This is a genomic window from Exiguobacterium alkaliphilum 12/1, assembly GCF_000714435.1.
In the GTDB taxonomy this organism is placed as follows: Bacteria; Bacillota; Bacilli; order Exiguobacteriales; family Exiguobacteriaceae; genus Exiguobacterium; species Exiguobacterium alkaliphilum.
Genome location: NZ_JJMW01000044.1, coordinates 1 through 57,671, shown reverse-complemented (window position 1 = coordinate 57,671; position 57,671 = coordinate 1). Strand labels below are relative to the sequence as shown.

Sequence of the window (57,671 nt, the reverse complement as noted above, 5' to 3'; positions counted from 1 at the left end):
CTGGTAGAAATGCCGACACCGGCCCGAGCTCGACTTCAAGATAGCGTCGGACCTGTTCCGGGAACGCTCGGAAGTCCTCAAGTGAGGATGCGACCCAGTCATCAAACCTCGCGCTGTCGGACGTGACGAACTCGCGGACGTAGTAGGCGCGTAACGCCACCAACGATTTGGTCGCCTCCGCGGTCGTCGCATCGAGCACTCGCTCGTCGAGCAAGATGTCGACGATGTCCTCGTAACTCCCCGGATCACGCATGATGAACCCGTCAATCATCGAGTTCCCGACGTCAATGACGCCTTCCATCAAGTGGACGGCGAGCCGTTCCTTTGCCAGTTCGACCGTGAACGCGTCCCCGACGAGTCCATCGATTCGGTCGAGCATCGCTTCCATATGGGCCAATGTCGCATTGATTTTTTCTCTATTCACAAAATACATTCGAATCCCCCCTGTCCCTTATCATAATCTTTTTTGAAGAACGAGAAAAGAAACTCCCCTATTTACATCATTTCTTTTATTGTGATACACTAATCCACGGATAAACACTTTAATTAGTATGTCACATTAAATAGATATCACGTGGAGGGTACAACACTATGGAACGAGAATTAGCGTTAGAAATCGTACGGGCAACAGAAGCAGCCGCACTCGCCTCATCAAAATGGATCGGTCGCGGTCAGAAGAACGAAGCGGACGACGCCGCGACGTCGGCGATGCGAGAAGTGCTCGGCACAGTCAACATGGATGCGACGGTCGTCATCGGCGAAGGTGAACTCGACGAGGCGCCAATGCTCTACATCGGCGAGCGTCTCGGGACGACGTTCGGTCCTGAAGTCGACATCGCTGTCGATCCGCTCGAAGGGACGTCGATTGTCGCCAAAGGCCTCGGAGACGCGATGGTCGTCATCGCCGTCGCTGATAAAGGCGCCCTCCTCCACGCGCCAGATATGTATATGGACAAACTCGTCGTCGGACCGAACTTGAAAGGGAAAGTCTCGCTCGACGAACCGCTCGAATCGATCATCGAGAAGGCCGCCTTGTATAACGGAAAACGAATTGAGGAAGTGACGGTCATCATGCAGGACCGGGACCGTCATGAGCATTTGCGACAAGCGGCCATTCAGATGGGCGCCCGCGTCAAATTGTTCGAAGATGGTGACGTATCGGCTGGAATCGCTGCAGCCGTCAAATCGAACCCGATCGATATTTTCATCTCGACGGGCGGCGCACCGGAAGGCGTCATCACGGCAGCGGCCGTCAAAGCGCTCGGTGGCGATATGCAAGCTCGCCTGCACCCGATGAACGAAGAAGAGACGGCACGCGTCATCTCGATGGGGATTGAAGACCCGCTCCAATTGCTCACACTCGATGACCTTGTCAAGAGCGATGATTGCATCTTCGCCGCAACCGGTGTCACGACCGGTGAACTGCTCGACGGCGTCAAGTTCTTGACGGACGACATCGTCGAGACGACGTCGCTCGTCATGCGCTCGAAGACGAAGACGATTCGTAAAGTCGTCGCCGAGCATACGCTCTCACTCAAACCCTATTTGCAGAAGCAACCAGTGAACGTCTGATCAATCTGCTTTGAAACCTGTATGGCCTCTCCCTTTTTAAAGGGACGCCGTACAGGTTTTTTTCTGGTCGAACGCGTTTCGCTGGCAATCACCTCACAAAAAAGATGGCCCCAAAGCAAGACCGGGGCCACCTGATATGATCAGATTGATAAATCGTTTACGATATTCGTTATGAGCCTGTATCTCGGTCACCAATCCGAGTCGTTGAATCTTGCGCTGTCTGGATTTCTCCTTTACTAAGCAAGAACGCCGAGACGAGCGCCGTGATCGGAATGGCGAGCACGAGACCGATACTCCCAGCAAGCGTCCTCAGGATTTCCACACTATACAGTTCCATATGGATTAATTGACCGAAAGGATATTCATACGCATTCATCAGTAAGAGAATCGGCAAGGAGGCCCCGACATAAGCGAGAATCAACGTGTTCGCCATCGTACCCATGATGTCCCCGCCTACGTTCATTCCGGACTTGAACAGGTCTTTATACGTCGCGTGTTGATTGTTTCGTTTGATTTCCTCAAGCGATGAGGCAATCGAAATCGCGACATCCATGACGGCACCGAGCGCCCCGATGATGATCCCAGCGAGCAAGAGGCCGGATAAATCAATCGCGTTTTCTGAATCAAGCATGCCGAGCATGATTTCTTCCTCCCCATGAAAACCGGACAGTTTCATCAGACTCATGAATAGAAAAGAAATCAAAGCTGCCGCACCTAATCCGCCGACCGTTCCGGTAATCGCAGCAAGCGTTTTCCGGGAAATACCACTTACGATCACGAACGTTAGCGTCGTGACGATGGCGCCGGTAACAAGAACTAGCATTACCGGATTATACCCTTCTAACAAATATGGAATCATAAACTTGAAGAGAATAAAGACGGTCAGCCCTAACGTAATGACCGACTTAAGACCTTTCATTTTCCCAAAGAGGAGTAACAGCGCGATGAATAACCCACCTAGAAGGTAGGTCGGCACATCCCTCGTGTAACCGATTGGGTAAGCGCGCGTGATTTCACCATTTTCGATTTGAAGTCCGACGGTAATGCGGTCCCCTTCCTTAAACCAAAAATTGCTGTTCGCAAAATACGTGTCGACATAATTGAAGCCTTCAATCTCGATTTCCTGGCCTTTGTACTCACCAGATAAGATCTCGACATTTAATAGCTGAAACTCTCGTTCCTCTTGTGTTATTTCCTCTATTTCTGTCCTCTCTTCAACGACTTCAAGGACGCGGGCAGTTGTATTGACGGTATCTGGCATCTCATACATCATTTCCTCTTCGCCTGGGTTCATCGGTGGTGGCGTGTAGCTTGCGAAGACAGAAGACGGAATCAGTAGAAGCGCAAAAATCATGAGGGTGACGAATCTAAACATGTTATTTCTTTCTCCTTTTTGTGCAATCAATATGACAACAATGAAAATATATTATAGCAAAGGAGTATGTTGATTCATCTCATATCTTCATTTTTATATTGAACTGTAATATAAAAGGATCGGTTGTCTATTGATGCCACGTTAACGGATACGAATGGTATACGAGGATTCACCATTACAAAAAACGACCGTCCCTCGATTCGAGGGTCAGTCGCTTTCATCAAACGATTTAGAATCCAGTCGGGCCATCCGTCGAATGGTTCGTCATGAATTGTGATTCCGGGTGTTGCTCTTGTTGAATCGACTCGTAGAACGTTGCGTACGCCGTCGAGAAGTACGGATAGATGAACAAGAATCCGATTCCGAGCGTCAAAATACCGACGAAGAACCAACCGATGAACGACAAGACGAGTTTGAACGCTTCCATCTTGTGTCCATCCATCAAACGGCGCGACTCTGTGATTGCTTCGAGCGCAGACAGTTCCGGCTGATCACGCAACAAGTAATACGTGAGCGAGTAAGAGAACGATTTGATGATCCCTGGAACCACTAGTAACAAGGACCAAAGGAAAATGAAGATTCCCATCAAGATCGGTGCGAGAACGTGTTTCACGTAACTGTTACGAAACGGTGCGAACAATGTTGAGATGACGGGATTATTCCCGCGTGATACGTCTTGCGCAATCCACGACCAGCCGATTGAAAGCGGCGCAATCAATAGCGATAAGACGAGCGAGACAAACGTGAGAATCGTCTCATTCGTCGTCGGCACCGTATCCGGGTCGACCGGGGGCGAAACGAATTGTGGAATGGCGTTCAGCGCCGTAAACACAATTAAAATTCCGGCAAGAAGCCACCATTTCCCTGCCAACATGTCACGTGCGTGTTTTTTCCATTGAGCTGTCATATCATCCATCCTTTATTATAGTCTTTCCTTAGTGTACGTGAAACAAATGAAAAAGTTTCATGAAAATACGAAAAAAGGGAAAAAGGTTTTCCCTTCTCCCTTTCAGTACATCACATTGCCTAAGAAAAATTGCGACATCGATAAAATCAATAAGAGCACTCCGATTGCAACCGCAGCAAGTGAGGTTGCTTTAAACAAACGCGTTCTTAAAAATGCATGTCGATATTCGAAGCGACGGATGAACAAGACGTGCGTTACTTCAAATAATAAAACCGCGGCGGTAAAATAAAAGGTCATGATGCTTCCAAGTCCGAAAAACAACATCGTCAACAGCCCTAACCCTAAATTGTGAATCCGGTTATGGACGTCGTCACGATCGCCGACGGTCGTCATTTGTGCGTGTTCCATCCACTCACCTCTTCCGTACCTTCAAAACGCTAAACAACATCTTATGAATAAGGTATCACAATCTTCAGGTGTCTAAACCTATCACAGCGTCTTTTCACGTAAACGAAACATTTTGGAAAAAAGTTGTAACAAAAAAGCGCTGATGTCATCAGCGCGTCATGTTTCAGAAGCATCTTCTTCTGCCTTCTTGAATTTCCGCTTCAATTTGAGCGGTTGTTTCGTCCCTCCAAAGACAGGACCGTCTTCCGACTCGTCAATCTCCGTCTCTTTTTTTAAGACGAAGAACGGACAACCGAAGTTACAGTACTCATACACGTAATCCATCATATGGTCGATTCGATTATCGTACGTGGCAAACTTCGATTTGGCCTCATAAAAACCTTTCAATCGAAGTTGACCATGTCCCCAATCCCCGACGATATAATCGTATTTATCGAGCACATCGCTATAACGCGCGATGAACGCCTCCTCGTCAAATCCGTCTCGCTTCTCTTCGATGACGGTATAGCCGTGGCGATTCACTCTAATCATGACTCACACCTCCACATTCTTATCATATCATGCGCGCTCCATTGCCGCCTCACCCTTTTCGCAGGACGTGGTGACGCTTAATCGTCTCATGCAACACGTCCCGTAACAGTTCCGGCATGAAGTAACGCTTTCGTTGCTCGGCCAAATACGGCAGGAGCGGTCCGAACGTGAACATGTCGACCGTTGCGATGCGATACGTGCGCGCCGCTTCAATCAGTTTACCGGAAATCGTCCACCGTCCGCCCGTCGACTCAATGTTATGGAGCGTTGGCAGCCCGAGCACGGTCCCGCGAAATCCGAGACCACGGACGTGCATGGAAGTGAACGCCTCTTCATGTACGTCCTCTAAAAAGCGGATGAGCGTCGTCCCGTCGAGCGTCAGCACACACGGGTTGATCGGGTGCGGACAAATCCGATGTAGCATATCGAGCGTCACATCGCCCGGCGGTAACCGGTCGAGCAATACACCGGACGGGATGACGCCAGCCTCGGCATCACACCATTCCGTCAGCCCGTCCGCCAACAGCTCGGCGATTGGAGATGGACCAAACCAATCCGACGCATAACCTGGCGTCACGGCGACGGTCACGTCCAATAATCGTTGCGCTTCTACGTATTCCTGTCGTAGCGTCTGCTCTGTCGGTCCATCGAACGGGCGGTCGGATAGATCGTGTAGGGTAGCCCGCTTCGCTATGACGCGCCCCGAGTCAACCGTCAATGTCACTTCCCCGACGTACTTGCCAAATTTCCCGGCCTGGGCGATTAAGACGCCGTTCTTCACGACACCGTCATCGAGCACGTGGTGCGTATGCGCCCCTAAAATGACGTCGAGTTGCGGGAACGCCGTGGCGAGCCGTTCATCGGCATAGAAACCGAGATGGCTCAACGCGACGATGATATCGCAGTCCGCGAGCAACTCGAGCGAGCGGGCGGTCGCCTCGTGCGGCGACTCGACTTGCCAGCCGAGTTCGGGATATAGCTCCTCATATGGCGCCGTCACCCCGAACAGGCCGATTCGCATACCGGCCCGTTCTAAGACGAGGGTTTCCGTCACCCAATCCGGACGTGTCCCGTCTTGATGGTATACGTTCGAAAGAAGTACCGGGAACGTCGCATCCTCATACAAGGCGTCGAGCCAATCGTGCGGGAACGTGATGCCTTCGTTATTGCCGATCGTCACCGCTGTCGGTTCGATTTCGTTGAGCAGTCGGACGTTGGCACGCCCTTTCGTCACTTCCGTCGCCGGGTTCGTCCGGTCGGCGTGGTCCCCGAGATCAAAGACGAGCGTTTCGGCCTGACGGCGTTCAGTTAGAAACGAGACGAGTTGTGGCCACGTCTGAAATTTTGAGTGTAAATCGTTGTAATGAAACATCGTAATCGTGTCCATGGCCGCCCCTCTCTTTTTAAAACAGACTGATTTGGCTCGGCGCGAGCTCATACTCGGTACCGAGTATCTCAATCAAACGTTTGGCGTTTGGCACAGCATCGCCGGCCGAGTTGTTGTTGAAATAGACGTACACATCGTCCGCAGCCTCATCGACTTTTTTAAGCGCATCCGCCAACTGTTGTAGCTCTTCTTCGCTATAGCGATACAAACAACGGACGTGACGCCATTCCTGGCTCGTCATTCCCGGTTTTCGGAGCCAACCCGCAGTGTTTCGTCCATGCAAACGGACGACAGCGACCGATGGATGGGTCACGACCGGGACGAACGGGATACTGCTCTCTTTCGTCTGCGGCTCGTCGCAAATCGTGTTGATGAACCGTTGCTCGGTCAAGAAGGCGAGCGTCCGGTCCCGGAACGCCTCAGAGAACCAGGTCGGGTTGCGAAACTCGATGGCGACCTCATAGTCGGCGAGCTCTGCGCGAATCGTCCGCAAGTAGTCGAGATGGGGTTTCGAGACGTCGAACCAAGGTGGGAGTTGGACGAGCACCGCCCGTAACTTCCCTGCCTGCTTCAGAGGCTCGACCGAGGTCCGGTATCGCTCGAAGACTTCCTTCAGTGGAAGTTTCGGTTCTCGGTCATGCCCGCTCATTTCCCTGGAAACTTTGACGACGAATTGGAACGTATCCGGTGTCTCATGGTTCCATTTCTCATAGTTTTTGACCGGTTGGATCGCATAGAACGAGGAGTCGACTTCCACGGTCGGAAAGTGCCCCGCATATGTCGATAGTTTATGTTTTCGCTCTTCCGGGTTCGTGTAGAGGAGATCGTGGTCTCCCCACCCGGTCACACCGACATAAATCATCTTGTCTCCCTCCTTCTCTTATTGTTCGAACGTGGCGACTTGCTTTCGTCTCGTCCAATTCAGCGTCCCGCCGAACGTGATGAGTAGCAAGACGAGTCCCATGATGAATGGATAACGCATATCGATGTCGAATGCGATTCCAGCGAGCGTCGGGCCGACGATGTTCCCGATACTCATATAGGCGTTGTTCATCCCCATCGCAAATCCTTGTTCTTTATCGGCCATCTTCGACACGAGCGTGTTGAGCACCGGACGGAGGATGGATGTCGACAAGAAGATGATGAGCGTAACAGCGAAAAAGATGGCATAAGATCCCGCGAATAGTGAGAACAAGAAGCCGAGCGCCGCGAGCAAGATGAAGATGAGCACGACTTTGATTTCCCCGAACAACGACACGAGCCGATCGACGGCGAACAGTTGCACGATGACGCTGACGATACCCGTCCCCGTGATCATGACCGCAATCTGTTGCGGTGTCGCGCTGAACGTCTCGCTCACGAACAAGCCGAGCACGGATTCATAGGCCATGAGCCCGAACGCCATGACCAAGTTGATGACGAGGACGAAGAAATAAGGTTTCCTCGTTGAAGAAATCAGCTGGCGCGGCAGCGATTCGGTGTCGGACGTGACTGGTACGATTTCTCGGTCCGGTTCTTTCAATAGAATGATGGACGAGATGACGGCGACGAATGAGACGATTGCCGACAAGAGCAGCGGCGCTTTCAATCCGAACTCGGCAAAGAAGCCGCCGATTCCTGGTCCGATGACAATCCCGAGCGACATTGCCGCGGAAATATAACTGTTCCCTTTCGCCCGTTGCTTGAGCGTTGTGATATCCGCGACGTAGGCAAAGATGGCCGGGATGAGAAGTGCTGCCCCGACACCCCCGATTGCCCGAGAAATAAGTAAGACGGTCAAGTTATCAGATAAGTAAAAGACACCCATCGAAATCGTGAAGCCGATCAATCCGGCGATAATCATCGGACGCCGGCCGTACACATCGGCCCACTTCCCGGCTACCGGCGACATGAGCAGCTGCGCACCGGCAAAGACGGAAATCATCAGCCCGGCGGCCGTCCCGCCTTCGCCGATCATCTTCAAATAGTCAGGGATGATCGGAATGATGATTCCGAAACCTGCGACGGCGATGAACATGTTGAGCATGAGAATCGCCAATTGTTTATTTTGTTTTTTAGTCAACGTTTGTCACTTCCTTTTCACCTATTCATTTTACTTGTTCAGGATTGGAATGAGCAAACGATAAGACAGCAAAAACCCATCCTTGACCAGAGGATGGGTTCGACTCAATTATGAGATGCGTGATTGGACGAGTCGCTCACGCGATTGTCGTTTCGGAAGAAACAACGTGATTACGTAGACGATTAACGTCGGAACTGCCCAGGCGAGCCCGATCTCAGCCATTGGCAAGTTCGTGATCCAAGCCGTCACAGCTGACGGCTGTAAACCATGCGCCGTCTCGAAAAGCGAGAGCACGAGCGCCGTGTATACGGTCGCTTTCATTGCAACATGAGGGTTGCGTTGGATGCGCTCTGTGATGGATACGAGGACGAGCGCGATCATGACCGGATACAAGAGTGTAAGAAGCGGTACTGCGATTTGAATCAATGTTCCGAGTCCGACGAGCGAGATCAAGTAACCGAAGAGCGTCGTCGCGATAACGACTTGATAGTACTTGAGTGACTCGAACGTGTTGCTGATGAAGCGCGAGAACTCAGAGATGAGTCCGACGGCCGTCGTCAAACAAGCGAGGAAGACGGCTGCACCGAGCGCGAGCATCCCGATTTGACCGAACGATGATCCAGCGAACGTTTGAAGCAACGTCGCACCATCTGTCGCACCTGTGACGCCCGCCATGTTCGCACCGATTGAACCGAGTGAGATATAGACGAGCATCAAGCACGTGACGGCAAGAATCCCTGACGTCTTAAGAAGCGATGACGCCTCTTTTTGGTCAGACATCCCGTTCGCTTTAAGCGTGACAAGAACGATTGCCCCGAAGACGAGAGCGCCGAAGACGTCCATCGTCAAGTAGCCTTGTTTGAAGCCTTCACCGAGCGCTCCAACCCACGTCTCGTATCCTGCTGCCGGTGCTGACGGCGTCCCGAGTGGAGCCACGAGGTTCGTGATTCCGATGGCCGCAAGCAAGAGCAGGAGGATCGGCGTGATGATACGACCGATGATTTCAATCAACTTCTGAGCGCGGAGCGTCAAGAAGAAGGTCAATCCGAAGAAGACAGTTGAGCTGAGGGCGAGCGTGAGCGTCGATGGTGCACTTAGGAACGGCGCAAGTCCCATCTCATACGTGACGGCTGCCGTCCGTGGAATCCCGAAGAACGGTCCGATTGCCACGTACATTAGTCCCGTCAAAAGGAGCGCCAGACGCTTCGGAATGTACCGAGCGATTTGATCCGAGCCTCCACCGACTCGCGCAACCGCGAACAGTGCCAGAAGCGGGAGGCCGACGCCAGTAATGACGAAGCCAATCATGGCTGGGACGAGGTTCTCGCCCGCCATCGCACCTAGCATCGGTGGGAACAGTAAGTTCCCGGCCCCGAAGAATAACGCGAAAATCGTAAACGCTAACGGGAATAATGTCGATTTTTTCATACAACTACCTCCACATACATTGTAATACCTTCCGTGTAAACATTCGTGCTAAATGACTAAATTTTCTGACAAATAAGCGCTTGGTCTATTTCATTATACACACTTTACTTTTTTTGACCACCCTATCCGTAAAAAAGATGTTTATTTTTTGGGAAAGTGGATTTTTCATCACAAAAAGCTCCCTCGTTTGATAGAGTGAGCCCAATTGTCAAGCCGATTTATTGGAATTTGTTGCACAATTGGTCAATAACGGATATCAAATTTACGATGACCTGCTTCCATCACTTCGGTCTCATCGATCCGTTCGACCCCGACGAAACGATTTCCATCTCGGAGTGCCTGTTTGAACGATTCATACTGGTTTTCCTCCGCCTCCGCATGAATCTCGACTGTCCCGTCACTCAAGTTGCGGACCCAACCCTTCACTTTATAGGCAAGCGCCGTCGATTGGGTAAAGTAACGGAACCCGACACCTTGGACGCGCCCGGATACGATGAGACGTTTCGCAATCGTCATATAAGTTCTCCTCCTTTTATTCAAGCATTCAGGTTTAATCGCAAGTGAGATAGGAAACAATATATAAGTAAAATAATGGAACAGGAGTGATTCGGTGAATGTACTAATTAACAGCGTGACCACATTTTCAGATTGGCTTTGGGGTGTCCCCATCATCTCATTGCTCGTCCTATCTGGCATCTTCTTAACGATTAAACTAGGCTTTTTCCAATTTCGATACCCGTTGTACATAGTGAAGCAAACGTTCGGCAGTGTCTTTAAAAAACCGAAAGGAGAAGGCGACATCAGCCCAAGGCAGGCGCTTACGTCCGCATTGTCCTCTACAGTCGGTGCCGCGAACATCATCGGTGTGCCTGCAGCGATCATGTTCGGGGGACCGGGTGCCATCTTCTGGATGTGGGTCATCGCCATCGTCGGCATGGCCATCAAATTCTCCGAGAGCGTGCTCGCCGTCCGGTATCGTGAGAAGAACGAAGCCGGTGAGTTCGTCGGCGGACCCGTCTATTACATGGCGAAAGGGTTGAAGATGAAGTGGCTCGCCTCTTGGTTCGCGTTCGCGCTCATGATTGAACTCATCCCGAGCATCATGGTGCAAGGCAACGCCGTCAGTTCAGCCGTGCGCGAGACGTTTGATGGGAATACGCTCATCACCGGCCTCGTCGTCGCCGCCCTTGTCGGTGTCATCGTCTTCGGTGGTTTGAAACGAATTGCAAAAGTGACAGAAGTCGTTGTACCTGTCATGGCACTCGTCTACGTCGGTGCCGGACTTATCATCGTCTTGATGAACATCAGTCAAATCCCTGAAGTGGTCGGACTCATCTTCTCGTATGCGTTCCAACCGATGGCCGCACTCGGTGGCTTCGCCGGGGCCGCTGTCGCCGAGACGATTCGTTGGGGCTTCGCCCGTGGTCTCTACTCGAACGAAGCCGGGCTCGGTACGGCGCCGATCGCTCACGCCGCCGCGCAAACCGACCATCCGGTACGTCAAGGGTTCTGGGCCGTCATCGGAATCGTCATCGACACGCTCATCATCTGTAGCACGACGGCGTTCGTCGTCTTGTCGTCCGGTGTCTGGACACGTGACGGGGCCATGAGTGACCCGGCCGCCTTGACGACGATCGCGTTCCGTGAATATTTCGGCTATACAGGTGGACTGCTCGTCACCATCTCACTCATCTTCTTCGTCTTATCGACGATTATCGTCATCATCTTTTACGGTTCGCGTCAAGCCGAGTACTTGTTCGGTTTGAAGGCCGGGTTCTTCATGAAAATCGTCTACATCGCATCCATCGTCATCGGGGCGATCGGCGGAGCCCAAATGATTTGGAACTTCCTCGATTTGATGCTCGCGATGATCCTCATCCCGAACATGATTGCCGTCTTGCTCTTGAGCGGTGAAGTGAAGCGACTGACGACCGAGTTCTTTACGTCAGAGAAGTATTACAAAAAAGATGTCGCCGAAGAGAAGGCGTCCTAATGCGAAGACCCGGCCGCATGCGCGACCGGGTCCCTTTTTTATTCGACGTTCGCGATGGCGCGATGAATCCGGTCCGCTGATTCGTTGAACTGTTGCTGTTCCGCATCAGTCAAATCGATTTCGATGATTTGGCGAATCCCGGTCCGGTCGATTAAAGCCGGTACTCCGATGTGAAGGCCGGATACCCCATATTCCCCGTCAAGGTGCGCCCCGATTGTGACGACCGAATTCTCGTTGCGGACGATGGCCCGGACGATCCGGAGCAGCCCAAGCCCAATCGCGTAATAGGCTGCACTCTTATATTCGATGATTTGGTTGGCCGCGTCACGGACGCGTTGATAAATATCATCCAAATCCGCTTGGCTGTACTGATTGTTCTCCTCTAGGAGTTGCCCAATCGACTTCCCGTAAATCCGCGCGTTATTCCAAGCGACGAAGCCCCCGGCTCCGTGCTCGCCCATATAATAGACGTGACAGTTACGCGGTGACAAGTCGAAGTACTCCCCGACCTTATAGCGCAGTCGCGCCGTGTCGAGCACCGTACCTGAGCCGATGACGCGACGTTTCGGTAGCCCGGACGCCTTCCAGGCGACGTGGGCCATGACGTTCACGGGGTTCGTCGCGACGACGAGGATGCCGTCAAATCCGCTCGCCATCACTTGGTTCGTGACGTCTCGGACGACCGTCGCATTTTGTTCGGCGAGGTCCATCTGCGTCTGACCGAGCTTCTGCGCGGCTCCGGCCGTGATGACGACGATGTCCGCATCCCGACAGTCCGAATAATCCCCCGCCCAAATCCGGACCGGGCTCGGGGCGAACGAGATGCCGTGGTTTAGGTCCATCGCTTCCCCTTCGGCTTTGGCGTGATTCGAGTCGATTAAGACGAGCTCCTCACATAGCGCCGCCGTAGACAGTTGATAGGCGAAACTGATACCGACCCAGCCGGCGCCGACGACGGCGATGCGGGTGATGTCTTTTGGATCAATCGTTTCCATATACATAACCTCCCTAAATACTTGCTCTCTTTTAGCATACCCGACTCACACGTGTTTCACGACAAAAATCCAAAAGATGAGGATGTCAGCTGCTTCCTCGCTTCGCTAACTCTTCAACTATCTCTCAAAAATTCCTGTATCCCTAACATATCCATACACTTGAATGATATCTCCGTTTTGGATGAATGGGATTCGCTCTTTCTTTAAGATGTCTATAAGTTCGTCGGTCACATCATATACGTCTGGGTCAATGAGGACACCTTTATAGAGCAACACCTTTGTACGCAAACGAATCCATTCATTCGACCGTAAAGAAGATTCCACCCAAACATCATCCCAATCTAAATTTTCGAATTGAGACAATTCGCCGCTTGGAAACAACGTATCTTCACCTAAGTATTTGATTTGATACGGCGGTAAATACGGTAACGTCGTGCTCACTGTATGACCGAGGCGCTTCCATCTCGTCTCATTCATTACCGATGTCAATTGCCGCTCCTCGATTATTTGTAATTCTTTTTGTCGATCCACCCCGGTTCATCCCTTCTCACATATAATCTCTAAGCGCTTGATTGCCCGCAACACGTCTTCTCGATTGTGTTTTTGCTTCATCCACTTGGGCAAACGACTCTCGATACTGCTGTTTTCCCCGTCACTCGTCCGAATATCCGCTTCCACGTACTCTCTCATATAAGCAAGATGGTCTCGGTTGTAAGCCCAAAGGACGTGACCACAGCAATTTGTCTGCAAATAAAGCGGTAACCGAAAGAAAGGATCGAACGCGCCCCCACCCATCCTGAATCCTATACCCGTGTATGTGCGCACAAGCCCGCAAGCTAGACAACTGAGACGTAACGTCTCATTCATCACAATGTCTGCACGTTGTTCACATTGCGGACACCGCACACGAATGTCGTGCATGAATGCCACTAACGTTTTGGTCTCTAACTGAAATCGCTTCATTGGACTCGCACCCCCTTGTTTGATTATACAAAAAACCAACGAAGTGCAGCTTCGTTGGTTTTCGTCATTCGTACCTCATATTTTACTGAGCATGATTAATTTCCGCTCTTATTATTCTTCTGTAGAACCTTCAACCCTGTCCCCATGTCCGATGCCAAAACATAGTTACGGTCGACATAAACGCCCCAAATGTTCGCGTCAGCAGGCACGTATTTTCCGATCTGCACCGGCTTGCTCGGGTTTGAGATGTCTACTGCACGGACGCCGCCTGCATAGTGAGACAAGTACAACGTGTTTCCAAGTACTTTCGGATCGTGTACCGTCTTCCCAAACGTCACTTGCTCAGTCGGATTCTCCGAAATATCTTCTGTCAAATCGGTTTTGAATTCGCTCAATAGTTTCGGGTTTGTTTTATCTTTGATGTCAAAAATTCGTGTGTAACCATAAGACTGTTCATAGCCCGGCTTGACTGGAACATACACTTCTCTCGTTTCGATGAGGACCGTGCCGCCTTTTGCAAGTGCAGCCGAGTGGGCTGAACCTTGTTGGTTCGATGCGAAAGCCGTCCGCCCTTCGTATTTCACGTTTTCTGGATTTGAAATGTCCAAAATGATGGTCCCGAGATCCCAGAACGAAAGGTAAGCGGTTTTCCCGTTCTCGTCTGCATACGCGCTATGGTTGAACACCGGTCGTGTCTTTCCGTCCGGCGCTTTCCAATTGTAGCCGTCAAAGCTACCGTCAACTTCCGCTAAAGTACGTGGGTCGAACTCATACAATTTCTTTGGTTCAGCTGGGTTTGTGACATCCACGAGTTGGAAGTCTTTCTCTTTCCCATGAGAATAATAATCGGCGTAAGGGCTTGAGGCCAAGACCAATACCCGATCCCCTTGCGTCGTCAAGTAGAGCTCATGTGTCCCTCTCGTTTTCTTCGTGACTTCATAGAAACCTAACTTCTTCGGCTCATATGGATTCGTCACATCGTATAAGAGGAAGCCCCCTTTAGAGTTCGGATCTTTCGAATTTAATTGCTGTACCGATACGACGGCCAAGTCCCCTTTAAACGACTTCGTGTTGACCGTTTTGACGATGACTTTTTCTTGCCACGTACCCGGGATGTCTTGGTCGGCGAATACGGCCACTTCTTTCGGGTTCGACGGATCTTTTAAGTCGAACACGCGAACGCCACCGTTCCCACCCCCGGCAGTATGCGTCCCCGTGTAAGCGAATCCTTTATGCGCATAGACGTCGGCCGTGCTGTTTTTCACCCCTTCTCGAATCTCTTTTAACGGCACAGATGCCGTCTCGTGCAGAAACTTGACGTTCTTGCTTCCTTCGGTCACTGTGACCGAACTGATTTCATCCGCGTTCCGCTCTCCTTTCTCGATGTTGATGTCGCCTAGCTCATCATGCGCATATGTAACCGGTAATGCCGACGAGACGGTCAATCCTGTGACGAGCGCTGCACTTAACAAAAACTTTCCTTTCAAATCAAACTCCCCCTTAGGTTTTTTTGATAGAAACTCTGTTAGAGGCAGAATGCAAAAAAATCCTTCTGAACTCATAGACGAGACAGAAGGATTCCGAAAAATTCCGATTTCCTCTCATCTCTCAGCGTTCGCTGTTAGATTTAGCACCGTTTCCGTACTGGCGATTCAGTACGGATGGTTGCCGGGCTTCATAGGGCTAATTCCCTCCACCTGCTCTTAATAAGAGTATTCATATCAAATTACTTTGTATTATCACAATTATCACACAACTTGTCAATATAAATTCTAAAAAAAACCAAATATTCCTGTTCCATGCATGCAATATAGTCTTTTCCCAAAGAATAGCGACAAATAAAAAAGGATTGTGTGAAGACTTGAAAGAAATCAAGCCTCCACATAACCCTTATCTGATCTACTTATCCAATCGATCCTTCCATCTCGAACTTGATGAGACGGTTCATTTCGACAGCATATTCCATCGGTAATTCTTTCGTGAACGGCTCGATGAAGCCCATGACGATCATTTCCGTCGCTTCTTCTTCCGAGATACCACGGCTCATAAGGTAGAAGAGTTGCTCTTCTGACACTTTTGAGACTTTCGCTTCGTGCTCGAGTGACACCTGGTCGTTCAAGATCTCGTTATACGGGATCGTGTCTGACGTCGACTGGTTGTCCATGATGAGCGTGTCACACTCGATGTTCGAGCGGGCACCTTTCGCCTTACGTCCGAAATGGACGATTCCGCGATACGAGACTTTTCCGCCTTGTTTCGAGATCGACTTCGAGACGATGGACGATGACGTATTCGGTGCGAGGTGAATCATCTTCGCGCCGGCGTCTTGGTGTTGGCCTTTACCACCGAGGGCGATCGAAAGCGTCATCCCACGTGAACCTTCACCTTTTAAGATGACGGCCGGGTATTTCATCGTCAATTTCGAACCGATGTTGCCATCGATCCATTCCATCGACGCGCCCGCTTCACAGATGGCACGCTTCGTGACCAAGTTGTAGACGTTGTTCGCCCAGTTTTGGATCGTCGTATAGCGGCAGTATGCGTCTTTGTTGACGAAGATCTCAACGACCGCCGAGTGGAGCGAGTTCGTCGTGTAGACAGGTGCCGTGCATCCTTCGACGTAATGAACCGATGCGCCTTCGTCGACGATGATGAGCGTCCGCTCGAACTGCCCCATGTTTTCCGAGTTGATGCGGAAATACGCTTGGAGCGGTTGCTCGAGTTTCACGCCTTTTGGTACGTAGATGAACGAGCCACCAGACCAGACGGCCGAGTTGAGCGCGGCGAACTTGTTGTCCGTCGGCGGAATCAACTTGCCGAAGTACTCACGGAAAAGTGCTTCGTCTTCTTTGAGCGCCGTGTCTGTATCTTTAAAGATGACACCTTTCGCTTCAAAGTCTTCTTGCATGCTGTGGTAGACGACCTCTGACTCGTACTGAGCCGAGACACCTGCCAAATATTTTTGCTCAGCTTCCGGGATCCCGAGCTTATCAAACGTCGTCTTGATTTCTTCCGGTACCTCGTCCCACGAACGTTCCGTCTTCTCAGACGGTTTGACGTAGTACGTGATCTCATCGAAATCAAGTGCAGACAAGTCGCCGCCCCATGTCGGCATCGGCATCTTGCGGAACTGCTCGAGTGATTTCAAACGGAACTCGAGCATCCAAGCCGGTTCTTCTTTCATGTTCGAGATCGTCTCTACGATTTCATTCGTCAAGCCGCGGCCTGAACGGAAAATCGAGATGTCTCGGTCATGGAAGCCATATTTATAATCGCCAATGTCAGGCATGTTTTTTGCCATATCGGTCTCCTCCTTCTACTTACGCTTCCTCGTCGACTCCCTTTTCAAGCGCTTTCCACGCGAGCGTGGCGCACTTGATGCGAGCCGGAAACTTTGAGACGCCAGACAACGCTTCAATGTCGCCTAGGTCGAACGTTTCTGTATCATAGTCTTTCCCTTGGACCATCTGTGAAAAGATGTCTGCCAATTGAAGTGCCTCGTCTACAGATTTCCCCTTCACGATTTGAGTCATCATCGACGCGGAGGCGAGACTGATCGAGCAGCCTTCCCCTTCGAACTTGGCGTCTTTCACGATTCCGTCTTCGACTTGAAGCTGGAGCCGGAGTGAATCCCCACATGTCGGGTTGTTCAAGTCCACCGTCACGCCATCTTCGATGACGCCACGGTTCCTTGGGTTTTTATAGTGATCCATGATGACCTGTCGGTACAACATGTCAAGATTGTTAAAACTCATAGTTGAAATACTCCTTCGTTTGACGAAGTCCTTCAATGAAACGGTCGACTTCTTCTTTCGTGTTGTACAAGTAGAAGCTCGCCCGGGCCGTCGAGGATTGCTTTAAAAGGCGCATGAGCGGCTGGGCACAGTGGTGACCGGCCCGGACCGCGATCCCTTGCATATCGAGGACGGTCGCGAGGTCGTGAGCGTGCACGTCACCTAGGTTGAACGTGACGAGCCCGACCCGTTCCTCCGGTCCGTAAATCTCGATGCCTTCAATCGTCTTCATCTGCTCAATCGCGTACGATGCGAGCGCCCGCTCGTGTGCCTCGATGTTCTCGAGACCGAGGTCTTCTAAGAAGTCGATGGCAGCGGCGAGCCCGACGGCACCGGCGATAATCGGTGTACCCGCCTCGAAACGGTACGGAATGTCTTTCCACGTCGACTCATATAAATCGACGTAATCGATCATCTCGCCGCCGAACTCGACCGGCTCCATCTGTTTAAGGAGCGCTTTCTTCCCATATAAGACGCCAATCCCGGTCGGACCGAGCATCTTATGGCCTGAGAAGGCGAGGAAGTCACAGTCGAGCGCCTGCACGTCAAGCTTCCGGTGTGGTGCGCTCTGTGCCGCATCGACGACCATGACCGCACCTTTCTCGTGGGCGAGCTTCGCGACGTCCGCGATTGGGTTAATCGTCCCGAGCACGTTCGAGACGTGGCTCATCGCGACGATCTTCGTCCGGTCCGATAAAACGGCACGAACCGCGTCGAGCGTCACCCGACCGTCCGGCGTCAATTCGACGTAACGGAGCGTCGCCCCTTTCCGTTTGGCGAGCTGTTGCCACGGAATGAGGTTCGCGTGATGCTCCATCGGCGTGAGGACGATCTCGTCCCCTTCGACGACGTTCGCGTCACCGTAGCTCGACGCGACGAGGTTAATCGCCGTCGTCGTCCCACGCGTGAAGATAATCTCTTCGACGACGTTCGCGTTGATGAACGAGCGGACGCGTTCGCGTGCCCCTTCATATGCGTCCGTCGCCTGTGTACCGAGCGTATGGACGCCACGGTGCACGTTCGAATGGTTGCGCTTGTAGTACTCCTCGATCGCCTCGATGACAGCCAGCGGTTTTTGCGAGCTTGCCGCACTGTCGAGATAGACGAGCGGGTGACCGTTGATTTCCTGATTTAAAATCGGGAATTGGTTACGAATCGAGGCATCAATCATGTTAGCGCACTTTCCCTTCGATGACTTCACGGAGACGGTCTTTGACCGACTCGATTGCGAGTTGCTCGACGACCGGGTTCAAGAATCCGTGAATGATGAGACGTTCCGCTTCTTGACGTGACAAACCACGGCTCATCAAGTAGTAAAGTTGAATGTCGTCGACACGACCGACTGACGCGGCGTGACCGGCCATGACATCATCTTCATCGATGAGAAGGATCGGGTTCGCATCGCCGCGTGCCTTTTCAGAGAGCATCAAGACGCGCTCCGTTTGGACACCGTTCGACTTCGAGGCCCCGTGGTGAATCATCGACGTTCCGCTGAAGATGGCTGTCGCCGAATCTTTTTGGACGCCGTGAATCAAGATGAATCCTTCTGACGACTTACCGAAATGGTCCGTCCGGATGTTGAAGTTTTGTTTCTGTGCGCCACGACCGATCGTGACAGCTTTCGTATCCGAGAACGTGTTGTCGCCGACGAGGTGTGTCTTCGTCTCCACGACCGAGTTCCCATCGTTCATGTGACCGAGGGCCCACTCGAGACGAGCGTTCTCGTACACGACACCGCGACGGTTCATGAACGTGAGCGCTGACTCAGCGAGTTGATCGACGCCACCGAAGACGACTTTCGCATTCGCCGCAGCGAACACTTCCGTCACGGCGTTGACCGTGTGCGGCTCGTTCGTGTTCGAAAGGAAGCTCTCGATGAACGTCACTTCACTGCCTTCATCTGCCACGACGATTGTGTGGTGATAGAGGGCACCGTTCGCTTGTTCCATCGTGAAGATGGCTTGAAGCGGGTCTTTCACTTGTACGTTTTTCGGGACGTATAAGAATGCGCCGCCGTTCGTCAAGGCCGCGTTCAAAGCTGACAAGCGCTCTTCGTCGACACGGACGCCTTCGGTCATGAAATATTTCTCGACGAGGTCCGGATGTTGGTCCATCGCCTCTTTGATTCCCATGAACAAGACGCCTTCTGGCACTTGGAGTTCGTTATAGACGACATGACCGTTGCGTTCAACGAGCACGTTCGTACGATGGTCTCCTAACAGTGCCTCGATTTCAGGCGTGAGGCCGTCGAGCTTCGCGAGCTCCACGTCGCCGCTTGTGAAATCCCATTTCTCAATTTTAATCTTTTCAACTTTCGGCAAAGCGAGAGTCGGCGCGAGTTCTGCTGCTTCTTTACGACGGTTGACCATCCAAGCAGGTCCTCCGAGCGCCTCTGCACGTGCCGACAATGCTTGCGCATCCAATTCAAATTGTACGGTCATCGTACAGCCTCCTTACGCTTCTGTGTCTACTGTCATTCCGAGATCTTGTTTCACCCAGTCGTAACCTTCTGCCTCGAGTCGCTGTGCGAGCTCTTTGCCGCCAGACATAACGATTTTCCCATCCATCATGATGTGGACGAAGTCTGGCTCGATGTAGTTGAGGAGACGCTGATAGTGCGTGATGATTAAGCAGCCGAACTCTTCTGAACGCATCTCGTTGACGCCCGTTGCGACGACTTTGAGTGCATCGATATCAAGACCTGAGTCAATCTCGTCAAGAATCGCGATGTTCGGTTTGATCATCATCATTTGAAGAATCTCGTTACGTTTCTTTTCTCCACCTGAGAAACCTTCGTTCAAATAGCGGTGTGCCATTTCTGAAGGGATTTCGAGAACGTCCATCTTCGCGTCGAGTTCACGGATGAACTTCATGAGCGAGATTTCTTGGCCTTCTTCACGACGCGAGTTGATCGCTGAACGCAAGAAGTCTGCATTTGTGACACCGCTGATTTCAGCAGGGTACTGCATGGCGAGGAACATACCCGCCTGTGCACGCTCGTCGACTTCCATCTCGAGCACGTCTTCGCCGTTCAAATCGACGCTTCCGCCTGTTACTTCATACAATGGGTGGCCCATAAGTGCAGATGCGAGTGTTGATTTACCCGTTCCGTTTGGACCCATGATGGCGTGAATCTCGCCACCTTTAATTTCAAGATTAAGACCTTTGACAATCTCTTTTCCTTCGATTGAGACGCGGAGGTCATCAATTTTCATGTGTGGTACGTTAGACATTCGGATACCCCTTCCGTTTTTCTCGCCATTTGTGGCGTAGATTAGATATATTCTAATCTTAATCTAGGCAATTTTTTATTTCAAGCGACTCACCTTATTCTTCATTCTCAATAAAAACATAAATATTGAGAATGGGAATATTGAGAAATCAAGATATTATCCAACTTTTTCCTCGATGAGCGCCAATGTTGCTTTCCGCTCCGTGAACGCCCCCATAAAGAAGAACGCCCCGCACGCCGTGACAACGGCCAAACTCCCAAATACAGGCAAGGCCGCATTGTTAAATCCGTCGAGCAACAGTCCGCCGATAATCGGCCCGACCGATTGCCCGAGCGCCGTCAGTCCCATCGCCCCGAAATACGTCCCCCGTAAATGTTCCGGCGCCAGTTCGTCGGTCAAGACGTCCGTCATCGTGAACATGAGCACTTCCCCGACCGTGAAGATGACCATGGCGACGAAGAGCACCCACACTTCCGAAGCGAAGCCGATGAGAAGGAGACCGATCGACAGCGTCGCCACCCCGAAGAAGAGCGATTTGATTGGCGAGACGCGAATGCCGAACCGCATAATCGGATACTGCACGATGAGCACCGTGATCGCATTCACCGTCAACAAGTACGCGAACAGCCGCGAGCCGTCGCTGAACCCGTCATGGAACGCGATGAACTGCGGTAGCGTCGAGTTGAATTGACTGTAACCGATGATAGCGAAAATCATCCCGATGATGACGTAACGAAACGTCTTGTCCGCCCGTAACACCCGGAACGTCTCTGTCAAACGCGGACGAACTTTCGACGCGTCACTCTCTTCAAACGGATACTTCCGGAACAGCGACGTGATGATGAGGCCATAGAGGACGTACACAGCGGTCACGACGAAGAACGCGCTCTTCGCCCCGGTGAGCGACAAGACGACCGCAAGCAGCGGACCGATCGCCGCGGCGATGTTGATTAAGAAATAGCGGACGTTATAGACGATGACACGTTGCTCGGGCTTCGTCGTATCGCTGATGAGCGCGCGAGACGCCGGCTCTAAAAAGGAACGGGACACGCCCATGAGCACGGAAAATATGTAAAACCAAACGAGTTCCGTCGCGAGCGCGAAACCGGTGAACGTGAGCGCATTCAAGCCGATGCCGATCAGCATGAGCTGCTTCCGTCCGTGACGGTCCGAGAGCGTCCCCCCGAAGAAGCTCATGAACAATCCCGAAATGGCCGAGACGGCGAACACCGTTCCGATGACGCTCGCCGAGAAACCGAGCGTCGCGAGATAAATCGCAAAAAATGGCATGACGAAAAAAGTCGACAGCCGGGCAAAGAACGTACCGAACAAGACGCCTAGCGTCAGCGGATGAATCTGTCTTATGTTCATCCGAATCCCCCCTTTTCTTACATATAATTAGTGTACTTCTCTTTGTGAAAGAACACCACGCCAAACAAAAAAGGCCCGGGATATCCCGAGCCTCGCGTGATTATTGGTTGACCGGTACGACGGCACCTTTGTATTCCTCTAAGATCCACTGTTGTGTCTCTTCTGATGTGAGGACTTCAAGGAGTGCTTTGACGCGCTCGTCATTCTCGTCGCCTTCACGTGTGACGATCAAGTTGACGTACGGTGAGTCTTCGCCTTCGAGTGCGATGGCGTCTTCGAGCGGGTTGAGACCGGCGTCGATTGCGTAGTTCGTGTTGATGAGGACCGCGTCGCCTTCCCCGTTGTTGTACGCTTGCGGGAGAAGAGCCGCTTCGACGTTCGTCTTGAACGTCAAATTTTTCGGGTTGTCGACGATATCAGCGACTGTCGCGTCGACCGTCTTGCCTTCAGCGAGCGTGAGCAAGCCTTCTGATTGAAGCATCGTGAGGATACGGCCATGGTCTGCGACCGATGAGCTCATGATGATTTCCGCGCCATCTGGAAGCTCATCGAGTGAGGCGTAGTCTTGTGAGTAGACACCGATCGGCTCGATGTGGACGCCACCGGCTGATGCGAATTTATAATCTTTGTTTTCAGCCATTTGTGACTCGAGGTATGGCTCGTGTTGGAAGTAGTTCGCGTCAAGCTCGCCGTCCGCAAGTGTACGGTTCGGGAGGACGTAGTCTTGGAACTTCGTGATTTCAAGCTTGTAGCCTTTTGCTTCGTATTCATCTTTGACGTGCTCCAAAATCTCTGCGTGTGGCACGTTCGATGCGCCGATGACGAGCGTCTTGTCATCGCCACCTGCGCCTGATTCTGAATCCCCGCCCCCGCAAGCCGCGAGAATTGTGAGTGCTGATGCTGCCGTTAAACCGAGTACTGTTTTCCATGATTTCATGTGTGAACCCTCCAAATGTTTTTTATGTGATTAAGCTGAACGCTTATCAATTCTTGTGACGAGTCGGTCTCCGATGAACTGAATCACGAAGACGATGACTAAGATGAGGACGGTCGCGACAAACGTCACGTCGTTCCGCGAACGCTGGAACCCGTCAAGGAACGCCAAGTTACCGAGGCCTCCCCCGCCGACGACACCTGCCATCGCCGTATAGCCGACGATTGCGACGAGTGTGACCGTGATCCCGGACACGATGGCCGGAAGTGCCTCTGGGAACAATACTTTATAAATGATTTGCCATTTCGTCGCACCCATCGATTCGGCCGCCTCGATGACACCGCGGTCAATCTCACGAAGCGCGAGCTCGACCATCCGTGCATAGAACGGGGCCGCCCCGATGATGAGTGCCGGGAGCGCCGCCGTCGAACCGAGGATCGTGCCGACGACGATTTTCGTGAACGGAATGAGCAAAATGATTAAAATAATGAACGGAATCGAACGGAACACGTTGACGAACGCGCTGACGACCGTATAAATAGAACGATTTTTCATCATGAGCGGTTCGTTTGTCACATACAGGATCATCCCGAGTGCGAGACCGAAGGCGAACGTCGCGCCACCGGCGACGAGCGTCATATAAATCGTCTGCCACGTCTCTTCGAGCATAATCTCCCAGTCTACGTTAGGAAACATCGTTCTCCACCTCCACTTCCACTGCCTGCGATCGGATTGAGGCGATGGCCCGCTCGACTTCAGCCGGCTCTCCGATCAGTTGAATAAATAGCGTCCCGAGCGCGCCGACTTGTGACTGCGTCACGTTCCCGCCGATGATGTTGAAGCCGATATCATGCGTCTTCAAGACGTCTGAGAGAATCGGCTGTTCGGCAGTCTCGTTCAAGAACTTGAGCTTGACGATTTGACCACTCGGATAGCGCGCCTTCAAATGCTCGAACGTGAGCGACATGTCGTCGACCGCGCCGATCTGTTTGACGAACTCTTTTGTGATCGGTTGTTCCGGATGTTGGAACACGTCGGCGACTTGCCCGATCTCGACGACTTTCCCTGCTTCCATGACCGCGACGCGATGACAAATCTTTTGGATGACATGCATCTCGTGCGTGATGAGCACAATCGTCAAGCCGAGCTTTTTATTGATGTCGACGAGTAACTCGAGAATCGAGTCGGTCGTCTTCGGGTCGAGCGCGCTCGTCGCTTCATCGCAGAGGAGCACTTCTGGATTCGTAGCGAGCGCACGGGCAATCCCGACTCGCTGCTTTTGACCACCCGATAGTTGTGATGGGTAACTGTCTTCACGTCCGGTAAGGCCGACGAGTTCGACGAGTTCTTGGACGCGGCGCTTGCGCTCGCTCGCCGGTACGCCGATGAGTTCGAGCGGGAAGCTGATGTTTTCAGCGACCGTGCGCGACCAGAGTAGATTGAAGTGTTGGAACACCATCGAGACGTTTTTGCGGACCCCGCGTAACTCTTTCGGGCTCAGCTTCGTCAGTTCGCTCCCCGCCACCTCGATCGTGCCGCTCGAAGGTGACTCGAGCCGGTTAAGGAGTCGAATGAGTGTCGACTTCCCTGCCCCTGAATATCCGATAATTCCAAAAATTTCGCCGCTTTCGATTGTAAGCGACACATCATCGACCGCCTGGACTCGACCGTTTTTCGTGTCGAACCATTTGGCCACATTGCGTAGTTGAATCAATCCCTTTCCCTCCTGACAACAAAAAAAGTACGCACGTTTGAGCAAACGTGCGTACTTTATCGGTACGGACAACGATTGCTCTCATCTTCCAAGGTATACACCTTGCTGGAATTAGCACCATTTCGGATTGCTCCGCGGTTGCTGGGCGTCATAGGGCCAGTCCCTCAGCCTCTCTTGATAAGAGTGTTGTATATTCGATTAGCCTTATCATAGCGACATATTATTTTCATGTCAAACTATTTTATGCGAAAAAATAAAAAAAGGTGCCGTCCGAAGACGACACAGAACGTAGCACCTTGAGTCACAGGAAGGACAACCCATAGATGAACCCCTTTTGCCCGATCAGAGCATTCATCCTTAATATGGGGGATGTTACTCGTCAATCACCCAATCCTGACATGTACCGAACGGCTACGCGGTCTGTATTCCTTCGCTTGATTTTTTTGGGGGACAATCGAAGGGAAGGTCCACTTCAAAATCGCGTAAGCGGGTGGTTCGGCGATGCCTGAACGTCTTGATTGCGAGTAAATCGCGTCCTATTTTTGTGTTCAAGTAAGATGTTGTAATGAATATACCATTCGTGAACTTTCTGTGTCAACTGATTATTTAAAATTTTCAGATTATTCTAATGTTCCTCCGTCACTTGACGAAGGAAAGCACGTGTTGCACGTTATGAAAGGCATACATCCGGTCGATCACTTGGCCATTTTCAAGCTTCAGGAGCGCCGGGACGCTCATCACTTGATACGCTTCCATCTCGTTTGGGATGAAGTTCGCATCGCGTTTTTCAATCTTTAAAGTAGGATCGACCGCTTCGACGACCGTGAGCATCCGCTCAGCTACGGCGCATGTACCACACATCGGGGCGTATATATATAACAATCCGTCTTTCACCATATTTCTCACCTCTCTCCTGATTATAAGAAGCTTCGCCCCGACATTCAAAAGTTGTGCTCGATTTGAAAAAATTCTGAATACTTCCATTTTTCTGGTTGACGTGCGTCTGAAAGAGGCATAGTATGGTCAATAACTTTAATGCTTTTGTACATAACAGTAAAAGAGAAGGATAGGTGAAGAAGACATGACGGAAGAACGACTTACCGGAAAACAGTTCTTGATGAACGTATTGAACGGACTCAGCCTTGCCATTTTGATTGCCCTCATTCCGAGCGCATTGCTCGGTGAATTGACGAAAGCCATCTTGCCGTATTTTCCGTCGCTCCAGTTCATCTTAGACGCGACGACGATCGCGATGCGTCTCCTCCCGGTCATTATCGGGGTCGCCGTCGCCATGCAGTTCGGGCGCACGGCGCTCGAGGCCGGGACGATCGGAATCGCGACACACGTCGGGAGCGGCGCCATCCGCATCGAGGAAGGTGCATTCCTCATGGCGGGCATCGGCGATGTCATCACGGCCGGTGTGACGGCGGCTCTTGCGACGTATCTCGTCATGCAGCTGTCACCGCGCTTAAAGACGTACACGGTACTCGTGTTGCCGATGACGGTCATCGTCGTCGCCGGTGGTATTGGCTCGTTTCTTCTTACATACATCTCACAGATCACGACGTACATTGGGACGATCATCATGACGATGACGGAACTACAACCGGTCGTTATGGGCATCTTGATCGCGATGGCGTTCTCGCTCATCATCGTCTCTCCCATCTCGACGGTCGGGATCGCTACGGCAATCAGTTTATCCGGCGTTGCGGCCGGGGCGGCCAATCTCGGTGTCGTCGCAGCCGGTTTCGGTCTCGCGATTGCCGGCTGGCAGATGAATGCGACCGGCACGTCGATCGCCCACTTCCTCGGTTCACCAAAGATTCAGATGGCGAACTTCATCCGTCGCCCCGTGATGATGCTACCGGTGCTCGCAAATGCGGCCATTCTCGGTGCGCTCGCTGGTATCCTCCGCATCGAAGGGACCCCGATTAGTGCCGGGTTCGGTGTTTCGGGACTGATCGGACCAGTCAATGCGCTTCATCTTATGCCAGGCGGTTTCGCGCTCTTCAACGTCTTGCTCGTCATCGTCTTGTTCGGTCTCATCCCGATCGCGCTCGGTGTCTTCTTCTTCAAACTGTTCAACCGGACCCCGCTCATCCGTCCGGAACATTATCGTCTCGACTTCGAATGAAAAAAACCCGGCTTCTCGTGAAGAGAAACCGGGTTTTGTTTAGCCTTGAATCATCGCTTCGTATTCTTCGGCTGTCATGAGCTTGTCAACGTCTGACGCGTCGTTCAACTCGACTTCAATCATCCAAGCGCCTTCGAACGGTGCTTCGTTCACGAGTTCTGGCGAATCCGCGAGCGACTCGTTGACCGCTGTGATTTTACCAGAGACCGGTGCGTAAAGCTCCGACACCGTCTTGACCGATTCGACCGAACCGAACGGCTCATCAATTAGAATCGTGCCCCCGACTTCAGGAAGTTCGACAAAGACGATGTCCCCGAGTTCGCTCTGTGCGAAGTCCGTGATCCCGATGCGGGCCACACTTCCGTTCACTTCAACCCATTCGTGTTCTTTTGAATAACGTAAATTGGCAGGTACTTTGCTCATCCTAACTTCCCCCTCAAATAAATTAGACTCACACGTGTATTATAGCACTTCGCCCCAAACGTCTGTAAACGACTTTTCCGAAAATCCGACTGTCGTTTTTTCCCCGTCTGTCACAATCGGACGCTTCAAAAGCATACCATTGCTTGCAAGGAGCTCGAGTTGTTCGTCTTCTGATAAGTTCGGTAACTGATCTTTAATGCCTTCGTTGCGATACACTTGTCCGCTCGTATTGAAAAACTTTTTGAGCGGGAGCCCTGACTGTTTCCACAGCTCGGTCAACTCGTCTTTCGACGGCGTCGCCTCGACGATATGGACGTATGTATAGGCCACGTCGTTCTCTTTCAACCATTTCTCTGCTTTCTTGCATGTGCTGCACGGTGGATAGCCGTATAGTGTCACCATTGTTCATCACCTCTTCTGTTAATGTAGCATATCTCGTTTCTTGACTTCACGTCTGAAGTAACCGGTCAATTTCCCGCTTCAGCGTCGCGTTGACCGGGTGACGTTCTTTGATATATGCGAGGATGTAGGCGGCCGCCTCGACGGAACGTCCATATCCGAGCACCGCTCGCTCGAGGAACGCGATCATTTCAGGATGTTGAACTTCCACGCGCCGGGTCGGATTGAACGGGTCACTCATCTCCCCTGTGTGCCTTCAAGACGTTATTGACGGCCGACACTTGAATGAGCTCGAATCCTGCAAGCCGTTCCCCTCGCCGCTCGCGAAGCAGGCCGACATACAGGTTCGTCAGCGCCTCTTCATAGCAATGTGAGACATCCGTCGCCGGTGTGACGATTTTCGGCGTCGCGAACGCCTCGAGCGCCTCATCCCGTTGCCAAACGATGCGTCCCGGGGTGTAGGCAATCGCAGGCATCTCAGGCAAGTCGAATACAGCGAACTCGGCGTAAATCCCGTCCGCATACATGACTTTGTGCCCGTCTTTCGTGTTTTGGAACTGATAGGCGAACGGTGCGACTTCTAACCAATCCAAATTGTCGATGAAACGACCCTTCTGTCCGTCCTCGACGATCAAAAAGAAATCAAGGTCCGAGTACTCATCGAGCCGGTCCGTCTCAAGGCCGATTGAGCCGAGCGCGAGCAGCATGAGCGTCCCGTCATATTCGGCGACCGCGCGCCCGATTTCTTCCATCCGTTCCAACAAGTCATTTCGTCTCATGAACATCCCTCCTGACCTCATTGTACGGTTTAGCTCGGCCAAAAAGAAAGAGTCGACCGCGTCCGGCCGACCCTGCTTTACGTTTAGACGATAAACTTGTTCGCTTTGATGAGGCTCGCTGCGACTTCGCGCTTCGTGCCGATGACGTTGATCGGCTGATAGCGGCTGAATTTCTTCATTGCCGAGAGAAGCATGCGTTGCTCGTCGCCAGACGAAGCTGCGTACAATACTTCTTTCGCCATGAGCTCGACTTGCTTGAACACTTGCTCGGCGAAGATTTCCGTGTAACGGACTTTCTGCTGGTTCTTCTCGGCGCCGGTACGGCCGATCGCTTTGTCCGTCCGGGCGATGGCCGCCTCGAGCGCGTAGATGGCGCTGATGATGTCGGCGATCTTCGCGAGAATCTCTTGCTCGTTCTGGAGGTTTTGCTGGTACTTCTGGACGGCCGTGCCCGCGATCATCAAGTTGATTTTCTTCATGTTCGAAAGCAACATCTTCTCACGCGCGAGCGGTGAGCCGTCGAGTTCTTGCGGCATGTAGCTCATGAGCTCTTTTTGGAGCTTCTGCGCTTCGGCGAGGAGCGGCAAGTCGCCTTTCATCGCTTTCTTGAGGAGCGTGCCCGGCACGATCAACCGGTTGATTTCGTTCGTCCCTTCGAAGATGCGGTTGATCCGTGAGTCACGGTACAAGTTCTCGACCTCATACTCGGTCATGAAGCCGTAACCGCCGTGGATTTGGACCGCTTCGTCGACGACGTAGTCGAACGTCTCCGAGGCGAACACTTTGTTGAGTGAACACTCGATCGCATACTCGGCAATCGCTTGTGCGACTTTCGAGCCGTCACGCATGTTGTCGTCGCCGAGGGCGTCGAGGCTGTCTTGGAACAAGCCGCCCGTCCGGTAGACTGAGCTCTCCATCGCGTAAATGTTCGCCGCCATCGTCGCGAGTTTTTCTTGGATGAGCGGGAACTGGCTGATCGGCGTCTTGAACTGTTTGCGTTCGTTCGCGTACTGGACCGAGAGATCGAACGCACGTTTCGACGAACCGACCGCACCGACGGCAAGTTTGTAGCGTCCGACGTTCAAGATGTTGAAGGCGATGACGTGGCCTTTGCCGATCTCACCGAGGAGGTTGTCGACCGGCACTTCGACGTCTTCTAAGATGAGCGTCCGTGTCGATGAGCCTTTAATCCCCATCTTCTGTTCTTCGGCGCCGGTCGAGACGCCGTTGAAGTCACGCTCGACGATGAAGGCGCTGAACTTGTCGCCGTCGATTTTCGCGTAGACGACGAAGACGTTCGCGAACCCGGCGTTCGTGATCCATTGCTTCTCCCCGTTCAACACGTAGTGCGTGCCGGCCTCGTTCAAGACGGCCGTCGACTTGGCACCGAGTGCGTCCGACCCTGAGCCTGGCTCTGTGAGGGCGTAGGCGGCGATCCATTCACCGGTCGCGAGCTTCGGCAAGTACTTATGCTTTTGCTCTTCCGTCCCGAAGAAGACGATCGGGAGCGTCCCGATGCCGACGTGGGCACCGTAGCTGAGGGCGAACGAACGCGCTTTGGCGAAGCGTTCCGTGATAATCGATGACGAGATTTTATCGAGCTGATAGCCGCCGTACTCTTCCGGCACGTCCGCGCCGAGAAGGCCGAGCTCGCCCGCTTCTTTCAACAGCTCGACCGAGAGATCGAACTCGTGCTTCTCGATGCGTCCGAGGACAGGCATGACACGGTCGTCGACGAAACTCGCCGTCGTGTCGCCAATCATCTTGTGCTCGTCTGAGAAGTCTTCCGGTGTGAAGAGACGCTCCGCGTCGAGTGCGTCGATGACGAAGCTACCGCCTTTAATCAATTCGTGTTCTGTCCGTTCCATAGTCAATTCCCCCTTATAGTAATTCGAAGACGCCAGCAGCACCCATACCGCCACCGATGCACATCGTCACAACCCCATACTTTTCATTGCGTCGTTTCATCTCGTGCAAGATTGAGACCGAAAGTTTCGCACCCGTGCAACCGAGCGGATGCCCAAGGGCGATCGCGCCGCCGTTGACGTTCACTTTCGACGGGTCGATGCCGAGTTCACGGATGACGCCGAGCGATTGGCTCGCGAACGCCTCGTTCAATTCGAACAGTCCGACTTCCTCGAGCTTCACGCCGGCCATCTCGAGCGCTTTCGGGATGGCGACGACCGGACCGATTCCCATCACTTCCGGACGGACCCCGCCGACCGCGAACGAGAGGAACTTCGCCATCGGTTTCAAGCCTTGTCGCTCCGCTTCTTCGCGCTCCATGACGAGCACAGCCGCAGCGCCGTCTGACACTTGGGACGCGTTCCCCGCCGTCACCGAACCTTTGATTTTGAAGGCCGGGCGCAACTTACCGAGCGCCTCGACGGTCGAGTCGGCACGGACGCCTTCATCGTGTTTGACGACGACTTCGCGCTCCGCGACTTTCCCGTCTTCCCCGAGGACGTGCTCGATGACCGTCACCGGGACGATCTCTTCTTCGAACTTGCCGCCGGCGATTGCCGCCGCTGCCTTTTGATGGCTATCGATGGCGAACCGGTCTTGGTCCTCACGCGAGATGTTATATTCCGCTGCCACTCGTTCAGCCGTATGGCCCATGCTCATGTAGTATTCTGGTGCCGTCTCCATGATGTTCGGGTTCGGACGGATGATGTGTCCACCCATCGGCACGAGGCTCATCGACTCCATGCCGCCGGCGATGACTGCCGTCGCTTGGCCGATCATGATTTTCGCTGCCGCGTCGGCGATGGCTTGAAGCCCCGACGAGCAGTAACGGTTGATCGTGATGGCCGGCACTTCGTGAGACAAACCGCCGCGAACCGCCGCATAGCGGGCGATGTTCATCCCTTGCTCGGCTTCTGGCATCGCACAGCCCATGATGACGTCGTCGATGGGCCCTTTGTAGCCGGACCGCTCGAGCGTCGCTTTAATCGCGTGACCCGCGAGTTCATCCGAGCGGACGTTTCGGAACGACCCCCGTTTTGCTTTTCCGACCGGCGTTCGTGCGCCGGCCACGATGACTGCTTCCCTCATCTGTGAAATCCCCCTTTTGTCAGTTCCGAAGTGGCTTGCCTTTGACGAGCATATGTTGCATCCGTTGCTGCGATTTCGGTTCCCCGATGAGGCTTAAGAACGCCTCGCGCTCGATGTCGAGGAAGTATTGCTCGTCGACCATCGTGCCGTATGCCAAATCGCCGCCGCTGATGACGTGGGCGAGTTTTTTCGCAATTTTCAAATCATGCTCGGAGATATAGCCGCCATAGAACATCTCGTACGCCGCGAGTTCGAGCGTCGCTTTCCCCGTCTGTCCGACGACCGGTAACTTCTCACGAACCGGTGCCGTGTAGCCGTCGTAGAGACCGAGCACCGTCTGTTTCGCATCGAACGTCAAGTGGTCGCGGTTCATCGAGATGCCATCGACCGCACGGTGATAGCCGAGCGTCTTGGCGTCAAACGCCGATTTCGACACTTTCGCCATGGCGACGTTCTCGAACGTCTGTTGCGCCGCTTTCTCGATGTTTTGCATCGCCTTCGGTGTCTGCTCCAAGAAACGACGATACGTGTTGACGTTCCCGCCGCCGCCTGGGATGAGGCCGACGCCGACTTCGACGAGACCCATGTACGTCTCGAGCGCCGTCTGCATGCGTGCGGCCGGCAAGCTGATTTCCGTCCCGCCGCCGAGCGTCATACCGTATGGCGCGACGACGACCGGGCGAGCGGCGTAGCGAATCTTTTGGACGACTTGTTGGAACTTGTTGATGATCCAGTCGAGCTCGTACCAGTTCTCGTCTTCCGCTTCCATGAGCATCATCGCGAGGTTAGCCCCGACGCAGAAGTTCTTGCCGTCGTTGGCGAGGACGAGTCCTTTGAAGTCGGTCTCGACGAGGTCGATGGACTGCTCGATCATCTGCATGATGTCGACACCAATCGCATTGTTCGGTGACGTGAACTCGAGTGCGACGACATCGTCGCCGATGTCGATGAGGCGGGCCCCACCGTTCTCGAGCACGACGCCGTTCGACTTGGCGAGCGGTGCGAGTTTCACTTCTTTCGGGTTGACGGTCTTCTCGACGTACGTCTGAGACGCTTGGTCGTAATACTGGTCCCCTTTATAGAAGGAAGTGTGTCCGGCAGCGAGCATCTCGTCGACCCACGCCGGGACGTCGTAACCTTGTTCTTTCATGCGGGCGACCGACTTCTCGACGCCGAGCGCGTCCCACGTCTCGAACGGGCCGAACTTCCAGCCGAAGCCCCACTTCATGGCGTCGTCGATGGCGACAATCGTGTCGCTGATCTCGCCTGTGAGGCGAGCCGAGTAGACGAGTGTCTTCGCTGTCACCGGCCAGAGCAGTTGTCCGATGCGTCCTTTGTTCAAGATGGCACCTTTCAACTTCGCTTTCGAGCCCGGGAGTGACTTGATTTGGTCGAGTTCCGGACCTGTAATCGCTTTCAATTGTTCGTACTCGAACGTCTGGAGATTGAGTTCTTGGATGACTTTGCCGTCTTTCTTATAGAACCCTTGGCCGGCCTTCTGTCCGATCCAGCCTTTCTCGACGAGCGTCTTCATCTCCGTCGGGACGTCGAACGTGTCCTTCTCTTCGCCCGATTCGAGCGTCTCGAAGACGTTTCCGGCGACGTGGACGAACGTGTCGATGCCGACGACGTCAAGCGTACGGAACGTCGCTGATTTCGGGCGACCGATGAGCGGTCCGGTGATCGAGTCCATCTCACCGATCGAGGCGTTCTGTTTGAGCATCTCTTCGAACGTGACGAGGAGACCGTACGTACCGATGCGGTTCCCGATAAAGTTTGGCGTGTCTTTCGCCTCGACGACACCTTTCCCGAGACGGTCCTCGGCGAAGCGGGCCATGAAGTCGATGACCGGGCGCGCCGTCTTCTCCGTCGGGATGAGTTCGAGCAATTTCAAGTAACGTGGTGGGTTGAAGAAGTGCGTCCCGAGGAAACGTGTCTTCAAGCCTTCCGGCAACACGCTCGCCATCGCCTCGATTGAGATGCCGGACGTGTTCGAGCTGAGTACCGCGTCTTCACGGATGTAAGGTGCGATTTTTTCGAACAGCTGTTGCTTCACGTCGAGCCGTTCGACGACGACTTCGATGACCCAGTCGGCTTCCTTCAAGCGCTCGAGATCATCTTCTAAGTTGCCGACGTCGATGAAGTTCAAGTGTTCCGGTGTCGCGAGCGGTGCCGGGTTTTGCTTCAACAGCTTCTGACGGTTCTCGGATGCGATACGGTTCCGCACTTCCGGTGACTCGAGCGTGAGCCCTTTCGCTTCTTCTTTCGCCGTCAATTCCCGTGGTACGATGTCGAGCATGAGCGAACGAATCCCCGCGTTCGCCAAGTGAGCCGCAATCCCCGCCCCCATTACTCCTGAACCGATGACGACCGCAAAACGAATGTTGCTCGTCAAACGGAGGTCGGCTGATTGTTCGATGTGACTCGTCATATTGTTCCCCCCTCAATGAGAATGAATAGTGATTCATTTCAAGCGTAAAAAAAATCGCAATCACCATCGTGTTTACTCTTCTATCATAAATGAATGAACATTCATTCGCAAGCCCGCATTTTTCAAATTCATTCCATTTCACGAAATAACGATTAGTTTTTGAGTTGAGTGGTATAGACACAAAGAGTCAATTTTAGAAAGGGGAATGTACACATGCGTGACAATCGTTTAAACACAGTCGGAAGTCGAAAAGATTTTGAATCGTTCAAGAAGGACGGCCAAGAGCAATCCCATCAGCCGGGAATCGACTCGAAGATGGAGCCGTTCCCCATCTATGAGCGTGAAGGATATAAAGGAAGCGAGAAGTTAAAAGATAAAGTCGCCATCATCACAGGCGGCGACTCCGGAATCGGGAAATCGGTCGCCATCTTCTTCGCCCATGAAGGTGCGAACTCGGTCATCGTCTATAAAGATCAAAACGAGCTCGAGGACGCCGAGGCGACGAAAGAGCGGATCGAAGAACTCGGTCAAGCGTGTCTCTTACTTCAAGGGGACGTCGGCGACTCGGCGTTTTGCCAAGACGTCGTCAAACAGGCGCTCGAGACGTTCGGTCATTTGGACATCCTCGTCAATAACGCCGCCGAGCAACATCCACAAGAGTCGCTCCTCGACATCTCGGACGAGCAGCTCGAGCAGACGTTCCGGACGAACATCTTCAGCATGTTCTATTTGACGAAAGCCGCCCTCCCGTATTTGAACGAAGGCGCGAGCATCATCAACACGACATCGATCACAGCGTATCAAGGGAACGACCAATTGATCGACTACTCGTCGACGAAAGGGGCGATCACATCGTTCACACGCGCACTCGCGAGCAACCTCGCCGAGAAGAAGATTCGCGTGAACGGTGTCGCACCTGGTCCGATTTGGACACCGCTCATCCCGGCGACGTTCCCAGCGGACAAAGTCGCCTCGTTCGGAGACTCGGCCGAGATGAAGCGTCCGGGCCAACCGGCGGAACTCGCCCCGGCCTACGTCTATCTCGCAAGTGACGACTCGACGTACGTCAGTGGACAAGTCATCCACGTCAACGGCGGAACGGTCGTGAACGGATAATCTAGTAACTGGCCCAGTTCATCACTGGGCCTTTTTTCATGGAAAATAAAACCAAACTATGTTAACGTTGTCTGCAGGAATTCGTCCGGTCGCTTAGACCAATATACGACAGACAGGAGCCCACATTTGATGATTCATTTTCTTTTAACAAAAGATGATTTTTTCGCCGTCCAAAAAAACTTCATCGAAAATTCCGATTACCATAAAAGAAGAGCGAGACACACTACGATTATATTGATGCTGCTTACGGTGTCATGGGGATTCTTGCTCGCCATCCTTTTGTTACCTCAAACGCTTTCTGTCTCGCTGTTCCTCGGACTCGCCATCGGTTCCAGTTTATTCTTAGCGTTGTTATTGTTCCCGCTCTTAAAAAAAGCGTATGGAAACATCATCCTTTGGCAACTCCGCCATTTACTTAAACTAGAAACAAAATGGCCTCGTGACACTACGTTGTACATTAATGAGCACGGGATTGAGCGTAAATCACTTCATAACAATGTGACTAAGCGGCTTCAAGTCGCATGGGAAGCGATTGAACGAGTGAGTGAAGATGAGACAAATCATTATCTATATGTTGAATCAAGAGAAACGATCGTTGTCCCGAAGCGACACCATACGTTAAGCGAGACGGAGCAAACTAAGATCAATCACTTATTGCAACAAAACTTAAATATCACACTCTAATGATCGATGTCACGTAAAGACACACATGGTCCAATGCTTCTCGGACATACACGCACATGACTGAATGAAAAAGGAGTACCTTAAATGATTACCACGTATAAAATGACGCTTGAAGATTTTCTATCATTTCAAGAGGACATGATTCACCATTCAACTCAACATAGGAAAAGCCGCAACTTATGGTTGATCTTTATGAATGCCCCTGCACTCTTACTCGGATATTTAGCTACAATGTTTGTTTTTCCACGCCCTCAGTCGTTTTCTTTATTTCTACTCACTGTAATCGGTGTAGGGTTTTTGTTTGCACTGTTGCTCAGACCGTTATTGAAGGATTTATATGCCCCAATCGTCCTCCGGCAAATTCGTCGTCTAGTTACTAAAGATTATGTATCGCCGACGGACGTCACGCTTCAATTTCATGACACCTACATTGAGATGCATGCTGTTCGTGGCAATATTAGTCGAACGACTCAAGTCCCTTGGACGTCTATTCTCAAAGTGAATGAGGATGAGACGCATCGTTTCCTCTATTACGAAGAAGATGAAGCCCTGATTATCCCGAAAGCGAAAGACGGGGTCACGGAAGTCGAACAAACTGAAATCGACCGGATACTCGAAACACATCTATCGACATCGATAAACGGACGACTTTAGTATATGGAGGGGATTTTATGAATGATCAGCATTATGACGACGAGCATGAAGAAGAGCACAACGAAGACATGTTAGAGTTCGATCCTCACTTTGACCATGATGCCAAGATGGAAATCAATTTGAACGAGTCAGGCGTCAACTTCGTAGGCAACGCGGAAGGCTATCTCGCCCTCGCGCGAATGTTTACATTTTTAGCCCAAGCACATATGTACGTTCGCATGGAAGAAAACCCTCCGCGAGACGTGAATACTTCTTACGGATATGGTCCGTATCATATGACCGATTACATCCGAGACGTGTTCATTCAAAATAAACAGTATCTGTTTACACCAGGTGTTTTGCAAGATGTGAATCCTGAATCCGAGAAAGAGCTTTTCTTTTGGCTGTCCGATCAAATCGGTCCAGAATTTTGGGTGAACGAGAACGAATAGAAGGAAAGGTCATCGTTATGAAAAATAGAAACCTGACACATTTCACATTGATGGATATTGTTGAACGAAAAATACAGTTCACCAAAACGAATCCAATATCCAATCAAAATGATTTTGAAAATAGTGACAAAGGTGAACTAGCTGCTTATCGTGAGATGATGCATGACATGAAGGAAATGAAGGAAGATGAGTTTCTAGAGAAGTATCTTCGTTTGCTAAAAACACTTGCTCAAAAGTTCGATAATAATGAGTTCCAAGATATGCATGAACAAGAGACCATGACAGGATACAATAACGGAATCGTTGCCGTCTTAAAATGTATCGATCCAATCTATGAATTTGACTTAGAAGAGCATCCGCTTCCTGATATCGAGTAAAGAGGAGAATCCATTGATGTCGAACGATCCGACCTTCTTCAAAGGGCGAATCAGTCTCCTCCGATAATAAATCACACATCAAAAAGCACGAACGCCCGCAACGGACGTTCGTGCTCATTTTATTTTTTCACCATGCCTTTTAACACGAACGCCACGTTCGCCGGACGTTCCGCGAGGCGGCGCATGAAGTAGCCGTACCAGTCACGGCCGTATGGCACGTAGACACGGACTTTATAGCCTTGGCGGACGAGCTCGAGTTGACGCTCGACGCGGATGCCGTACAGCATTTGGAACTCGAACTGGTCGAGCGGAATGTCGTTCAGTTTCACATGCTCGATGATGGCATCGATCATGTGGTCGTCATGAGTCGCGATCGAGGCGTAGTTCCCGTTCGCGAGATGGAGTTTGACGAGCTTCAAATAGTTGTGATCGACGTCTTCTTTCTCTGGGAAGGCGACCGTCGCCGGCTCTTTGTACGCCCCTTTGACGATGCGAAGGTTCGGCTTGAGTGGTGCGAGATGGTTGATGTCATCCTCTGAACGGTACAAGTACGACTGGATGACCGTCCCGAGGCCCTCGAAGTCTGTTTTCAATTTCTTGAACAACTCGAGCGTCTTCTCGCAGCGCGGCTCGTCTTCCATGTCGATGGCGACGAACACACCGACGGCTTGCGCCGCCGTCAAGATTTGACGCATGTTGTCTTCAATCAACTCGTCGGAAATATCAAACCCGAGTGACGTCAGCTTGAGCGACATGTATGCGTCGAGTTTCTCTTCTGCCATGATCTCGATCGCCCGAATAATCTCATCCCGATTTTCGGTCGCTTCCTCGACCGTCGTGATGAACTCCCCCAAATGGTCGACCGTGACCGACAATCCTTTCGCGTTCAATTCGCGAATCGTCGGAACCGACGTCTTGAAATCTTCCCCCGCCACAAAGCGTGAAGCACCGAACCGAAGTCCGTATTTTTTAGCCAAACTGTTGAGTGTTTTGTTTTGAGACATGTAAATAAATCCATCGCGCAACACTTTTTCCATCTGCTTTTCCCCCTTACGTTTACACCCATCTATCTCTATGACGATGTCTGAAATTATTATGACATACAAACGTCCATTCGTCTGTATTTTTGTAACCGTTTCCAGCAGTTTATTGCCCAACTTTTCAAAAAAACAGACGCCCTTTCGGACGTCCGTTTCATAGGTGTGTCGTCGGCGCGACGTATAGCAAAATGCTGAGGAAAATGAACACACTTCCGGCAAGGACGAACAAGTGCCAAATCGCATGGTTGAACGGTAGCTTCTGCCATACGTAAAACACGATCCCGACCGAATAGGCGATCCCACCGGCGAGGAGCAACATGAACCCGGTATGGCCGAGCGACTCATAGAGCGGGCGAATCGCGATGATGCAAATCCAACCGAGGCCAAGATACGTCACGTTCGATACCCACATGTATTTCCCTGTCGAAAAGAGCTTCCAGACGATGCCGAGAATGGCGACGCCCCAGACGATGCCGAAGAGCGTCCAACCGAGTCTGCCTTGAAGCGAGACGAGCGCGAACGGCGTGTAGCTCCCGGCGATGAGTAAGTAAATCCCCGCATGGTCGAACACTTGAAGCACACGCTTCGCCCGCGGGTGCGGGATCGCGTGCATGAGTGTCGAGAAGAGGTACAGTAAAATCATCGACGCCCCGAAGACGCTCACCGCGATGACGTTCCATGTGCTCCCCGTCTCGGTCGCACTCATGACGAGTAAGACGAGGGCGACGATACTGAAGATGACCCCGAGACCGTGCGTGACGGCGCTCGCGATCTCTTCCCCGAGCGTATCGGCATGGAGCATCTCTTTTAACTTCTCTTGTTCCATTCGGGTCCCACCTTTCTGTATTCCTCTAGTATGGTCATTTCCCGATTTCGTTGCAAACAAAAACATGGGTCGCGAGGGCCCATGTCGATTCGTTATGCGACTTCTTTCACCGGAACGTCACATTCCATGTTCTGTGCCCGCATCGCCCGTGCGCGCAAGTGGAACAGGACGAGCAACGTGATCGTACCAATCGTGGCGATGACGTACGGAATCGGTCCGTCCATCTTAAAGCCGATTGGCGCCGTCAAGATATAGAACCAGACCGCATACAGCATGAACGTGCCCGGGATGAGCGCGATGTAGTGATTGCGTCCCTTGATGTACAAGTACATCGCCCCGACGAATAGCGCGATGACGGCCGTCGTCTGGTTCGCCCAGTTGAAGTACTGCCAGAGCATCTGGAAGTCCATGTTCGTCAAGACGTACGAGATGGCGAAGAGCGGAAGCGCGATCCAAAGGCGTGACGAGAACTTCTTCTGTGCGATTTTCAAGTAGTCGGCGATGATCATCCGGGCGCTACGGAACGCCGTGTCGCCGGACGTGATCGGCAAGACGATGACACCGAGGATGGCGAGCGTGCCGCCGATGCTACCGAGCATGAGCGTCGCCACTTCTTGCACGACGAGCGCTGGTGTGCCCGCTTGAATCATCCCGAGAAGCTCCCCCGGTTCGAAGATGGCCATGGCCGCACCGGCCCATACCATCGCGATGACCGCTTCGACGATCATCATGCCGTAGAAGATCGAGCGTCCGTTGCTTTCTTTCATCGTCGTCCGCGAAATGATTGGCGACTGGGTCGCATGGAAGCCAGAGAGCGCCCCACATGAGATCGTGAAGAAGAGGAGCGGCCAAATCGGAAGGCCGTCCGGATGCATGTTCGTCAGTGACATCTCTGGAACCTTGTAGCCTTGTGCGAACAGGCTGACCCCGATGCCGACGGCGCTAATCAACAGGAGCGCACCGAAGAACGGGTAGATGCGGCCGATGATTTTATCGACTGGGAGGAGCGTCGCCAAAATGTAGTAAGCGAAGATGGCGAAGATGACGAAGATGAGCGTCGACGCGTCCCCACCGAACAAGTTGTTAATCATGTTACTCGGTGACGTGACGAACACCGTCCCGACCAAGAGAAGTAAGAGCAAGGCGAACCCGTTGACGATATGGCGGAGCGAGCGGCCGAGGAACTTCTCGGCGAGCTGCGGCAAGTGCGCCCCGTTGTTACGAAGCGAGATCATCCCTGTCAAATAGTCGTGCACGGCCCCGGCGAAGATTGACCCGAAGACGATCCAAAGGAACGCGACCGGGCCGTAGAGCGCCCCCATGATCGGCCCGAAGATCGGCCCAACGCCGGCGATGTTCAACAGCTGAATCATCGAGTTCCGTTTCTTGCCCATCGGCACGTAGTCGATGCCGTCCTGTGACGCGTAAGCGGGCGTCGTCCGCTCTTCCTTGATGCCGAACGTCTTCTCGACGTAACGGCCGTAAATGCGATACCCGATTAGTAGGATCGCGATGGCGATAAAAAATGTAACCATGATTGCTGTCCCCTTTATTACGTATGTGGCCCCGTTGGCCCATTGGTTTACATATCCTATGTAACCGATTACATTGTTGATTATATATCACTTCCATAATTTATGTAAGGGGTTTCATTCACTTTTTTGACACAAAATAAAGCCCTCAAAACTGAGGGCTCATTCATTGCTTATCGAAGAGCCGGGACACCGACATGTCCGGCTCCGACGACTTTCGTTTCTTCTTTCGTTTGACCGTCGAGTTCACTGACGACCGTCACCGTTTGGCGAAGCTTGAGCGGTTTCACAGACAGTGCATACGTGCCGTCCGCTTTCGCTTTCGTTGTCGCGAGAACGTGCTTTCCGTCTTTCAATGTGACGGTCGCGTTCGCCGTCGTGACACCCGTCACAGCTTTCGCACCCGGCTTGATCGTGTCGACCGAGAGGACGAGCTCGACTTGCTCGGCTTCCGTCACCGGATCGAGTGCGATCGTGTACGAACGGAAGAGACGTCCGGCCGCATCAACGCGTGTCGCGTCGGTCGCTTCGATGCCTTCGTATAGGTCGACGTACTGCTTGCCAGCGTCCGCCGTCTCGAACGTCGCGAGGCGTTTCGCGTCGGCGACGACTTTCCAGTTGTCATCGGCTTTATAATCGACGGCACCACGGCTGGCGATGATGTAGTCCGAAATGACGTTCCGTGTCTCGTATGCCGAACGATAAACGATGCTGTTGCCGCCGTTAAGGCCTGGGAACGAAGACGATCCGGCGCGGTAGTTGTTCGTCGCGACCAAGAACTCTTGATCCATCGTGATTGGCTTGCCGTTATATTCGACGTTCTTCACGCGGTTCGCCGAAGCGTTGACGAGTTTCCCGCCGACATCGAATTTCGCTGGACCCGTCACATCGATCTCATACGTCAATCCGTCCAAGATGTCGAAGTTGTAGCTGCGGAACGCGAGGTTCAAGAGCGGTTCCCCGTCCGCCTTCACTTCTTTATACGCCCCGGCCGACATCTCGAGCCAGTCCATGACGTCTTGCCCGGTCACTTTGACGACTTCGAGCGTGTTCGGATAGACGTACAAGTCCGCCACGTTCTTGAGCGCGATTTGACCTTTCGGGATGTTCGTATAGTAGCCCGCATCCGTCAACTCGCGTCCGCCCGCCTTGAACGGCGCACCGGCCGAGAGGAGTGGCAACCCTTTATACGGGGCGAGGTCCGGGTTCGTCTCGAGCTCTTTCTCGACGAACCATTTCTGCGCGTTCGTCACGAATTGCACCGATGAATCGTCACGGACGAGCGCGAAATAGCTTTGGATGTCGTCTTGAATCTCGCCGACCGGACGGTTGATGTACTCGATCGTGGCCCGGTGGTCGTCTTCGATGATTGCTTGAATCTCGGCATCGACCGGCGTGTTCGCCGTAATCGTGTCGAGCTTGGCCGTCGCATCGAGGACACGCCATGCCCCGTCCACTTTCTCGAGTTCGAAGTCGATGACGCCTAAATCTTTCCCTTGGTTGTTCGCCATGACGACCGGCTTGCCGTTAATCGTCCCTTTCGCCATGTCGACGTTCGGGAACGATGCGAACATACCGTTCGCGTCCGGGAAGCGTCCATGCTGGTGACCGGTCATGACCATGTCGAGCCCATCGATTTTCGTGAGGGCGTAGCCGACGTTCTCTTCGTCGTCACGTTGCTCGTCAGCGAGGGCGGCGCTTTCGCCGATTCCTGAGTGCGCGAGGGCGACGACGACGTCCGCGCCTTGTGCTTTCAATTTACTGACGGCTTCGCGGGCCGACGGGATGATGTTCTCCGCCGTCACGCGGCCTTGCAGGTTCCCCGAGTCCCATGACATGATTTTCGGTGGCACGACGCCGAACACACCGACTTTAATCGTATGGGTCTCCCCGTCCGTATCCGTGACCGTCCGCTCGATGATTTGGACCTCTTGTCCGTCAACGTTGAACTTCGACACGATTGGATTCCCTTCTAAATCCTTGACGTTCGAGGTGACGAAACGAAGCTTCCCTTTCGACCCTTCCATCACGTCATACAAAAACTCGAGTCCGAAGTTGAACTCGTGGTTCCCGAGTGTGACCGCATCATAATCAAGTGCCGCCATCGCCTTGTACATCGGGTGCTCGAACGTGCCCGGGTTGTTTTGGTGCACTTCCCGCACGTAATCGCCGAACGGTGTCCCTTGAATCGTATCCCCGTTATCGAACAGGAACGTGTTGTCTGCCCCAGCTTCCGCGCGGTGCTGTTTGATAAGCGTCGCGACTTTCGTCAAGCCGATCGTGTTGTCGACTTTGTCTTGGAAATAGTCGTAGTTCGTGATGTTCGTATGTAGATCCGTCGTCTCTAGGAAGCGGAGCTTCACGACGTCCTCTGACGCGAGTACGTTCGGTGCGTGCAGCGGTAACGTCGCCGGCAATACGAGTGCCGTCGCAATCGTCCATTTCAAGGCTGTTTTCATGTTTATTTCCCCTTTTTACAAAAAATGGCCTAACCTCCTTCACTATACCACCCGTTTGTAAACGTCACCATTATTTTTTGTAAAACTTGACGGAGATTTAGACTAAGATGAAAGTACATTATTTGCGAGGAGAGGGATCTCGTTGATTATTGAAATCGATGGCTATTGGGGGAGCGTTTACTTGAGCGGAAAGAAGTGCTCCAAACAGAGAGTAAGGGAAATGTATCGACAAACGAAAAACGGGGTGACGGATATACAAGACTTTCCGGACATGTTTTGTCGGCTCCATCGCTTTGATCGGATTCCTTGTTCAGACGAGATGAGCATCGATTTCGTCCTAGACACGGATACGGACCGCATCTATACCCCGTCTGAATAGGTACACGAAAAAGCTCAACCACTCCAAGCGGAGAAGTTGAGCTTTTTTCATTGCTTGATTCGGACCGTGAATGGCCCGGTTGCTTCAATTCCTTCGAACCTTGCCTGCACCGGGTAGGCATGTTTCCCGCGCACGGCTTCTGTGAGGCGGACGACCGTCAAGGCGACCGCTTCGTCCCCGCTCATCAGTTCGAGCGGCAACTGTTCGACGTTTAAGTCTTGGGCATAGCCGTTACGGAGCAACAGCGTCGCTGTCACGTCCGTCGCGTCTGTCTCGACGTGGACGAGCATCATGTTGAACTCGTTTTCGCCGACCGGCGGAGTCGACACGTTCGTCCGAGCGAGCTGTTCCCAGGCGGCTGGCGAGAACGAGGCCCGCTCTGCATCCGACACCGTCTGGAGCGGGTCAATCGGGTTCATCTGGAAGACGAGGCGCATCGAGTCGTTCAGTTCGAAGTCCCCGAACAACTCGTCGGCGAAGAAGTCGAGGTAGACCGGCTTACTCGTCCACGGCTCGAAGTTCGGCAAGTCGACGCGGCTGAGCACTTTCCGGCCAAGCGGCACGTTGTTCGCATCGAGGAGCAACACCGGTAACTCGTCAATCTCGAACGAGCCCGGGAGCGTGTTGCGGAACAAGGCGACGATTGACAACCCTTCAGACAACAGTTCGGCGTTCAACAGCTCGATCGACAATTGGTTCTCGAGCAGGTTCGGGAGGCGCTTCGCATGATAGCGGAACACGTACTCGTCCTCTTTCGGGATCCCCATCTCGTCGTCGAACACGAGCGTCAGCTGGCGCTCCCCTTCGGCTTTGTTCGTTTCAATCTGTTTACGTTTACGAAATCCTAACATCACGCTTCCTCCTCTACCGGCGCCGCGAAGTAGCGGTCGAGCTGGCATACTTCCATCGTCACGTCACGCGCGATGTTCACATACGTCTGTTCGAAGATCTCGAGACCTTCTTTTCCGAATTGACGGCCCGGGTCTTCCTGCGCGTAGCTGCGAAGGCCAATCCCTTCTTTCAATCCGCTCATCATCGTCAAGTGATCCGTCCATTTCATGTCGAGGGCACGGAGGAGCGACTCTTTGACGAAGTGGACGACCTCGTCGCCTTCGAGGCGTGTCTCGGCCGTCGCGATGATGTCATCCGTGAAGCCTTTGAGCTCGGCTTTCAGTTCGAACGTATCGGCGACCGCGTCCGACCAGACCGGCTCGCGCATCGTCAAGTAACGGAGATCGGCCTTCAACTCGTCGATTGGCCATTCTTCCGGGACGAGCTCGTCCGTCACATGCATATCGATGCTGTTCTCGATGGCGAGGCGCATCATGCCGAGGACGTTCTTCTTGATCGCGTCCGCATCGGCGTTGACGGCCTGGTCGCGAATCGTGTAGACGATGTTGCGCTGCTCGTTCAAGACGTCATCGAGCTTGAACAAGTAGTCACGAATCGAGACACCGATTCCTTCAATCGTCGTCTGCGCGTATTCGATGATGTCGGCCGCCTCTTTCGCAGGGACTTCGCCATGCGCATCCGGCTTCAACTTCTTCTCGATGCGCTCCAGTTTTTGAATCGCGTACCGTTTGACGATCTCGTCTTCGAGCGAGACGAAGAACTGGGTCGCGCCCGGGTCGCCTTGACGGCCCGAACGTCCGCGGAGCTGGTTGTCGACACGTTGCGACTCGTGGCGCTCCGTCCCGACGACGAACAGACCGCCCGCCTCTTTCGATTTCGCGTCGAGCATGATGTCCGTCCCACGTCCGGCCATGTTCGTCGCGATCGTCACTTTGCCGTACTGCCCGGCCTCGGCGATGATGTCTGCTTCTTGCGTCACCGTCTTCGCGTTCAACACCTCGTGCTTGATGCGCTTCTTCGACAAGTGCTTGCTGATCGCTTCCGATTGGGCGATTGACGTCGTGCCGATCAATACCGGGCGTCCCGTCTCGTGGAGCGCGACGACTTTCTCCGTCACGGCCGCGTACTTCTGCTCGATCGTCATGAAGATGCGGTCCGGATGGTCCTCGCGGAGACGCGGCCGGTTCGTCGGCACTTGGACGACGTCCATGTTGTACGTCTTCAAGAACTCTTGGCGTGACGTCTGCGCCGTCCCCGTCATGCCGCCGATGAGCGGGTACATCCGGAAGTAGTGCTGAATCGTGATTTCCGCCGTCGTCTTGTTCTCCTCGGTGATGGTGACGCCTTCTTTCGCCTCGAGCGCCTGATGGAGCCCTTCTGAAAGGCTTCGGCCTTCCATGATGCGGCCCGTGAACAAGTCGATCAGCTCGATCTTGTCTTCTTTGACGATATAGTCGACGTCGAGCTCGAACAAGACGTTCGCCCGGAGCGCCTGCACGAGGTAATGGTACAACACTTGATGCTCGGCGCTGAACAAGTTGTCGATGGCGAACATATCTTCAATCTTCAAGATGCCCGACTCCGTGAACGCCGTCGATTTCGACTCGAGGTCGACCTCGTAGTCGGCTTCGTCGAACTCGGTGACGACGCGTTGCGCGAGCGCCTTCAAGCGGATGTGTGAGCGGTCTTTTTGGGCGATGATGAGCGGCGTCTTCGCCTCGTCAATCAAGATGCTGTCGACTTCATCGATGATGGCGAAATGGAACGGGCGCTGGACGCGCTCTTCCGGTGCACCGACCAAGTGGTCACGCAAGTAGTCGAACCCGAACTCGGTCCCGACGCCGTACGTGATGTCGGCCTGATACGCCTCACGCTTCGCGTCCGGCTCCATTTCCGGCACGTTCAACCCGACCGTGAGGCCAAGGAAGTCATGGATCTGTCCGATTTGGTTCGCGTCACGCGTCGCGAGGTATTCGTTCACGGTGATGACGTGGACGCCTTTTCCTTCGAGCGCCTTGACGTAACTCGGGAGCGCCGCGACGAGCGTCTTCCCTTCCCCGGTCGGCATCTCCGAGATGTTTCCTTCAAGGAGGGCAAAGCCACCGATGAGCTGGACGTCATAGTGACGCATGCCTAAGACGCGCACGGCCGCCTCACGGACGAGGGCGAACCCTTCTTCGGCGATGTCGTCGACTTTCGCCCCGTCCGCGATTCGTTGTTTCAATGTATCGGTATAGGTCCGCATCTCGTCGTCCGAGAGGGCTTGGATTGTTTGTTCTAAGTCGTTGATGCGTGCGACGCGTCGTTCGTACCCTTTCAAGCGCCGGCTTTGATCATTCGTCAATTGTTTTACAAATTGGATCACGTTATAGCCTCCATCTATCTCACATTCGTCAATTCCATACCCGTCTATTATAGCGAAAACTGGACCATTTCGGAGACTTTTTTACGAATTCTTCCTAAAAGATGGTTTTTGATTTATGAAATTCATATAAAAATTGGGTAATTTTCAAAAAGTGTTTACAAATTTATTTTCAAATTAGTATTTGAGACGGGATGAGACCGTGTTACGATGAAAAAAACAGAACATTTGTTCGTAAAAGGAGTGATGACGATGCGTCGTCGGATTTTTTGTATCGACAGCGTCTCCTTCTACGCGAGCTGCGAGTGTGCCGCTCGCAACCTGAACCCGTACAAGACGAAGCTCGTCGTGCTGTCGAACCTCGAGGACAGCGGCGCGCTCGTCCTCGCCGCGACCCCGCCAATGAAACGGCTCGGCATCAAGACCGGATCGAGGCGATTCCACATCGACCGCTTGCCGTGGCAGGATCGGAAGCACGTCCTCTACGCCGAGGCGCGGATGAGCCATTACTTGAACGTTTCCGTGCAAATCGTCCACATCCTGCACCAGTTCGCGCCGCCCGAAGCGATCCGCGTCTACTCGATTGACGAGACGCTCGTCGATTTGACCGGCACCGAGCGGCTGTTCGGGAACGACGAGCACGTCGCCCGCCTCATCCGTTCGACCGTCTTCCGCTATACGGGCATCCCGGTCACGATCGGCATCGGGCCGAACAACGTCCTCGCCAAGCTCGTCCTCGATTTGCACGGGAAGAAGACGGGTGTCGCCCGGTGCCTCCTCCACGATGTCGAGAAACTGGTCCATCCGGCACCGATTGAAAAGATGTGGGGCGTCGGGGCGAAGATGGCCGTCCACTTGCAGCGGCTCGGCATCTTCACGATCGGGGACCTCGCTCACTATCCGCTCGACGTGTTGCACGAGAAATTCGGCGTCATCGGCGCCGAGCTGTGGCATCACGCCTGGGGCATCGACGAGTCCCCGACGATTCTGCCCCCGAGCTCGTTGTTCGGGGCGCAGCGGCAACGACCGCGGACGATTGGGCACGGCATCACGCTCATGAAAGATTACACGACCTACGCCTCGATTCGGCTCGTCTTGCAGGCGATTGCCGTCGAGGTCGGGATGCGCAATCGGCAAGCCGGGCTCGTCGGTGGGAGTGTCCATCTCGGCGTGCGCTATACGCGGACGAGTGAACGGCGCGGCTTCAGTAAACAAAAAAAGCTCGACCGCTTCACGGCGGACGAGCAGGACTTCTTGCCGGTCTTGTTGACGCTCTTCCTCGACAGTTGGGACGAGACCGAGGCCGTCCGCTACGTCTCGGTCGCCCTCGGCAAGCTCGAGCCACGGAGCGACCATGTCCAGCTCTCGTTCTTCGAGGACGAATGGGCGAAAGCAAGGCGATACGATTTCCTCGACCTCGTCGACCAATTGAACGTCCGGTTCGGACGCGGGACGATTCGACCGGCGTCGAGCTTATTAAAAGACAGTCCGCTCCGCACTCGTCAGCGGTTGATTGGCGGACATAAACAAGGAGGCGATTCACGATGAGCAAGACCCGTTACAAAGACCGGGGGGAGCTGAAATGGATCCCGTTTCTCATGCCCGAACATGTGGCGCTGTTGAAGCGCTACTATGCCCAAATCCAAAAGATCGAGTTGCCCGATTTAGATGAGCAGCTCCTCTATCTATGGCAGACCGAGCTCGAACGTGCGATTCGGGAAGGTGACGCCGTCGAGGTGACCGTCTTCGAGGACGGGGCCACGCGTTCGATGCGCGGGTACGTCCATGCCATCTATTACGCGGAGCGTGAAGTCGAGCTGTTTGATGGGGCGGTGCAGCGGATTCCGTTCACGAACATCTTGTCCGTCCGTTAAGACGCATCAATCGCTTCTTGCGTCGTCTCGAACGTGTCGACCGAGTCGAGGACGCCGTAATGCGTGAGCGTCTGCCGCACGGGTGCCGACAAATGGGCGAAGACGACACGGCGGTCGGCCGCTTTCAGTTCCCTGACGACGCGTCGAACCTCTTCGACAGCCGTCACATCGATGACCGGGCAGCGGTGGAAGTTAAAGATGAACACGTCGGGCTCGTCATGGATATGATGCAGGACGTGCTCGAACATCTCGATCGCCCCGAAGAAGAGCGGTCCCTCGACGCTGAAGACGACTTGTCCGTCGCGCGTCACGTACCGTTCCGTCTGTTCACGGACGTCGATCGTATCGGCCATCCGTTTCGCGAACAAGACGAGCGCACAGATGACCCCGACCTCGACGGCGACGACGAGGTCGACGAACACGGTCAGACCGAGTGTGATGAGGAGGACGAGCGACTCGGCCGACCGATGCCGCAGCATCTCGAAGACGTGGTGCCGCTCCGACATGTTCCAAGCGACGCGCATCAAGATCGGCGCGAGCGCGGCGAGCGGGACGTAGCTCGCGAGCGGTGCCAATACGAGCACGGCGAGAAGCACTGTCAACCCGTGAATGACACCGGAGCGGCGGCTGACGGCACCGGCTTGAATGTTCGTCGCCGTCCGGGCGATGGCGCCCGTCGCCGGGATGCCGCCGAAGAATGGGACGACGACGTTGGCGAGCCCTTGCCCGAACAGTTCCTTGTCTGGGTTCATCTTCGTACCGGCCATCCCGTCCGCGACCGCACCCGACAACAGCGACTCGAGCGCCCCGAGGAAGGCGATCGCGAACGCCGACGGCAACAGCGTCCCAATCAGATCGAGGTCGATCGCGAGCCAGTTGAACTCAGGCAATCCGCTCGGGATACCGCCGTAGGCGCTGCCGATCGTCGCGACTTCTCCTGGGATGACGAGACTGACGAACGTCGGCACGAGCATCGCCATCAATAGAAGCGGCAATTTAACGGGCAGTTTCGGTAGGAGCCACAGCGTCAAGAAACCGATGGCGGCGATCATGATAGGCCATAGGCTCGCTTCAGGGAGCGTCGTCACGAGTTTGAGGAAGTTCTCGTGGAAGTGTGGCGCTTTCTCGAACGTGATGCCGAACAGTTCATCGAGTTGGTCGACGAAGATGACGACGGCGATCCCAGCCGTGAAGCCAATCGTGACGGCACGTGGCATGAAGCGGATGAGCCGTCCGACGCGGAGCACGCTCATGAGGAACAACAGGATCCCGGCGAGGAACGTCGTCACGAGTAGCCCTTCGTAGCCGTGCGCGAGCATGACCCCGGAGACGATCGGGATGAACGCACCGGTCGGTCCCGCGATTTGAAACGTTGAGCCGCCGAACAGGCTGACGAGGATGCCGGCGATGATGGCCGTGTACAGCCCGTACACCGGTCCGACGCCCGAGGCGATCGCGAACGCCATCGCGAGCGGGACGGCGACGACCCCGACGGTGATCCCGGCCGAGATGTCTTTTTGCCATCCTTGGCGTGATGTCATGAAGTTGTCCATTCTTGCATTCCTTCTTTCCATGAGGTCGAAAACGAGTTCAGTGTACGCCTGTCCCGCTTCATTGTAAACGACTCCGGCGAAACGTTAACATAATCGACAAAACAAAAGACGCATCGCGATGGATGCGTCTTCGTTAATTCGTCGGTGCCTCGACAACTTGATCGCCCTCGTCCGCGTCTTCCCCGAGCAGACGGACGTGACGGCCGAACAGCCACATGACGACGAGGTGGGCTTTCGCCTGCGTCTTCGTGTAGAACCACCACGGCAGCGCCGGTACGAACTCATGGATGGCGACGAGCCCTTCGTCCGACTCCGGGAGCCGTCTGAACTCGAGTCGGCCCGTCTTGTCGTCCTCGGTCAGCTTCGTGAACAGTCCGCCATCAATCTCGAATGAGGCCATGTCATCCGTCGCCTCGTCTTCGAGTGAAAGGTGGAGCGCGACGAGTGATGGACGGAGGAGCGCAATCTCCCAATCATCGTCTTCTTTCGTCGTCTGGATGAGCGGATACGCGAGCCGGCCGAGCCACTCGAAATACGTGTCGGCCATCCATAGCGCCGATTTGTTCTCGGGCAGGCCAAACCGTTGAATCGAGCGGACGGTATACTGTTGCGGTGCTTTTTTCTTCTTGCCGCCACCCGACTTCTGTTTCTCTTCTTCTTCGAGCGCATGCTCGACCGCTTCCTTGAACGGAATCTCCCCTTGTTTGACGCCGGTTGTGTCTTTCGCGACCATGGCGTGGCCCATGCTCTCGACGAGCGGATAGACGGTGTCTTTCGGTTCACCCGTCACGGCCATGACCCACAAGCGGGACAGCTTGATGGTCGGGAACGGGAAGTCGATCATGACGCGACGTTTGCCCATGACGTCAGCCGTATCCTCAATCATCTTGCGATACGTCATCACTTCGGGTCCACCGATATCAATATGATGGTCATACAGCGCTTCGGCCCCGACGACCGAGATGAGCGCCTGGACGGCTTCACGCAAATCAATCGGATGCGTCTCCGTCTTCGTCCAGCTCGGGAGAATCATGACCGGCAACCGTTTGACGAGCTTTGCGAGAATCGGGAACGATGAGCCTTCTGGACCGATGATGAGTCCGGCCCGAATCGTCGTCACCGGCACACCTTGACCACCGAGAATCCGTTCAACTTCGAGCCGGCTCTTCAAGTGACGTGACAACGTCTTCGACTCTTTCGGAATGATGCCGCTCAAGTAGACGATTTGTTCGATATCGTTTGCTTTCGTCGCCCGGGCGAAGTTATCGGCGATGAGCGCGTCCATGTCTTCGAACGTCGCCTGCGTCAATCCGCCGTCCGGAATCATCGAGTGGACGAGGAACATGGCGTAGTCCGCCCCCTTGCACGCCTCGCGCGTCTGTTCGTATGAGAACAAATCGCACGACCGCCACGTGACGTGGGCCTCGTCTTCCTTGTTTTTCGTCGAGCGGGACAAGGCGATGATGTCATACTCTTCTTTTAAATGGTCCATCACGTTCGAGCCGATATAGCCGCTCGCCCCCGCGATGACAATCGTTTTCCGCATGGTCGTCACTCCTCTTGTTTTTTCACATAAAGGTACTGTACCCGTCTTGGGCTGAGATTAAATCAGTCGCGCGCCCTACAGTATGGATTGGAAAAAATATGTAAACTAGACTCAACTACAAGCGGAGGAGGAATGGCTATGGGGTTTTGGTATTTCTTGATGCTGTTGATCGGTGGATGGCTCGTGATGCGGGGATTATTCAAAAAAAGCACGAACGGACTGATACGTTTCGGCACACTTGTCATCGGAGGGCTGTTGATTGCCCTCGGCTTGTTCATGTTCCAAGATGGCAGTGATGCGATTGTGGCGGATTTGTTTAACTTGTGGTGAAGTGAAGAAAAAGGAGTCGAACCAACTCGTTCGACTCTTTTTCAAATTATAAGCATAATCTCATTTACATTTAAACAAATAATGGGAATTTAAAAAATTAAATGTATAAAATGAAGTTTCAGATTCCTTTTTGTAACATTTTTTATAAAATTATTAAACTGTTGTAAGATATTTAGATTCTCTTAAACTAAAAGCGGGGCGAGTTCCCTCGAGAATTTCTACTAATTTAGCATTAATAAACTTATTTTCTATACTACCTGAAGAATACCTAATTTCTTTAAGCGTTTTATCCATATTTGCAACTATTATTTGTTCTGCATCACATGCTATTGCGATATTAGGATTGTGTGTAACTATGATAACTTGTCTATTTTGTTTTGCCTTCAATATGCAAGGCACTAATTTACTATACACAGATTGATTATCCAAATTATCTTCAGGTTGATCAATAAAAATAGGAGCATTATCTTTACTTAATGCTAAATAAAATGTTAAAAGCACTAACCCACGTTCACCAGGTGACAATTCAGTTAAATTATTGTTTTCATAAGTCAATTGAAAATCTATATTAAGATACTCCATATCTAATATACTTCTATAAAATCCTTTTTTATCATTGACAACTTTTTCTAACTTATCAAAATCTTCTTCAATTCCGCAATTCACAATTTTAGATATTGAATTATACACACTTTCAAAATCATCCCATTGAGTTTGTTCTATTATTCGTAATAGAGAATTTTCAGATTCCATCACACCCTGGAATAGACTTTGAGGTCTTTTGTTAATGAGTTGAAGAGAATTTAGTAACATTTTTGAATCTGGAATAAAATTTGTTTTAAATTTAATATCGTTTTTAATTGCCCCTAATAGAGTTGTCAATTTTTCATCAATTGGATTGTAGATATTATTATACATTAAAGTAATTTCTTCTTTCTTTATAAAAATTGCTTTTAATATTTCTTTTCTTCTTTGAATTAAACTTTCATAATCAAAATCTAATTCATTTTCTAAATAATTCTTCTCATTTTTTAAGTACTCCAAAGAACCAATTACTTCAGGTTTTCCTACAATATTCTCTAAAGCTGAATTCCAATTATTTATTTGATCTAAGTATTCTTGATATGCTTTATTTTTTAAGGAAGTTTTCTCCGTTAAAGCCGCAATATTACTATTAGTATTATTAATTTCACTTTGGAAATTTTCTATATGAGATGATATTTTATTCATCTCATCGACAATATTAGTTATTAACTCTAAGTAAAATTCTGTAGGGATACTATATTTGATTAATGCCGCCTCATCTTTTACATTCAGAGTCTCAATTACTTCTTGATTTATTTTATGAATATCTTTTGCAATTTTATTTATTTTACTTTGCATATTTAATATGTTCTGATGATAAACGGACTTATCATTTAGCTGTTGCTTATAATTTACAATTGAATAATTTAATTCTGTCAATTTATTTCTTAACGTTTCTATATCTTGATCATAAATTAAACTTTCTTCATCTGTTGGTTTTTGAATTTTTGTAGGCTTTAATTTGATTTGTCTATCATAATCTGAAATCTTTTGAGATAACTTTTCTATAACTTCTTGTTTATAACTATTTGTTTTTTTCATCTCTAGATTTATAATTTTTGAATTTAAATCATTCAAATCTGAAATAAGTTTTTCTATTTCTAGTTGTATAGGCCTTGTTTTTTTCGACATAAATTCATCAAATGATTGTGAACCTAATCTTTCCTCTGTTGGGATATAAGAGAAAATAACTTTATTAATTTCACTTTGAAAAAATTTATTTTCTAAATCGCTACAAGTTTTTTCGATATATGTTTGAGGCAAATATTGGGCACTCGATAGATGACCACTGAAAGAATAATCATTTAGCAGTAGCGATTCTACACCATCGTCTTTTCCGTCTAACCATTTTATTGTAGCTTTAAAATCTTTACCATATTGATGTGGAGATTTGTTAAACCTGTCCTTAGTTAAAAAAGATAGGCTCTCTGATTGTACAGAATTAGTAAGTATCCCCATCACATCCGTCATAGCGCTTTTGCCGCTCCCTTTGTTACCGATAACAGCCACCAGGGATGGGTTGAGGGTTATTTTTTGGTTAAACCAATTTGGAACATCGTTTGTTTCATCTTTTTTATTGATTTCAATAGAACTAATAACTACTTTGGGATTGTTTTCTAATGATATCAATTTTGGTGGTTTATTTCCTACGAAAATGCGTTCTTCAGGGTGTAATAGAGCTTGTCTAAATCCATTAAAATTTGGATCTGCCTTAATCCAAAGATAAGATGATAACTCGTAGTTTTCATAATTATGATTATCTGAACTAATAATAACAGGAAAGGTTTTAAGTAATTTTTCTTCTAAATGTTTAATTACAGTTGTTTTGTACTTCTTATAACTATTTTCATTATTTACTTCAAAAACATCTATGATTGAGGCATATTCTTCTTTAATCCCTCTATAAAATGCCTCGTTATTCATTGTCTTATCAATTCCGCTAGCTTTATTACCAGCATGAACCGTAATAATACCCTTATTATTTTTAACAAATTCTTTGATTGTATCAATACCCCAATATATTGTTTCATTATTATCGCTATTATGCGCTTTTTTTAGAAAATCGTACTCAAAAACACCGCATAATTCATCAACATTTATATCCTCTGGAAAAATCCCAATTATATGAACATTGTTTGCTCCTTGGTTCGTTCTAAGTTCAACACCCGGAAAAAGTGTTATTCCATGAGGTCTACATAAACTTTGTAATTTTTTAATACGTTCTTTATCTATTTTAAAATGATCTGTTACTGCAACCACTGCAAACTCTAATTCAATCCACTTCTGAACTAATTTTTCATCTGAATACTCATCTTCTTTAATCTCGTAATCATAAGAAGATTTAGTATGTATATGTAAATCCCATTTTCTCCAATATGAACCATTTTCGAAATTCATAAAATCACCTCATTATAAAATTGACATTGACTTACTTTACAAAAAAGGTATTTAAAAGACAAACTTTTAAATTTTACATCTTAGTAAAATATGAACAAAACCTTTTGTTTCTATAATCTCAAAAGGATAAAAAATATTCAATAAATAAAAAATCAAAGTTTATTTATATGTAAATTCATTAATTGATAAAATGTCTGAATTCAAAAATGCTAAAAACTTTCTTTGTGAGCTTCAGATTTAAGTGCGGAAAATCAAAAATAGTAGAGACGAATTTTGATATTTAACCTTTTAGAGCAAACGCTATTAGAATACAATATGATAAAGTACATTTTTAGAATTAATCGGTATTGATGCTTGTGTTTGTATTTTAATTCAATTTTTTTCTTCTATCGATGAATTATAAAATTAAGTGCAACACCTGAACGTGAACGCAAAAAAGCCCATAGCGACGGCCTCGTGTAGAATGAAGTTACCACAACACACATTCAGACGGAGGAATCGTTATGAGCTACATCCATCTTACCACAGTGGAACGCGTGAAAATAGAGACCTATCTGGGGCTCGGGATGTCCATCCGGTCCATCGCGAGACGGCTCGGGCGACAGCCCTCGACCGTCTCGCGGGAGATCAGGCGGAACCCCGGCTATACGACCGAACGCGCACAGGAGCGCTACGCCAAGGCGAAGGGAAACTGCAGCGCCAAGACGAAACCTGGTCCCCGGAACAGATCGTGGGTCGTCTCTTCGACGGGGAGATCGCCTTCTCAACCATCTATCGCTGGATCTATTCGGGGCTGATCGACGTGCCGGTGACCGTGCTCCGCCAGAAGGGCAAGCGCCGGAGACCGGTGGAGAGACGCGGCCGGTTCAACATCGGTCTGTCCATCTCGAAACGGCCTCCGGAGGTCAGGGTGCGCCAGACGTTCGGCATTGGGAGCTCGATACCGTGGTCTCCGGGCATGGGAAGTCGAGGGCGTGCGTCGCGACGTTCATCGAGCGAAAGAGCCGGTTCTACATCGCCCTGCCGATCACCGACCGCAGCGAGGCAGCAACGAGAACGCCAACGGCCTCCTGCGCGAGTTCTTCCCGAAAGGTTCGGACTTTGCGACGGTCGGCCGAGGAGAGGTCGTGGACGCGCTCGCCAAAATCAACGTCCGCCCACCCAAATGCCTGGGCTGGAAGACCGCACACGAGGCCTTCACGGAGGAAGTGTTGCGCTTAATTTGACAAACCGTCAACCTTAAAATAACCAAAGTAAGTAGAGTGTAAATCAATTTATTAAATATTAAATATAGAATTAAAAAGTTATTTCCCTCTTTCATAACTCCTTACATTCACTAACTTCCCATTTTTTGAAATTCGTGTATGAGATTTTACAGAATGACTTTTAGGTGTACTTCTATCATTAAACTCTATTTCATTTGAGACTACATTATTATCATAATCACTGTAGTAATAATCATCATATTCATCATCATATTCATCATCATATTCATCATCATATTCATCGTCATATTCATCGTCATAACTATAATAATAAGAATCATCATTATAGTAATCATCGGAGGTATAATAATTATTATTGTCTTGCTTAGTATTTAATTCTTTAATATATGTTTCAATTTCAAAAATACCCATCGAAAAATCATTTTCATCTATTCTTTTTTCAAGTTGATTCTTCATATTACTTACTTCCATTTTATAAGCCATACTGTTGAAAGAGTTAGTAATTTTGTTAATAATTTTCTTCATAAAAAATGTTTTAGGAGGCGAAGAAAAAGATTTAAAAGAAAGTAGCTTTTTATTTATCTCATTTAATTTTTCAGTTATTTCCTTTTTATTCTTTAATAATTTATACTCTTCAGTAAAATTAAAGGATTTCATATCACACCATTCTAAAATTACAGAACTTGCTTTTTCCTTCTTTGCTTTTTCTATTAACAATTTTCTATCGTCTTTCTTAAAGTAATTGTCTATTTTTATTGATTTACCTTCATTTTTTAATTCAGAAGGAAATTTATTAGTTTCAAAGTATGCTAATAAATCTAATTTTATTAGATTTACATCTGTGGATGAAAAACTGGATTGAATAGGTCGTTTCTTGGGATACATTTCAAATAAATTATTAAGTCTTGTTAATTGTCTTTTACTCAGCAAGTGTTGATTGGAAGTTAAATATCCTGAATAATCAATAAAAGGAATATCATATTTAGATTCTAAAGATCTTTTGTATTGATTTAAAACATAGTCAGGCGCACCAGATTTAACATCACCACCTGGAACAACAACATAGCCTTTTTGGTTTTGTATAATATGCAATATATCTGTTTTAGATGTAGAATCCGGGTTAATAATTGACAAAACTTTTTCTCTGTTTTTTTGTGTGTTATACTCATAGACTGCTACCAGTTCCCATACATATCCCATAAAATTATTCAAATGTGTATGAAGTTTGTTTAAATCATTGTAGATACTGATCTCTTTAGAAAGGTATTCTTCAATTTTTTTATCACTAAGAGAAGAGTTTGCATACTTTTTAATAGCCTTAGACACACTCAAATGATGTTGCGTACTAATTATAAAGCTACTAACTAACACCTTAGTTATCTTATCTCTCTCATCTAAATCGATTTCCATATGATTTCCCCCTCACTGTAATATAAATTTCATTGTGTTAATTTCAAATCGTACTAAAAAGATTTCAGATGAATTTACTTAACTAAGTTCAATAATCTTTTGTTCTTAGTTAAATAATATTAAATGTTAATAAAAGGTTTATTATTTAATT

The 57,671-nt window shown here is 51.2% G+C and carries 52 protein-coding genes, 1 pseudogene and 2 riboswitches (1 of these 55 running past the window's edge); of the genes and pseudogenes, 13 read left to right on the top strand and 40 right to left on the bottom strand.

What is annotated here, in order from left to right:
* Positions 1–433, bottom strand: partial view of a DUF86 domain-containing protein gene (locus RT52_RS10800; protein WP_034817262.1) — the 5' portion only. Its footprint begins 11 nt before the window's first position; only the first 433 of its 444 coding nucleotides appear in the window; it begins with the start codon at positions 431–433; its stop codon lies beyond the left edge, outside the window.
* Between the two features lie 158 nt (positions 434–591).
* On the opposite strand from RT52_RS10800, the gene glpX reads away from it, so the two are divergent.
* Positions 592–1,572 (top strand): class II fructose-bisphosphatase, encoded by a 981-nt coding sequence (gene glpX / locus RT52_RS10795; RefSeq protein ID WP_034817260.1) that lies wholly within the window; start codon positions 592–594, stop codon positions 1,570–1,572.
* 169 nt (positions 1,573–1,741) lie between these two features.
* Here the strand turns inward: glpX and RT52_RS10790 are convergent, their stop codons facing one another.
* The 9 genes from RT52_RS10790 to RT52_RS10750 all read right to left on the bottom strand — a co-directional run bounded on the left by RT52_RS10790 (position 1,742) and on the right by RT52_RS10750 (position 10,186).
* Positions 1,742–2,947 carry a YibE/F family protein gene (locus RT52_RS10790; RefSeq protein WP_051690345.1) on the bottom strand — a complete coding sequence of 402 codons (1,206 nt, stop codon included), beginning with the start codon at positions 2,945–2,947 and terminating at the stop codon, positions 1,742–1,744.
* 229 nt (positions 2,948–3,176) lie between these two features.
* Positions 3,177–3,854, bottom strand: a complete 678-nt coding sequence (locus RT52_RS10785) for a DUF975 family protein (protein ID WP_081852697.1) — start codon at positions 3,852–3,854, stop codon at positions 3,177–3,179.
* 102 nt (positions 3,855–3,956) lie between these two features.
* Complete coding sequence (locus RT52_RS10780; protein ID WP_034804131.1) at positions 3,957–4,262, bottom strand: hypothetical protein; 306 nt, start codon at positions 4,260–4,262, stop codon at positions 3,957–3,959.
* A gap of 156 nt (positions 4,263–4,418) precedes the next feature.
* Positions 4,419–4,793 carry a YutD family protein gene (locus tag RT52_RS10775; protein WP_034817257.1) on the bottom strand — a complete coding sequence of 125 codons (375 nt, stop codon included), beginning with the start codon at positions 4,791–4,793 and terminating at the stop codon, positions 4,419–4,421.
* A 49-nt stretch (positions 4,794–4,842) separates the two neighbouring features.
* Positions 4,843–6,180, bottom strand: coding sequence for a bifunctional metallophosphatase/5'-nucleotidase (locus RT52_RS10770; RefSeq protein ID WP_034817255.1), 1,338 nt, complete (start codon positions 6,178–6,180; stop codon positions 4,843–4,845).
* A 16-nt stretch (positions 6,181–6,196) separates the two neighbouring features.
* Positions 6,197–7,042: a DUF72 domain-containing protein gene (locus tag RT52_RS10765; protein ID WP_034817252.1), complete on the bottom strand. Its 846-nt coding sequence runs from the start codon at positions 7,040–7,042 to the stop codon at positions 6,197–6,199.
* A gap of 18 nt (positions 7,043–7,060) precedes the next feature.
* Positions 7,061–8,242 (bottom strand): MFS transporter, encoded by a 1,182-nt coding sequence (locus RT52_RS10760; RefSeq protein ID WP_034804121.1) that lies wholly within the window; start codon positions 8,240–8,242, stop codon positions 7,061–7,063.
* Positions 8,243–8,350: 108 nt separating this feature from the next.
* Positions 8,351–9,670: a branched-chain amino acid transport system II carrier protein gene (gene brnQ, locus RT52_RS10755; protein ID WP_034817250.1), complete on the bottom strand. Its 1,320-nt coding sequence runs from the start codon at positions 9,668–9,670 to the stop codon at positions 8,351–8,353.
* A gap of 243 nt (positions 9,671–9,913) precedes the next feature.
* The gene (locus tag RT52_RS10750; protein WP_034817247.1) at positions 9,914–10,186 is read right to left on the bottom strand and encodes an acylphosphatase; all 273 of its coding nucleotides are present in this window, start codon (positions 10,184–10,186) and stop codon (positions 9,914–9,916) included.
* A 94-nt stretch (positions 10,187–10,280) separates the two neighbouring features.
* On the opposite strand from RT52_RS10750, the gene RT52_RS10745 reads away from it, so the two are divergent.
* The gene (locus tag RT52_RS10745) at positions 10,281–11,663 is read left to right on the top strand and encodes an alanine/glycine:cation symporter family protein (protein ID WP_034817246.1); all 1,383 of its coding nucleotides are present in this window, start codon (positions 10,281–10,283) and stop codon (positions 11,661–11,663) included.
* Between the two features lie 38 nt (positions 11,664–11,701).
* On the opposite strand, the gene RT52_RS10740 is transcribed toward RT52_RS10745, so the two are convergent.
* The 13 genes from RT52_RS10740 to RT52_RS10675 all read right to left on the bottom strand — a co-directional run bounded on the left by RT52_RS10740 (position 11,702) and on the right by RT52_RS10675 (position 25,564).
* Positions 11,702–12,664 carry an L-lactate dehydrogenase gene (locus tag RT52_RS10740; RefSeq protein ID WP_152545882.1) on the bottom strand — a complete coding sequence of 321 codons (963 nt, stop codon included), beginning with the start codon at positions 12,662–12,664 and terminating at the stop codon, positions 11,702–11,704.
* Positions 12,665–12,775: 111 nt separating this feature from the next.
* The gene (locus tag RT52_RS10735) at positions 12,776–13,189 is read right to left on the bottom strand and encodes a DUF6678 family protein (RefSeq protein WP_034817245.1); all 414 of its coding nucleotides are present in this window, start codon (positions 13,187–13,189) and stop codon (positions 12,776–12,778) included.
* 527 nt (positions 13,190–13,716) lie between these two features.
* Entirely contained in the window at positions 13,717–15,108 is a 1,392-nt protein-coding gene (locus RT52_RS10725; protein WP_034817243.1) for an LVIVD repeat-containing protein, read from the bottom strand.
* A gap of 111 nt (positions 15,109–15,219) precedes the next feature.
* A riboswitch (SAM riboswitch) is annotated at positions 15,220–15,334 on the bottom strand.
* A gap of 190 nt (positions 15,335–15,524) precedes the next feature.
* Entirely contained in the window at positions 15,525–16,922 is a 1,398-nt protein-coding gene (gene sufB, locus RT52_RS10720; protein WP_034807070.1) for a Fe-S cluster assembly protein SufB, read from the bottom strand.
* 19 nt (positions 16,923–16,941) lie between these two features.
* The gene (gene sufU, locus RT52_RS10715) at positions 16,942–17,376 is read right to left on the bottom strand and encodes a Fe-S cluster assembly sulfur transfer protein SufU (protein WP_034817241.1); all 435 of its coding nucleotides are present in this window, start codon (positions 17,374–17,376) and stop codon (positions 16,942–16,944) included.
* Positions 17,366–18,586 (bottom strand): cysteine desulfurase, encoded by a 1,221-nt coding sequence (locus tag RT52_RS10710; RefSeq protein WP_034817239.1) that lies wholly within the window; start codon positions 18,584–18,586, stop codon positions 17,366–17,368. Before RT52_RS10710 ends, sufU begins: the two co-directional genes overlap by 11 nt.
* Position 18,587: 1 nt before the next feature.
* Positions 18,588–19,856 (bottom strand): Fe-S cluster assembly protein SufD, encoded by a 1,269-nt coding sequence (gene sufD / locus RT52_RS10705; RefSeq protein WP_034817238.1) that lies wholly within the window; start codon positions 19,854–19,856, stop codon positions 18,588–18,590.
* A gap of 12 nt (positions 19,857–19,868) precedes the next feature.
* Complete coding sequence (gene sufC / locus RT52_RS10700) at positions 19,869–20,630, bottom strand: Fe-S cluster assembly ATPase SufC (protein WP_152545883.1); 762 nt, start codon at positions 20,628–20,630, stop codon at positions 19,869–19,871.
* 174 nt (positions 20,631–20,804) lie between these two features.
* The gene (locus RT52_RS10695) at positions 20,805–22,019 is read right to left on the bottom strand and encodes an MDR family MFS transporter (RefSeq protein ID WP_034817235.1); all 1,215 of its coding nucleotides are present in this window, start codon (positions 22,017–22,019) and stop codon (positions 20,805–20,807) included.
* A gap of 100 nt (positions 22,020–22,119) precedes the next feature.
* Positions 22,120–22,956: a MetQ/NlpA family ABC transporter substrate-binding protein gene (locus RT52_RS10690; RefSeq protein WP_034817233.1), complete on the bottom strand. Its 837-nt coding sequence runs from the start codon at positions 22,954–22,956 to the stop codon at positions 22,120–22,122.
* Positions 22,957–22,986: 30 nt separating this feature from the next.
* Positions 22,987–23,649, bottom strand: a complete 663-nt coding sequence (locus RT52_RS10685) for a methionine ABC transporter permease (protein WP_034817232.1) — start codon at positions 23,647–23,649, stop codon at positions 22,987–22,989.
* Entirely contained in the window at positions 23,639–24,667 is a 1,029-nt protein-coding gene (locus RT52_RS10680; RefSeq protein ID WP_034817230.1) for a methionine ABC transporter ATP-binding protein, read from the bottom strand. Before RT52_RS10680 ends, RT52_RS10685 begins: the two co-directional genes overlap by 11 nt.
* 78 nt (positions 24,668–24,745) lie before the next feature.
* Positions 24,746–24,851: riboswitch (SAM riboswitch) on the bottom strand.
* A gap of 455 nt (positions 24,852–25,306) precedes the next feature.
* Positions 25,307–25,564 carry a thioredoxin family protein gene (locus tag RT52_RS10675; RefSeq protein ID WP_051690343.1) on the bottom strand — a complete coding sequence of 86 codons (258 nt, stop codon included), beginning with the start codon at positions 25,562–25,564 and terminating at the stop codon, positions 25,307–25,309.
* A gap of 184 nt (positions 25,565–25,748) precedes the next feature.
* Between RT52_RS10675 and RT52_RS10670 the strand changes: the two genes are divergently transcribed.
* On the top strand, positions 25,749–26,801 hold the full coding sequence (locus tag RT52_RS10670) for a PTS sugar transporter subunit IIC (RefSeq protein WP_034817226.1): 1,053 nt from the start codon (positions 25,749–25,751) through the stop codon (positions 26,799–26,801).
* Between the two features lie 39 nt (positions 26,802–26,840).
* Here RT52_RS10670 and gcvH read toward each other — a convergent pair whose 3' ends face one another.
* The 7 genes from gcvH to RT52_RS10640 all read right to left on the bottom strand — a co-directional run bounded on the left by gcvH (position 26,841) and on the right by RT52_RS10640 (position 33,887).
* Positions 26,841–27,224, bottom strand: a complete 384-nt coding sequence (gcvH, locus tag RT52_RS10665; RefSeq protein ID WP_034817224.1) for a glycine cleavage system protein GcvH — start codon at positions 27,222–27,224, stop codon at positions 26,841–26,843.
* A gap of 39 nt (positions 27,225–27,263) precedes the next feature.
* The gene (locus tag RT52_RS10660) at positions 27,264–27,626 is read right to left on the bottom strand and encodes an arsenate reductase family protein (protein WP_034817222.1); all 363 of its coding nucleotides are present in this window, start codon (positions 27,624–27,626) and stop codon (positions 27,264–27,266) included.
* A 46-nt stretch (positions 27,627–27,672) separates the two neighbouring features.
* Positions 27,673–27,864: a hypothetical protein gene (locus RT52_RS16815; RefSeq protein ID WP_051690342.1), complete on the bottom strand. Its 192-nt coding sequence runs from the start codon at positions 27,862–27,864 to the stop codon at positions 27,673–27,675.
* Positions 27,857–28,402, bottom strand: coding sequence for a hypothetical protein (locus RT52_RS10655; RefSeq protein ID WP_051690341.1), 546 nt, complete (start codon positions 28,400–28,402; stop codon positions 27,857–27,859). The genes RT52_RS16815 and RT52_RS10655 overlap by 8 nt, the downstream gene beginning before the upstream one ends.
* A gap of 83 nt (positions 28,403–28,485) precedes the next feature.
* Positions 28,486–30,270 carry an acyl-CoA dehydrogenase family protein gene (locus tag RT52_RS10650; RefSeq protein WP_034817220.1) on the bottom strand — a complete coding sequence of 595 codons (1,785 nt, stop codon included), beginning with the start codon at positions 30,268–30,270 and terminating at the stop codon, positions 28,486–28,488.
* Positions 30,271–30,283: 13 nt separating this feature from the next.
* The gene (locus tag RT52_RS10645; RefSeq protein ID WP_034817218.1) at positions 30,284–31,456 is read right to left on the bottom strand and encodes an acetyl-CoA C-acetyltransferase; all 1,173 of its coding nucleotides are present in this window, start codon (positions 31,454–31,456) and stop codon (positions 30,284–30,286) included.
* A 19-nt stretch (positions 31,457–31,475) separates the two neighbouring features.
* Positions 31,476–33,887, bottom strand: a complete 2,412-nt coding sequence (locus tag RT52_RS10640) for a 3-hydroxyacyl-CoA dehydrogenase/enoyl-CoA hydratase family protein (protein ID WP_034817217.1) — start codon at positions 33,885–33,887, stop codon at positions 31,476–31,478.
* A 213-nt stretch (positions 33,888–34,100) separates the two neighbouring features.
* On the opposite strand from RT52_RS10640, the gene RT52_RS10635 reads away from it, so the two are divergent.
* From RT52_RS10635 to RT52_RS10615, 5 genes are all read left to right on the top strand, one after another.
* Complete coding sequence (locus RT52_RS10635; RefSeq protein ID WP_034817215.1) at positions 34,101–35,003, top strand: SDR family oxidoreductase; 903 nt, start codon at positions 34,101–34,103, stop codon at positions 35,001–35,003.
* A gap of 129 nt (positions 35,004–35,132) precedes the next feature.
* Positions 35,133–35,687 (top strand): YcxB family protein, encoded by a 555-nt coding sequence (locus tag RT52_RS10630; RefSeq protein WP_034817213.1) that lies wholly within the window; start codon positions 35,133–35,135, stop codon positions 35,685–35,687.
* An 84-nt stretch (positions 35,688–35,771) separates the two neighbouring features.
* Positions 35,772–36,341, top strand: coding sequence for a YcxB family protein (locus RT52_RS10625; RefSeq protein ID WP_034817211.1), 570 nt, complete (start codon positions 35,772–35,774; stop codon positions 36,339–36,341).
* A gap of 17 nt (positions 36,342–36,358) precedes the next feature.
* Positions 36,359–36,772, top strand: a complete 414-nt coding sequence (locus tag RT52_RS10620; protein ID WP_034817210.1) for a hypothetical protein — start codon at positions 36,359–36,361, stop codon at positions 36,770–36,772.
* A 17-nt stretch (positions 36,773–36,789) separates the two neighbouring features.
* Positions 36,790–37,149, top strand: coding sequence for a hypothetical protein (locus tag RT52_RS10615; RefSeq protein ID WP_034817209.1), 360 nt, complete (start codon positions 36,790–36,792; stop codon positions 37,147–37,149).
* A 119-nt stretch (positions 37,150–37,268) separates the two neighbouring features.
* On the opposite strand, the gene RT52_RS10610 is transcribed toward RT52_RS10615, so the two are convergent.
* The 4 genes from RT52_RS10610 to RT52_RS10595 all read right to left on the bottom strand — a co-directional run bounded on the left by RT52_RS10610 (position 37,269) and on the right by RT52_RS10595 (position 43,006).
* A complete protein-coding gene (locus tag RT52_RS10610; protein WP_034807043.1) occupies positions 37,269–38,186 on the bottom strand; it encodes a proline dehydrogenase family protein in 918 nt (305 codons plus the stop codon).
* 157 nt (positions 38,187–38,343) lie between these two features.
* On the bottom strand, positions 38,344–39,015 hold the full coding sequence (gene trhA / locus RT52_RS10605) for a PAQR family membrane homeostasis protein TrhA (protein ID WP_034807041.1): 672 nt from the start codon (positions 39,013–39,015) through the stop codon (positions 38,344–38,346).
* A gap of 92 nt (positions 39,016–39,107) precedes the next feature.
* Positions 39,108–40,550, bottom strand: a complete 1,443-nt coding sequence (locus RT52_RS10600; RefSeq protein ID WP_034817208.1) for a carbon starvation CstA family protein — start codon at positions 40,548–40,550, stop codon at positions 39,108–39,110.
* Positions 40,551–40,720: 170 nt separating this feature from the next.
* Entirely contained in the window at positions 40,721–43,006 is a 2,286-nt protein-coding gene (locus RT52_RS10595) for a bifunctional 2',3'-cyclic-nucleotide 2'-phosphodiesterase/3'-nucleotidase (RefSeq protein WP_245175519.1), read from the bottom strand.
* A 142-nt stretch (positions 43,007–43,148) separates the two neighbouring features.
* Between RT52_RS10595 and RT52_RS10590 the strand changes: the two genes are divergently transcribed.
* Positions 43,149–43,385, top strand: a complete 237-nt coding sequence (locus RT52_RS10590; protein WP_051690340.1) for a hypothetical protein — start codon at positions 43,149–43,151, stop codon at positions 43,383–43,385.
* Positions 43,386–43,432: 47 nt separating this feature from the next.
* Here RT52_RS10590 and RT52_RS10585 read toward each other — a convergent pair whose 3' ends face one another.
* Positions 43,433–44,236, bottom strand: coding sequence for an SLAP domain-containing protein (locus tag RT52_RS10585; RefSeq protein ID WP_034817206.1), 804 nt, complete (start codon positions 44,234–44,236; stop codon positions 43,433–43,435).
* Positions 44,236–46,602, bottom strand: a complete 2,367-nt coding sequence (gene secA2 / locus RT52_RS10580; protein ID WP_034807035.1) for an accessory Sec system translocase SecA2 — start codon at positions 46,600–46,602, stop codon at positions 44,236–44,238. Before secA2 ends, RT52_RS10585 begins: the two co-directional genes overlap by 1 nt.
* Positions 46,603–46,851: 249 nt before the next feature.
* Here secA2 and RT52_RS10575 point away from each other — a divergent pair, with 249 nt between their 5' ends.
* Both RT52_RS10575 and RT52_RS10570 read left to right on the top strand, forming a co-directional pair.
* Positions 46,852–48,147, top strand: a complete 1,296-nt coding sequence (locus RT52_RS10575) for a Y-family DNA polymerase (RefSeq protein WP_034817280.1) — start codon at positions 46,852–46,854, stop codon at positions 48,145–48,147.
* Positions 48,144–48,473: a YolD-like family protein gene (locus RT52_RS10570; RefSeq protein ID WP_034817205.1), complete on the top strand. Its 330-nt coding sequence runs from the start codon at positions 48,144–48,146 to the stop codon at positions 48,471–48,473. The genes RT52_RS10575 and RT52_RS10570 overlap by 4 nt, the downstream gene beginning before the upstream one ends.
* Here RT52_RS10570 and RT52_RS10565 read toward each other — a convergent pair.
* Positions 48,470–50,026 (bottom strand): SulP family inorganic anion transporter, encoded by a 1,557-nt coding sequence (locus RT52_RS10565; protein ID WP_034817204.1) that lies wholly within the window; start codon positions 50,024–50,026, stop codon positions 48,470–48,472. The genes RT52_RS10570 and RT52_RS10565 overlap by 4 nt on opposite strands.
* A gap of 133 nt (positions 50,027–50,159) precedes the next feature.
* Positions 50,160–51,572: an NAD-dependent epimerase/dehydratase family protein gene (locus RT52_RS10560; RefSeq protein WP_034817203.1), complete on the bottom strand. Its 1,413-nt coding sequence runs from the start codon at positions 51,570–51,572 to the stop codon at positions 50,160–50,162.
* Between the two features lie 138 nt (positions 51,573–51,710).
* On the opposite strand from RT52_RS10560, the gene RT52_RS10555 reads away from it, so the two are divergent.
* Positions 51,711–51,902 carry a hypothetical protein gene (locus tag RT52_RS10555; protein WP_034817202.1) on the top strand — a complete coding sequence of 64 codons (192 nt, stop codon included), beginning with the start codon at positions 51,711–51,713 and terminating at the stop codon, positions 51,900–51,902.
* 153 nt (positions 51,903–52,055) lie between these two features.
* Here the strand turns inward: RT52_RS10555 and RT52_RS10550 are convergent, their stop codons facing one another.
* Complete coding sequence (locus RT52_RS10550) at positions 52,056–54,884, bottom strand: TrlF family AAA-like ATPase (protein ID WP_034817201.1); 2,829 nt, start codon at positions 54,882–54,884, stop codon at positions 52,056–52,058.
* Between the two features lie 503 nt (positions 54,885–55,387).
* Between RT52_RS10550 and RT52_RS10545 the strand changes: the two are divergent.
* Positions 55,388–56,110 (top strand): annotated as a pseudogene (locus RT52_RS10545) (IS30 family transposase).
* Between the two features lie 78 nt (positions 56,111–56,188).
* Here RT52_RS10545 and RT52_RS16515 read toward each other — a convergent pair.
* Positions 56,189–57,520 (bottom strand): hypothetical protein, encoded by a 1,332-nt coding sequence (locus RT52_RS16515; RefSeq protein WP_034817200.1) that lies wholly within the window; start codon positions 57,518–57,520, stop codon positions 56,189–56,191.
* Between the last annotated feature and the right edge of the window lie 151 nt (positions 57,521–57,671).

What these genes read in the sequence shown, in the direction of transcription:
- glpX (WP_034817260.1), top strand. Translation starts at nt 592, where the DNA reads ATGGAACGAGAATTAGCGTTAGAAATCGTACGGGCAACAGAAGCAGCC.
- RT52_RS10790 (WP_051690345.1), bottom strand. Translation starts at nt 2,947, where the DNA reads ATGTTTAGATTCGTCACCCTCATGATTTTTGCGCTTCTACTGATTCCG.
- RT52_RS10785 (WP_081852697.1), bottom strand. Translation starts at nt 3,854, where the DNA reads ATGACAGCTCAATGGAAAAAACACGCACGTGACATGTTGGCAGGGAAA.
- RT52_RS10780 (WP_034804131.1), bottom strand. Translation starts at nt 4,262, where the DNA reads ATGGAACACGCACAAATGACGACCGTCGGCGATCGTGACGACGTCCAT.
- RT52_RS10775 (WP_034817257.1), bottom strand. Translation starts at nt 4,793, where the DNA reads ATGATTAGAGTGAATCGCCACGGCTATACCGTCATCGAAGAGAAGCGA.
- RT52_RS10770 (WP_034817255.1), bottom strand. Translation starts at nt 6,180, where the DNA reads ATGGACACGATTACGATGTTTCATTACAACGATTTACACTCAAAATTT.
- RT52_RS10765 (WP_034817252.1), bottom strand. Translation starts at nt 7,042, where the DNA reads ATGATTTATGTCGGTGTGACCGGGTGGGGAGACCACGATCTCCTCTAC.
- brnQ (WP_034817250.1), bottom strand. Translation starts at nt 9,670, where the DNA reads ATGAAAAAATCGACATTATTCCCGTTAGCGTTTACGATTTTCGCGTTA.
- RT52_RS10750 (WP_034817247.1), bottom strand. Translation starts at nt 10,186, where the DNA reads ATGACGATTGCGAAACGTCTCATCGTATCCGGGCGCGTCCAAGGTGTC.
- RT52_RS10740 (WP_152545882.1), bottom strand. Translation starts at nt 12,664, where the DNA reads ATGTATATGGAAACGATTGATCCAAAAGACATCACCCGCATCGCCGTC.
- sufB (WP_034807070.1), bottom strand. Translation starts at nt 16,922, where the DNA reads ATGGCAAAAAACATGCCTGACATTGGCGATTATAAATATGGCTTCCAT.
- sufU (WP_034817241.1), bottom strand. Translation starts at nt 17,376, where the DNA reads ATGAGTTTTAACAATCTTGACATGTTGTACCGACAGGTCATCATGGAT.
- RT52_RS10710 (WP_034817239.1), bottom strand. Translation starts at nt 18,586, where the DNA reads ATGATTGATGCCTCGATTCGTAACCAATTCCCGATTTTAAATCAGGAA.
- sufD (WP_034817238.1), bottom strand. Translation starts at nt 19,856, where the DNA reads ATGACCGTACAATTTGAATTGGATGCGCAAGCATTGTCGGCACGTGCA.
- sufC (WP_152545883.1), bottom strand. Translation starts at nt 20,630, where the DNA reads ATGAAAATTGATGACCTCCGCGTCTCAATCGAAGGAAAAGAGATTGTC.
- RT52_RS10695 (WP_034817235.1), bottom strand. Translation starts at nt 22,019, where the DNA reads ATGAACATAAGACAGATTCATCCGCTGACGCTAGGCGTCTTGTTCGGT.
- RT52_RS10690 (WP_034817233.1), bottom strand. Translation starts at nt 22,956, where the DNA reads ATGAAATCATGGAAAACAGTACTCGGTTTAACGGCAGCATCAGCACTC.
- RT52_RS10685 (WP_034817232.1), bottom strand. Translation starts at nt 23,649, where the DNA reads ATGTTTCCTAACGTAGACTGGGAGATTATGCTCGAAGAGACGTGGCAG.
- RT52_RS10675 (WP_051690343.1), bottom strand. Translation starts at nt 25,564, where the DNA reads ATGGTGAAAGACGGATTGTTATATATATACGCCCCGATGTGTGGTACA.
- RT52_RS10670 (WP_034817226.1), top strand. Translation starts at nt 25,749, where the DNA reads ATGACGGAAGAACGACTTACCGGAAAACAGTTCTTGATGAACGTATTG.
- gcvH (WP_034817224.1), bottom strand. Translation starts at nt 27,224, where the DNA reads ATGAGCAAAGTACCTGCCAATTTACGTTATTCAAAAGAACACGAATGG.
- RT52_RS10660 (WP_034817222.1), bottom strand. Translation starts at nt 27,626, where the DNA reads ATGGTGACACTATACGGCTATCCACCGTGCAGCACATGCAAGAAAGCA.
- RT52_RS16815 (WP_051690342.1), bottom strand. Translation starts at nt 27,864, where the DNA reads ATGAGTGACCCGTTCAATCCGACCCGGCGCGTGGAAGTTCAACATCCT.
- RT52_RS10655 (WP_051690341.1), bottom strand. Translation starts at nt 28,402, where the DNA reads ATGAGACGAAATGACTTGTTGGAACGGATGGAAGAAATCGGGCGCGCG.
- RT52_RS10650 (WP_034817220.1), bottom strand. Translation starts at nt 30,270, where the DNA reads ATGGAACGGACAGAACACGAATTGATTAAAGGCGGTAGCTTCGTCATC.
- RT52_RS10645 (WP_034817218.1), bottom strand. Translation starts at nt 31,456, where the DNA reads ATGAGGGAAGCAGTCATCGTGGCCGGCGCACGAACGCCGGTCGGAAAA.
- RT52_RS10640 (WP_034817217.1), bottom strand. Translation starts at nt 33,887, where the DNA reads ATGACGAGTCACATCGAACAATCAGCCGACCTCCGTTTGACGAGCAAC.
- RT52_RS10635 (WP_034817215.1), top strand. Translation starts at nt 34,101, where the DNA reads ATGCGTGACAATCGTTTAAACACAGTCGGAAGTCGAAAAGATTTTGAA.
- RT52_RS10630 (WP_034817213.1), top strand. Translation starts at nt 35,133, where the DNA reads ATGATTCATTTTCTTTTAACAAAAGATGATTTTTTCGCCGTCCAAAAA.
- RT52_RS10625 (WP_034817211.1), top strand. Translation starts at nt 35,772, where the DNA reads ATGATTACCACGTATAAAATGACGCTTGAAGATTTTCTATCATTTCAA.
- RT52_RS10620 (WP_034817210.1), top strand. Translation starts at nt 36,359, where the DNA reads ATGAATGATCAGCATTATGACGACGAGCATGAAGAAGAGCACAACGAA.
- RT52_RS10615 (WP_034817209.1), top strand. Translation starts at nt 36,790, where the DNA reads ATGAAAAATAGAAACCTGACACATTTCACATTGATGGATATTGTTGAA.
- RT52_RS10610 (WP_034807043.1), bottom strand. Translation starts at nt 38,186, where the DNA reads ATGGAAAAAGTGTTGCGCGATGGATTTATTTACATGTCTCAAAACAAA.
- trhA (WP_034807041.1), bottom strand. Translation starts at nt 39,015, where the DNA reads ATGGAACAAGAGAAGTTAAAAGAGATGCTCCATGCCGATACGCTCGGG.
- RT52_RS10600 (WP_034817208.1), bottom strand. Translation starts at nt 40,550, where the DNA reads ATGGTTACATTTTTTATCGCCATCGCGATCCTACTAATCGGGTATCGC.
- RT52_RS10595 (WP_245175519.1), bottom strand. Translation starts at nt 43,006, where the DNA reads ATGAAAACAGCCTTGAAATGGACGATTGCGACGGCACTCGTATTGCCG.
- RT52_RS10585 (WP_034817206.1), bottom strand. Translation starts at nt 44,236, where the DNA reads ATGTTAGGATTTCGTAAACGTAAACAGATTGAAACGAACAAAGCCGAA.
- RT52_RS10575 (WP_034817280.1), top strand. Translation starts at nt 46,852, where the DNA reads ATGCGTCGTCGGATTTTTTGTATCGACAGCGTCTCCTTCTACGCGAGC.
- RT52_RS10570 (WP_034817205.1), top strand. Translation starts at nt 48,144, where the DNA reads ATGAGCAAGACCCGTTACAAAGACCGGGGGGAGCTGAAATGGATCCCG.
- RT52_RS10565 (WP_034817204.1), bottom strand. Translation starts at nt 50,026, where the DNA reads ATGGACAACTTCATGACATCACGCCAAGGATGGCAAAAAGACATCTCG.
- RT52_RS10560 (WP_034817203.1), bottom strand. Translation starts at nt 51,572, where the DNA reads ATGCGGAAAACGATTGTCATCGCGGGGGCGAGCGGCTATATCGGCTCG.
- RT52_RS10555 (WP_034817202.1), top strand. Translation starts at nt 51,711, where the DNA reads ATGGGGTTTTGGTATTTCTTGATGCTGTTGATCGGTGGATGGCTCGTG.
- RT52_RS10550 (WP_034817201.1), bottom strand. Translation starts at nt 54,884, where the DNA reads ATGAATTTCGAAAATGGTTCATATTGGAGAAAATGGGATTTACATATA.
- RT52_RS16515 (WP_034817200.1), bottom strand. Translation starts at nt 57,520, where the DNA reads ATGGAAATCGATTTAGATGAGAGAGATAAGATAACTAAGGTGTTAGTT.